Source organism: Synechococcus sp. WH 7805 (assembly GCF_000153285.1).
Classification (GTDB): Bacteria; Cyanobacteriota; Cyanobacteriia; order PCC-6307; family Cyanobiaceae; genus Synechococcus_C.
The window spans coordinates 641,854-699,524 of the sequence record NZ_CH724168.1 but is presented as its reverse complement, the minus strand read 5'-3'; the positions used below and the strand labels follow the sequence as shown (position 1 = coordinate 699,524).

Genomic DNA, 57,671 nt, shown 5'->3' with positions numbered 1-57,671 from the left:
GATCGCGGTGACCCGTGATCAGGCCTGTTCTGATCTGTCGACTCTGTTGGCGGTCACGAAGTCCTTGCCTGATGGCTGCTGGATCACGATCGGGCCTGAGGGTGGCTGGACCAGCGCAGAGCTTCGCTCCGCAGCCGAGGCCGGCTGGTGTGGAGTGGGCCTCGGTGACACGATCCTGCGCAGCTCAACGGCGGCAGTGGCTGCAACCACGGCTCTCTGCAGTTGGAGGCGAGAGGTTCAGCGCTCCTGACCCTTGTAGGCATCCATGAGCTGGCGGGCCTTGACCCCCATCCGGCGCAGTCGGGCAATGCGTGCACTCGTCAGAGGTTGCTCGCGGGCCGCCCTGGGCCTGGCCTCCTCATGATTGGATTGATCACTGAGCCCGATCCAGCTCAGAAAGCCAGCTGCTCGCTTGGATTTCAACGTCATCTCGGATGTTTAGGCCTGACTCAGCTCTTGAACAGCTCTGAGGCCATCGAGCGGAAATTGGAGAGATTGCGGCCGGGCTTGCGTTTGCCAGGGCGAAGTCCGGTGCCGGGCTGCAGGGCTTGCGGTGCAAACGTCACGTACTGAATGGCAGGACGGGATGCTTCCGCAGCAGCCAGTTCTGCGGCCATCGCCTCTGCTGTGGTGAGGGAGGGTTTTGGTTCGGTGCTGGTGGATGTGGTCTGAACCCTGCCAGGAGCTGGTGCTGCTGCGACTGCAGATGTTGCGGCTGTCAGAACAGCTGATGCGCTGACCGTACCGTCCGATTCCTCTGGGGATTCGGACACGACTCTCACCGTGCCGAGCTGGAGCTTTTGCGTCTCAGCCGACTTCGCCGTATCCAGTTCGAGATAAAAACCCTTACGCAGCAGCACCATGCGGATCCGGAATGACACCAGTGGTGATTATCCGCGCAAGCGAAGCCTTCAGCGCTGATGCTTAGGGCAGTGCAACACATGCCATGGCCTTTGCTACGCCAGATTTCCCAACCCAGGAGCCAATGCTCTGGCTGACGGCGTTGGTGGTGAACGGTGTTCTGATCAGCGTGGCGCAGCGCTTTCCGGTGCTGACGCGTGCTGGTTGGTGTCATGCGGGACTTCTCGGCACGGTGCTCTGGGGTGCCTTGGGTTGGCGGGGGTGGCTCGCGGTGGTGGCTTACCTGGTCTTGGGTTCATTGGTCACCAAGCTGGGATTCGCGCGCAAGCGAGATCTGGGTCTTGCCGAGGCCCGGGGAGGACGCCGCGGGCCTGAAAATGTCTGGGGTTCAGCTTTCACCGGCCTGGTGCTGGCGATGCTTGTCGCCGCTGGACTGGGATCTGAGCACCTCTTGCTGGTCGGGTTTGCGGCCAGTTTCGCGGCCAAGCTTGCCGATACGTTCGGCAGTGAAATCGGGAAGCGCTGGGGACGGACCACCCTGCTGATCACCACATTGCGACCAGTGCCGGCAGGCACTGAGGGTGCCGTGAGCATTGAGGGGACTCTTGCCAGTGCTCTGGGAAGCCTGTTGATGACCTTCGTGATGGCACTGCTAGGCCTGCTGACAACGGCTTCGTCTGTGGTGCTGGTGTTTGTGGTTGGGCTGGTTGCCACGCTGCTCGAGAGCTTTTTGGGAGCCACCGGCCAGGGTCGATGGCCCTGGCTCAGCAATGAAATCGTCAATGCCTTGCAGACAGCCTGGGCTGCCTTGCTGGCGATGGCAGCGGCGGCATTCCTGGGGGTGATGAATTGAATGTTGATCCAGCCTTGTAGCGCAGGTCCCGCAGTGTGTCCTGCAGGATTGTCGACAACCTTCTTCGATTCATCTGTTCCTGTTCAGCCAGGCGGCTGATGGGAATGCCGTCGATCCAGTACGACCAGAGCCAGCGGCGATGATCCGGATCAAGGTTTTGCAGGGCCTCATGCAACCAGCGTTGTTGGGGGTCGTCGTGAGCCTCGCTCCCTGGGCTGGGAAGCAGCTCGATCTGTTCGTCGCCATCGTTTGGTCTTGCTCCTTTTTTCGTTGAAATCGGGGTGTTCAACGACACCAGGCGTTGATCCAGATGGGCGCTTTTCGCCTGCTGCCAGCGGCGAGGGGACACCCCCAGAGCGGCGGCCAGATCTGCATCGCTGAAGGTTGCCTGGCCTGCATGCAGGCGCTGCTCCTGCAGCCGCATGCCACGGGTGTGCAAATCCTTCAGTCGCCAGGGAATTCTCAGTGTTTGCAGACGATCGCGCCGGTAGTGAAGGATCTGACCCGTGGCATGCGGCATGACGTAACTGCTCACCCGGTGGCCACGGGAGGGCTCGAAGCAGTCCAAACTTTTCACGAGTCCGAGACAAGCTTCTTGGCGGAGGTCGTCGTACTCGCCGCCGCCCCGGGGCAACTGTTGATTGGCCGCATGGTGAGCCAGCCCAAGGTGTTGCAGCACCTGTCCATTGCGCTTTTGGATGGATGCAGGAATCGGGCGGTGCTGCTCCCGGCGCTGCAGACGTTCGAGCCGGCGGCAGGGCGGGGTCGGTGGTGTGGTGGAGGTCATTCGCAGGCATTGCGTTGGGACCTTTTCACCGTCCGCTGCCTGTGTCTTTCGATGCCTCCCCCCTGCGGATGAACGCTGTTCACCCTTCAGGGGGATGCAACTCCCGAACCTGGTTCAGTGCTTGCCGGTGCGACCTATCAGATAGGCGCTGAAGGCCAGCATCAGCACACCGGCACAGTATTGAAGGAGTTCCGTGATGGTTTTCACCTCGAAACCCACCATCACCTTGAAGGCGGTAACGATCAGAGCCACGATGATCACCTTGGTGAGCTTGTGCTTCAAACCATCGAGGGATTCGATATTGAGAAGATTCCGACGTTCCTGAGAGTTGTCCTGCTGGCGGACATCGATGTCGGAAATAATCAGCTCATAGATGCCGTAGCCGAAGATCAGCAAGGCGATGCCGATTAGGTAGTAGTCGATGCCTCCAACAACCTTGCCGATCAACAGTGTGCTGTTGGCGTAGGTGAAATGACCTTGCATCACCTTCGTGAGCACGGTGAGCTCTTCGTAGGTTCCAAGCACGAAGCAACTGACGCTGCCCATCAGGCTCATCACCACAGGGATGAGCGTGATCAGGCGGAACCTCCAGATCGCACTTTCGAAGCGTCGCTCCACACGGAGCTTGCGTGTGGGTTTGAGGTTGTCGCCCATGCTCGACTGATCACTCGCTCTTCCTTAGCAGCCAGGTGCCCATCAGGCCGTGGTTTGAGCCGCAGGAGGCCGTGGTTGCGGCGTCGGGGTCAGCAGGGCCGGGATGGAGAACGCGATCAAAGCGGACCCGACCGTCAGCAGCACGAACAGAGGCCCCGGCCGGACCAGCGGCTGACGTTCCATCACGGTGCGACAGCGAGAACACACCGGCACGGATCCTTTTGGAGGATGCAGCACGATCGCTGGACCACAACAGCATTCGGGGCAGCGGTACCGAGGCATGGGGAACGAAACCGATGGCAGCACACGAACGCGTGCAGTTGATTGCGACAATCATGCGTTGCCGCTTGTGGTCACGCCATGCCCCTCAGCTCCCTGGTGCGTCTGCTGCAGACCTCGGCGCTGAGCGGTGAGCTGTGTGATCGGCTCGATCGCTCGGACCGTTTGCTGCTGCGTGGAGCTGGGCGCGCTGCCCGCGCTTTGGTGGCTAGCGCCATGGCCCGCCATCAAGACCGGCCTCTGTTGGTGGTGGTCCCCACTCTGGAGGAGGCCGGACGCTGGACCGCGCTGCTTGATCTGATGGGTTGGCGCAGTGCCCAGCTGTATCCCACCAGTGAGGGGTCTCCCTATGAACCCTTTGATCCCACCAGTGAGATCACCTGGGGGCAGTTGCAGGTTCTCAGTGAATTGCAGGTCGAAGGGCAGAGCAACGACCTGGCGATCGTGGCCACAGAGCGCTGTCTTCAGCCCCACCTGCCGCCCCCGCAGGTGCTCGCTGACCGCTGCCGCACCCTGCGCAAAGGCGACACTCTTGATCTCGAGGTGTTGGCCCTTTCTCTCAGCCAGCTGGGTTACGAGCGGGTGTCGACGATCGACCAAGAAGGCACCTGGAGTCGGCGCGGGGACATCGTGGATGTGTTTCCGGTGAGCAGTGAGCTGCCGGTGCGGCTTGAGTTCTTCGGCGATGAACTCGACAAACTCAGGGAGTTTGACCCCGCCAGTCAGCGATCCCTGGATCCGATCGACAGCCTGCGGCTGACCCCGACCGGGTTTAGCCCTCTCATCGCCGAAGCCCTGCGCGAGTCGATGCCCGATGGGTTGGATCAGCTTCTGAATGAGCAGGCTCTCAATGAGCTTCTCGACGGTGGCACCCCGGAAGGGATGCGTCGGTTGCTCGGACTGGCCTGGCAGGAGCCCGCGTCTCTTCTCGACTATCTCCCCGCAGCGTGCTGCGTTGCGATTGATGAGCGCCGGCATGGGCGATCCCATGGCGATCAATGGTTCGACCACGCCGAAGAGCACCATGGTGATCTCGGACTGCCGTTGCCAAAGCTCCATCGCCCGATTGATGAGGCCATGGCTCTGGCTGATGCCTTTCGTGGTTTCGATCTGGCTGAACTGCAGGAGAAGGACGATCACCCCAATGCTTTTGATCTCAACAGCCGGCCGGTTTCGGCGTATCCCAATCAGTTCGGCAAGCTTGGTGAGCTGATCAAGGGCTACCAGAAGGAGAAGCAGGCGGTGTGGCTGCTGTCGGCCCAGCCGAGTCGTGCCGTCGCCCTGCTCGAAGAACACGACTGTGTCAGTCGTTTCGTTCCCAATGCGGCCGATGCTGCGGCCATTGAACGGCTGGTCGAGCAGAGCACACCGGTGGCTCTGAAAACCCGTGGCACCGCTGATCTCGAGGGACTGCAGCTGCCCGCCTGGCGCGTGGTTCTGATCACTGACCGTGAATTCTTCGGGCAGCAGACACTGACTAGCACGGGGTATGTGCGTCGGCGGCGGAAGGCGGCCAGTCGCACGGTGGATCCCAACAAAATGCGCCCCGGCGATTTTGTGGTGCATCGCAACCACGGCATCGGTCGCTTCCAGAAACTCGAGAAGCTGGCCATCAGCGGTGAGGTGCGCGACTACCTCGTTGTGCAATACGCCGATGGCATCCTGCGGGTGGCCGCAGACCAATTGGGAAGTCTGGGGCGATACCGAGCCAACAGCGATGCTCCGCCTCAGCTGAGCAAGATGGGCGGTTCGGCCTGGGTGAAAGCCAAGGAACGGGCCAGCAAGGCCCTGCGCAAAGTGGCGCTCGATCTGGTGAAGCTCTATGCCGAGCGCCATCAGGCTCCGGGGTTCGCCTTCCCTGTGGATGGTCCCTGGCAGACCGAGCTTGAGGAGTCGTTCCCATACGAACCGACACCCGATCAGCTCAAAGCCACGGCAGAGGTGAAGCGGGACATGGAAAAGTCCCAACCGATGGACAGGTTGGTGTGCGGTGATGTGGGCTTCGGCAAGACCGAAGTGGCCATCCGGGCGATCTTCAAGGCGATCACCGCGGGGCGTCAGGTGGCCATGCTTGCCCCCACCACGGTGCTGGCCCAGCAGCACTGGCGCACCCTCTCCGAACGTTTTGCCCCTTACCCGATCAAGGTGGCTTTGCTGAACCGGTTCCGCACGGCTGGAGAACGCAAGTCAATCCTCGAGGGATTGAAAAAAGGCACCATCGATGCCGTGGTCGGTACCCATCAGTTGCTCAGCAAAAGCACAGCGTTCGACAAGCTCGGCCTGCTTGTGGTGGATGAGGAGCAACGCTTCGGGGTCAACCAGAAGGAAAAAATCAAGGCCTTACGCAAGGACGTTGACGTTCTCACGCTTTCGGCAACGCCGATTCCACGAACGCTTTACATGAGTCTTTCTGGTGTGAGGGAGATGAGCCTGATCACCACACCGCCTCCGTTGCGGCGTCCGATCAAGACCCATCTTGCCGCTCTCGATGAGGAGGCGATTCGTAGCGCGATCCGTCAGGAACTGGATCGGGGTGGGCAGGTGTTCTACGTGGTGCCTCGCGTGGAGGGGATTGAGGATGTGGCTGGTCAGTTGCGTCAGATGCTTCCTGGGCTGAAGTTGTTGGTGGCTCATGGCCAGATGGCCGAGGGTGAGCTTGAAAGTGCCATGGTGGCCTTCAACGGTGGTGAAGCCGATGTGATGCTTTGCACCACCATCGTGGAGAGCGGTCTCGACATTCCACGGGTGAACACGATTCTCATCGAGGACGCGCACCGTTTCGGACTGGCTCAGCTGTATCAGCTGCGCGGTCGTGTGGGCCGCAGTGGCATTCAGGCCCATGCCTGGTTGTTTTATCCCGGTAATGCCTCCTTGAGTGAGGCGGCGCGTCAGCGTCTGCGCGCGATTCAGGAATTCGCCCAGTTGGGAAGTGGTTATCAGCTGGCCATGCGCGATATGGAGATCCGGGGCGTCGGCAATCTGCTTGGTGTGGAACAGAGCGGACAGATGGAAGCGATCGGCTTCGATCTCTACATGGAGATGTTGCAGGAGTCGCTTGCGGAGATTCAAGGGCAAGACATTCCTTCTGTGGATGACACCCAGGTGGATCTGCAGGTGACAGCCTTCATTCCTGCGGACTGGATCACCGATGCAGACGAGAAGATGGCTGCGTATCGCGCTGCAGCGGAATGCCTCAGCAGTGATGAGCTCGTGGAGTTGGCGGCTCTCTGGGCTGACCGTTATGGAGCGCTGCCAGGACCGGTTCAGTCGTTACTGCAGCTGATGAATCTGAAGCTTCTGGCCAAACGCTGCGGTTTTTCCCGCATCCGTCCGGAGAAGCCGAACATTGTTTTGGAGACGCCCATGGAAGAGCCGGCCTTCAGGTTGCTCCGGCAGGGCTTGCCCCAACACCTGCACGGCCGGTTGGTGTACCAGGCTGGACCGGGTGCTGCTGCCAAGGTGCTGGCCCGGGGACTGGGGGTTCTGCCGATGGAGAAACAGCTGGATGAGCTCAAGGGCTGGCTGGAGCAGATGGCGGCTCAGATCCCAGATGCTGACGGATTGACTGCTGAGCAGCGAGAGCAGCAGCAGAAAGACCGTAACGAGGCTGTTCTGAGCGTCTGAGCCATGGGGGCGCTGATGGAACCAGATGAATATGAGAAACGTCCGACACATTGCGCAATTCTTCGTTACAGTCACTTCAGATATTTGGAACCATGGGCGAATTCATCGATCCGATCAGTTCCGTTGGCTCCTTCGGACTTTTGTCAAGCCTCGTTGGGGCAGCTGCCCTTGGCATCTTTGCTCTTTGGCAGGACGATTCCCAAAATGACGACGATGACTCTTCTCCTGGTGGCGGCTTGATGCAACCGGTCGCCTGAACGTTTTTTTTGATTCGTCATATTCCCTAAACCATCCCCCAACTGGGGGATGGTTTTTTTAATGCTCCGTCCGAGGGTGGCCGAGTCCCTTGCAGCGGTCCATGTCCTTGCCTTCAAGGTGTCAATCCTTTCTGTTGGTCGGAGTTTCTGGTTTTGTTCTGAGCGTTCTGCCCGCGCGCGCCTCCTCCTGGGATGCCATCGATGCCTTGCGGGGACGGCTGACCAGCGCCGGTGTGCGTGTCATTCAACAAGACTGCTCTCGCAGCGGTTTGCAGGGCTTTTATCACCCCAGGAGTGACACTCTGGTGGTGTGCCGATCCCATCAGACCCCGTCTCAGGTGTGGGACACCCTGGCCCATGAGGCCACTCATCGCATGCAGCAGTGCGCCGGTGGGTTGATCACCGACCAGCGGCATCACCGGGCAATGGCGGCCGCCCTCGTGCGCAGTCATCCCGCCGAGATCCGTTCCATGCGTGCCTACCCCCTGGGACAGCAACTGGCAGAGCTGGAGGCTCGGTACACCGCGAAGCTTCCGTCCCAGCAGGTTCTCGAGCTGTTTGACCGGTATTGCGGATCGCAGGTTCACATCTAAGGGGGCTTCGGCTCTGGAGACCCCCTTGTTCTTTCATCTTTTTTCAAATGGATTCACTTCTCATGCAACTTGCTGCGGCCGCACTCGGTCAGTTCGCCGCTGGCGGAAGCAGCATGCCGATCGGCATGCCCGTTGGCGGTTTTCCGGTCGGCATTGCTGCGCCCAGCGTTGACAAGACCTTTTCGCTCCAGCTGGCATCCCTAGCCACAGCGACCTGCTTGTTGCGTGAAGGTCAGATCAGCCGCGACCAGGCTCGCAGCATGCTCTCGCGTCAGGGAGACGTCTGGGGGTGGGATGCCCAGTGGGGCCGACGCATCCCCTTAAGACGGGTCGACCAAGCCATTGGTGCTGCAGGTGGCTGTGCGGCGATGGTGAACCGGATTCAGGAAACAAGGACTATTTCGCCTTACTCGGGGGTCGTTCCCGTGAGCGAGCGGCCGCGTTTCGGCTCGAGTCGCAGTGCGATGGAAGGCTTTGGTCTCTATCCCTACCGTTGAAGCGCTGACTGGAGATTGGCGCTGCCCGGTTGGAACGCCTGGCCACGTTCCGGGGAGCGCAGGGCTTTGATCAGCGTGGTTTCCGCTGCCCGGTATTGACTGTCTTTGCCCGTTCCCAGCTGATCAACCGTGAGCGATTGAATCTCCCTTTCGCTTAGTTCGACCGGTACATCAGGACGGATCCCGTTCTTGTGAATGTCCGTTCCTTTCGGGGTGAGGTATTTGGCGATCGTGACGGTGAGTCCGGAGCCATCCGAAAGCCCCCGGACCGACTGAACCAATCCTTTGCCGAAGGTCTTCTGACCAACGAGGACCGCTCGTTTGTTGTCTTGAAGTGCTCCCGAGAGGATCTCGCTGGCGCTGGCGGATCCCTCATTCACAAGCACCACCACGGGACGATCCGTCACCGCATTCCCGGTGGCCCGGCGGATGTCCTGAATGCCATCGCGTGTTTTGGTACTGACAATCGTGCCTTCGTCGAGCCATTGGCGGGCGATGTCCACGCTGGCTTCCAGAAGGCCACCAGGATTGCTCCGCAGATCAAGGACAAAGCCTTGGGCACCCTTCTGCTCAAGTTTCCGGATCGCCGCCCTCATCTCCCGGGAGGCTTTGGCATTGAACTGCTTGAGGCGGATGTAGCCCACCTTTGTGCCGTCTGCACTGGTATTCAGCCGACTCTCGACGGCGTTGATCTCGATGCGGGCCCGTTTGAGGGGAACGATGACCACCTCTCCCTTTCGGCGCAGACCGAGGGTGACTTCACTGCCTTCTTTGCCGCGGATCAGCTTCACCGCGTCGTCGGTGGTCATCCCCTTGGTTGTCTTGCCGTCGACCGAAACGATCACGTCCTTAGGTAGAACACCAGCTTTCGATGCCGGAGTTCCTTCGATCGGCGACACCACCACGATTTCCTTGGTGTCCTTGTCGAGAGTGATCTGAATGCCCACCCCGGTGAGTTCACCTGAGGTGTCAATCTGCATCTGTTTGAACTCTTTGGGGTCCAAAAAGCGCGTGTAGGGATCGTCGAGGCTGGCCAACATTCCCCGAATCGCTTCATACGACTCATCGGTGCCTGCGTAATTCTTGGTCAGCAGGTCACGGCGCAGGCGTGTCCAGCGCTCCGGTGAGTAGTTGCCGGTGGAATCCAGGTAGTCGCGATAGACGATCTGCCAGACCTGGTCAATGACCTCCTTCGGGCTGTCAGTAATCGACGATGAATTTGTACTGGGAAGGCCCAGACCCGGTGCCGCGATCGCCACGGCGGCTGCGATGCCTCCGGCACCAAGAATCAGCAGAATGCCTTGGCGATGGGAGTGCTCAGGGCGCAGTCGGGGAGTGGGCATAACGTCCTAGAGGACTGATAGCTCACAGTAACGACATCAGTCGGGATCCACCCAGCGTCCGTCGTCCTTGATGATCTGGATCAGCGCTTCAACTCCTTCGGTTTCCGGCACCTTTCGGATCTCATCACGCCCTCGATAGAGGGAAATGACTCCAGGGGTCTTGCCGACGTAACCGTAGTCGGCATCGGCCATCTCACCTGGGCCATTCACGATGCAACCCATCACAGCAATGTCGAGACCGGTCAGGTGGGATGTGGCATCCCGAACCTGATTTAGAACCTCCTCAAGATTAAACAAAGTGCGACCGCAGCTTGGGCAAGCCACGTATTCGACCATCGTTTTGCGCAATCCGAGGGCTTGAAGGATTGAAAAGCAGACGGGTATCTCTTTCTCAGGTGCTTCGGTGAGAGACACACGGATCGTGTCTCCGAGGCCCTCGGCCAGGAGTGTGGCGATCCCGGCGGTGCTTTTGATCCGGCCGTAGTCCCCATCACCCGCTTCCGTCACCCCGAGGTGAAGGGGGTAGTGGAAGCCCTCACGATCCAGGGTGTCGGCCATCAGGCGATAAGCCGCCAGCATTACCGGGGCCCGGGACGCTTTCATCGAGATCACGATGTTGTGGAAGTCGAGTTCATCGCAGAGGTGCACAAACTCCATGGCGGATTCGACCATTCCCTCCGGTGTATCGCCGTAGGTGAACAGCATCCGTTCGGCCAGTGATCCATGGTTCACGCCGATGCGAAGGGCCTTGTTCTGCGTCTTGAGGACTTCCACAAGGGGAGCGAAGTCGTCCTTGATGCGTTGACCAATCGCCTGAAATTCTTCACGGCTGAAGTCCTGCCGATCCGGGTCGGGTTTATCGAACACGAACAGCCCCGGGTTGATGCGCACCTTGTCAACGTGCTTTGCCACTTCAAGGGCGATGCGGATGCCGTTGTGATGCACGTCCGCAACAAGAGGAACACCACAGCCCTGCGATCGGAGGGCTGCGCGGATGTCTCCCATGGCCTTGGCGTGCGCCATGGAGGGCGTGGTGACGCGAACGATCTCGCAGCCGGCATCGGCGAGCCTTCGGATGCCAGCCACGGCACCCTCGATATCAAGGGTGTCTTCATTGATCATCGACTGAACGGCGACCGGGTGCTCACTGCCGATCGGCACGTCGCCCACCATGACGGTGCGGGTCCGACGCCGGTGAATCACCGTGTCGTACCGCTGACTCCGAGCGGTGTCATTGCCGGTCTGAGAAGCGGTGGCCAGGGTGCCGGTCATGGATCGTTCAGGGACCTTGGCCAAACCATGGCATACCTATCCCCCTTGTGCGCTAAGCCTGCGTTTCGCTTCCTGCAAATCCTGGAGGGTGAGGGCCTGGGGGGATCCTGCTTCCCGCGATTGAAACCGCAAGAGATAGGAGGGATGAAACACCGGCATGAAGGCCCTTCCCTCCTGCTCGTGCCACTGACCTCTCAGCTTGCTGATCCCGCTTTTGATCCCTAGCAGCGCCTTAAGAGCCGTTGCTCCAGCCATCAGCACCAAGGAAGGGTTCACGAGCTCGAGTTGTTCCTCTAGCCAGGGTCTGCATTGTCTGATCTCCTCAAGCGTGGGCTTTCGGTTGTTGGGGGGCCTGCACTTGATCACGTTGCAGATGTAGAGGTCTTGGTCTTCATCCAGTTCTGCTTCCTTGAGCAGCGCACTGAGCAGCCGGCCTGAGCGGCCGACGAAGGGCAGCCCCAGGCTGTCCTCGTCGGCTCCGGGTGCTTCACCGATCAGCATCAGATCGGACCCGGGGTTTCCCCTGCCAACCACTGCCTTTTGCCGATGATGAGCGAGATCACAGCGCCGGCAGGCTGCACATTGGCTGTTTAAGGCGTCGAGAGCTTTCACTTCGCTTCCTCGGGTGATTCTTTTGATTGAGTGACCAGCAGCAAAAAGCGTTGACCCTCAGGATCCTTGAGCCAGCTTTCTGCGCCGAATGATTCTTGGCGGGGTTCTTCCGCACTGGATCCGCCCAGAGCGATGACCTCATCTCGCCAGGAGCAAAGTTCCTGCAGGGGGTTGTGGCGTGTGATCCGTTGAAGGCAAGGTGCCAGCACGGCGCCTGAGGCCGGCCAGGGGCGACGTCGTGATGGGGTGTAGATCTGCAGCGACCCTCCCTCCGGTAAGGGAACGATCCAGTGGTGTTCAGCCAGGCCCGATTGGGCTCTGGTCTGAAGAAGACCGGCATAAAACGCTGCCAGTCTCTGAGGGTCCCGTGCGGCCAGGACCCAGCTGAGGGAGGGCTTTGGGTTGTCCATTTCCCCATGGTCCTCCCTCGGATCGAGGCCCTTCTGCCTTGGCGCTTGGTTGTCTGTGACACCACATCAGGCAGGATGAGTTCTTTCGTACCTGCGCATCCACTGGAGGGGTGCCGCGCTGATGTCACGCCCGCTCTCTCTATCCAGCCGGGCCGAAGCCCTGCAGCCTTCGCTCACGCTGGCGATCAGCGCTCGGGCCAAGGCCCTGCAACAGGAGGGGCGCGACATCTGCAGCCTCAGCGCCGGAGAGCCAGATTTCGATACTCCTGAGTTCATTGTTGAGGCCTCTGTTGAGGCCTTGAGGAACGGCATGACTCGTTACGGTCCCGCTGCCGGGGATCCCACCCTGCGTGAGCTGATCGCCAGCAAGATCAGTAAGGAGAACGGCATTCCAACCTCAGCGGCCGAGGTTCTGGTCACCAATGGCGGGAAGCAGGCGATTTACAACCTTTTTCAGGTTTTGCTGAACCCCGGCGACGAGGTCTTGATTCCTGCGCCGTACTGGCTCAGTTATCCGGAGATGGCCCGCCTCGCCGGTGCCCGTCCGGTTGCTGTTCCCTCGTCGGCTGACGATGGCTTCCGCCTGGATCTCAATGCGCTTGAAGCCGCGATCACTCCGGCCTCCCGGGTGCTGATTATCAATTCTCCTGGCAATCCGACAGGCCGTGTGCTCAGTCGCGATGAGCTGTTAGCCATTGCTGAGCTGGTGCGTCGTCACCCTCGGCTTGTGGTGATGAGCGATGAGATCTATGAATACCTGCTCGACGACGGCGTGACCCACGACAGCTTTGCGTCTCTTGCTCCAGATCTTCAGGATCGCTGTTTCATGGTGAATGGTTTCGCCAAGGGGTGGGCGATGACCGGATGGCGCCTGGGTTATCTCAGCGGCCCTGAATCCGTGATCAAAGCTGCATCCGCTCTCCAGAGCCAGAGCACCAGCAATGTCTGCAGTTTTGCCCAGCAGGGAGCCATTGCCGCTCTGACGGCTCCACGGGACTGCGTTCAGACGATGGCTGAGAGCTACAACCGCCGCCGATCCTTTCTCGTGGCAGGCCTGCAGGCGATGAGCGGTATCACCCTGGTCCCCCCCCAGGGTGCCTTTTATGCATTCCCTCAGCTGCCTGAAGGGTGCGGCGATTCAATGAGTTTCTGCCGCAGGGCCCTGGAAGATGAAGGGTTGGCGATCGTTCCCGGAGTCGCCTTCGGTGACGACCGCTGTGTACGGGTGTCCTGTGCGGTCTCGCGTGAGACGATTACAGATGGCTTGGCCCGACTGGCCCGCCTGCTTGCTGTGAATTGACACCTTTTTCGCAGTTGCTGAAGGATCGTTTCACCAGAAACCAGTTCATGCCCATTCGAGAACGAGGGGCCGTCGCCCTTCTGGCTTTGTCTCTTTGCCAGGGGTTGACGGTCCTGCCGTCCATGGCCAAACCGGCGCTTCGCGTCGGCGCCATTCCCGATCAGAACCCCGAGCGACTGAATCGTCTCTATGGCCAGCTTGCTGATGAGCTCAGCGACCGTCTGAAGGTGACCGTTCGCTACGTGCCGGTGAGCAACTACCCCGCTGCTGTTAGTGCCTTCCGGACCGGTGGCTTGGATCTGGTCTGGTTCGGTGGCCTGACCGGGGTTCAGGCCCGTCTCCAGACTCCCGGAGCCAAGGTCTTGGCGCAGCGGGATATCGATGCTCGCTTCCGCAGTGTGTTCATCGCCAATGCCTCAGCGGGTCTCCAACCGATCCAGTCCATCGGCGGCCTCACCAGTTTGCGCGGGAAGCGCTTCGCCTTTGGCTCGGAGAGCTCAACGTCTGGCCGTTTGATGCCGCAGCATTTCCTCGAGAAAGCCGGGGTCACTCCCAGTCAGTTCAGCGGAGGCCGGGCGGGCTTCAGCGGCAGTCATGACGCCACCATCGCTTTGGTGCAAAGCGGGGCGTACCAGGCAGGTGCCTTGAATGAGCAGGTCTGGACGTCCGCTCTCAAAGAGGGTCGGGTCAACACCGACAAGGTCGCTGTGATCTGGCGAACCCCTGAATATGTTGACTACCACTGGGTTGCACGCCCTGATCTTGATCAGCGCTTCGGTTCGGGTTTCACAACGCGCCTGCAGAAGGCGATCCTGGCTTTACAGCCAACCACCCCCCGCCAGACCACGATTCTCGAGCTCTTCGCTGCCAAACGTTTCATTCCTGCTGATGCCAGCCAGTACAAGCCGATCGAAACGGTGGGTCGCCAGCTCGGCAAAATTCGTTGAGTTCCCTGCTTCAGCTTGAAGAGGTTCAGTTGGTCGGCTCGCAGAGAGACCGGCTGATCAGCCTGTCGCTGCAGGTCCACCGCGGAGAGCGTGTGGCTCTCTTGGGCCCCAGCGGCGCCGGCAAGAGCTCATTGATGTCTGTGATCAATGGCACCCTGATCCCACAACAGGGAACGGTTCTCTGGCGAGGCAGGAGTCTGCAGCAACGCAACCGCCGTCAGCGCTGTGAGATCGGCACCCTCTGGCAAGACCTGCGCTTGATTGAGGAACTCAGTGTTGGGCAGAACATCAATGCCGGCGTCCTTGGTCGGCGTGGATTGCCCTGGGCGTTGGCGAATCTTCTGTTCACCATTGGCTCAGAGCCCTGTCTGCAGTGCTTGCGCCAGGCTGGATTGGAGCCCCAGGTTTTGGGCTCTGAAGGTTTGGATCGCCCCGTGAAACGGCTGTCGGGAGGACAGCGACAACGGGTTGCCCTGGCCCGGTTGTTCCGGCAACAACCGTCTCTGGTTCTTGCCGATGAGCCTTTGGCCAGTCTGGACCCAGCCATTGCCGCCGAAGTGCTCGATCGCCTTCTGGAACGAGACGCTGATGGCTCCCTCGCCTACGGTGCGGAAGCGGTGATGGTGTCGCTGCATCGACCGGATCTGATTCATCGTTTTGATCGTGTCCTGGCCCTGCGGGATGGACGTCTGTTGATCGATGCACCGGCAAGGGCTGTGACGCCTGGGGAGCTTCAGGATCTCTACGCACTGTGATGGCTCTGCCCCGACCCAGTGCACCCGCGCTCGCCGTGCTGCCAGCCTTGGCACTGCTGCCGGTCTTGATCACCGTTCTCGCTGGGATTCACGCCGGTGGCGTTGAAATCTGGATGGCGTTTCTCTCTGCAGCGGTTCATCCGTCCCTCGACCCACTACTGCTCAAAGCTCTATTGAGAGCTCTGCAGGTCACGCTGGCGATGGCTTTGGCTGGATGGAGTCTCAGCCTGGTTCTTGGGGTGCTGCTTGGGTGCTTTGCCTCAGAACGTCTCATGCAGACGTGGAGATGGCCAACCTGGCCGGCGTGGATCCTTCGCCGCTCCCTGGCACTGCCTCGATCGGTGCATGAGCTGATCTGGGGACTGCTGCTTCTGCAGGTTCTCGGTCTGCATCCCTGGGTGGCGGTCGCCGCGATCACGATTCCCTATGCGGCCCTGGTCGCTCGCGTTTGGCGCGACCAGCTGGATGCGCTTGATCCATCCAGGCTTCAGGCACTGCTGCAGGGCGGTGCGCCCCCCCTCGCCGCTTGTTGCACCGCACTGTCCCCCGCCATGGGCACAGTGTTGATGAGTTATGGCGGGTATCGACTCGAGTGCGCATTGCGAAGTGCAACGCTTCTGGGTGTGTTTGGCCTGGGAGGCCTGGGCACTGATCTGCAACTCAGCCTGCAGTCGCTGCAGTTCAGAGAGCTTTGGAGTGGGCTGTGGTTGCTTGGCCTTCTCAGTGTTTCTTTGGAGATCCTGCTCACGCTTTGGCGACGTCAATCCCACAAGGCCCAGGCAGGCCAGCGACGTCTGTGTCTCTTCCTCGCTGGTGTGATTGTGGCGGGGATCACAGGAAGCACCTGGCTCCATGTGTTGTTGCCGGATTCCGGCAGTGTCGTCTGGCAGGGACTGGCGTTGCCGGATTGGGGCCGTCTGATGCTGGCCGCTGCAGAACTTCCCTGGTTGCGGCTGATCTATGAGACGCTCCTGCTCACAGTGCTGGCCGCTGGGATTGCGGTAGGACTTCCTCCGCTGGCGATGTTGTTGGTCCCCTCACGGCCGTGGCAGGTCGTTCTCAACGCTGTTTGGGCTCTGATGCGTCTCATCCCCCCACCGCTCACGGTGTTGCTTCTGCTGCTGAGCAACCGTCCAACCCTTGCAATCGGTGCGTTGGCGCTCGGGTTGCACAACGGCGGGGTGATGGGACGTTTGTTGCGCGAAGAATTGGAGCAGCAGTCTGCTGATCAACAACAGGCCATGGGCGCGTTGGGAGCTTCTGCACGGCTCAGCTGGCTCTATGGCCTGTTCACGCCGCGCAGCCCCGGATACTTGGCCTATGGGGCCTATCGCAGTGATGTGATCCTGCGGGAGACCGTTGTGGTGGGCCTGATCGGTGGAAGTGGACTGGGCTGGCAGTTGCTGGAATCGCTCAGTTCCTTCCACTGGGATGCTGTTTTGGTGTTGATCGGGGCCTATGCCTTGATCACCCTGCTCGGGGAGTGGCTCAATGATCAGTGTCGGGACCGCTGGCTGCAAAGCTGATCACCCGTTGTGAGTGACTGAATCCATGCGCCATCCCCGTCAACTGGTGGTGATTGGTGATAGTGGCGTGGTCGGCTGGGGAGACACCGAGGGTGGCGGCTGGTGCGAGCGGTTACGGCGCTCCTGGATGGCGCTTCCGGATGCACCTGTGATCTATCCATTGGGGATTCGCGGTGACGGACTCGAGTCGGTGTCGCAACGATGGGAGGATGAATGGGCCTGTCGTGGGGAGCTGCGACGCCAACATCCGAAGGCTTTGCTGGTGGCGGTGGGCCTGAATGATTCAGCCAGGGTTGGTCGTGCCGACGGCCGGCAACCACTTGATGCTCAGGCCTTGCGCTTCGGGTTCGAACAGATGCTTCACGCCATGACGGCTCGAACCCAGGTGTTTGTTCTGGGACTGTCGCCGGTGGATGAACAGGTGATGCCGTTTGCTGACTGTCTCTGGTACAGCAACAACGACATCGCTGTGCATGAAGCCCAAATTGAAGAGGCTTGCCTCGAGGTGGATGTTCCCTTCATGCCTCTCCACGCGGCGATGCAGGCAGAGCCGGGGTGGCTGGCCTGGATTGAGCCTGACGGCATCCATCTCAACAGTGACGGGCATCACTGGATCGAGCAGCGGGTCCGGTCGTGGGGTGCTCTCCAGAGCTGGGCAGGTCTGGAGTTGCAGGCACAGCTCACCTTGGGCTGAGGCCTATCAGACTTGCTTGAGATGTGAGATCGGGCATGCGCGTGTTCATTGTTGTCTTGGCCGCCGCACTTCAGGCGACACCAGTTCTTGCACAGAAGGATTCGGTGACCTGTGAAGCATTTTCCAGCGGTTTCACCACGCCTGATGGCTGCCTGGATGGCAGTCAACCCTCATCGGGGCCCATTCCCAAAGATCAGTGGAGTGTGGATTACGACGATGATTTCTGGCCGGACGGTTGGTATGGCCCTGGTATCGGAGACACGTTCTGAGTCGTGGCGAGATGCTGAACCGGTGAACTGTCGCCCTTGGATTGGGATTTCAGCGGGCGCGGAATCCGCCGTCGGCGGCGTGATCAGTGAGTGTGCTGGCTTTTGAGCAGTTGAGCAAGCTCACCAAGGGGCCATCCGAGGTTGCGTAGATGGCGAAGCAGGCCTTTCGAGGCCTGGTAGTACCCATTGCTGTACTGAGGCGCGTAGCCGATTTCCTTCAAGGTGAGCATCAGCAGGCGATGTTCCCGTCGGGTTCCCTCCCGCGCTTCCAGGATTTGAAACCCCCGTTCCTCCAGATCAATCCGGGTCTGCCCACTGAGGTCTTCACTGAAGCCGAGCTGGATCACGTGGTCGATCTCCCTGTAAGCGGTGAAAACGCGCGCTCCTCGGTGATCCTCCAGAAATTGATACCGCTCGGTCACGGCGATCACCGCTTCCATGCACGGAGCCAGCAACGCCTGCTCGAGTGAGGCTTGCTTGAGGGTCATGACAGTGCTCCTCCAGCGGTCAGGCGCTCTTCGCACGCCATTTCGTAATTGCGGATCGCGCCGGCAGGGATGGAGCCGTTGCTTTTTAGCTGGCGTACAGACAGTTCCACGCACTGCAAGACAACACTGGTGAGCTCGCGACCTTCGCAGAGAGCCCAGCTGCGCAGCAAGACGTGAAGGCTTGGCGGAACAGAGACCGTCAGCTTCACCTGGTTTTCCCGTGGGACAGCCATACGACGGGAGATTGGAGTGAGTCAAATTTAGCCTAGAGATGCTGCTGAGCAACTTGTGAGTAGCTGCTGGGTGTCTCTAGGGGTGCTTTGAGCTGGATTAATGCTCACGCTCTCATCGTTCAAGCAGGATGATTCGATTGTTTGAGGGCATTAAGCGAATGTCTTGAAGGGCGAGTCCGGCTTTCCGGGCCTCCTCGACCACAGCCTCCTGCTCGCGGACTCCCCAGCTCGGATCGCGTTCCTGCAACGCGTCGTCGAAGCGTTGATTGCTTTCGCTCACATGCTTTCCACTGACCCGAAATGGGCCGTAAATCAAGAGCTTCCCTCCTGGTTTCAGGTGGCGGACGGATCCCTGCATGAGAGATCGTGTGCACTCCCAGGGGGAGATGTGGAGCAGGTTCACAGCCACAACCATGACCGGAGCCTCTGAACCATGCGTTAACCAGTCATGGGAGCACACATCCAATGACAAAGGCTGCGGCATCACAGTGGTCAGTCCTTCTTTGCTGATCCATGCGCTGATGCTGCGGCAGTGATTACGGTCTGGATCACTGCACTGCCAGGTGATCTGGGGAAATCGCTTTTGAAAGGCAACGCCGTGTTCGCCCGATCCACTGGCCAGTTCGAGAATGAGTCCCTTCGGGGGGAGAGTCTCGGCCAGGACATCCCCGATCGGCCTCCTATTGCGTTGCGTCGCTGGAAAAAACAGCCTTGCGTCGGGACTGGAGAGATCCATCAGGATTAGTCGCTGCAGCTGTTGGCCGGTGTTTCGCAGGAGCGAGTGAGCTCGTGAAGCCATCCCTGCAGCGCGTTCAGGGCTTCAGTTCGAATGCGGTAGTACACCCAGCGTCCGCTTTGACGATCCCCTAGCAGACCTGCTTCCTTCATGACTTTGAGGTGAAATGAAAGGCGTGACTGGGACAAGGTCAGAGCCTCTGTTAGGTCACACACGCAGCGCTCGCCGGTGGACAGCTGATCGAGTATGCGGAGTCGCAGGGGGTCTGAGAGTGCTTTGAGCAGGCTCTGAGCTTGGTCGCTATCCAAATTGAGCACTTTGTCCACGGAGGACGTCATGGACTACGTCGGCATTCATGCCAGCGTAAGTGGGCCAGTTTCGAGGGATTGTCTGCAGGTCTGCAACTTGTTCAGGATTCCTTGTTCAGCCCTGAATCGCTTTCCAGGTAAACGGTTTGGCTCGGGAATGCGAATTCGATGCCCATATCTTCAAAGGATTGCATGATTTTGAGATTGATCGCCTGCTGATCATTGAGGGCGACGGTGTAATCGCGTGTATCGATGTAGTAAGCAAGCTCGAAATTCAGGCTGGAGTCTCCGAATTCAGTGAAATGACAACGGGAGAAGGTGCTGTGTTCCTGCTGGGCGATAATGGCTTCAATCATCGCCGGAATCGCTTTCATCTGTTCCACGGTCGTGTCGTATGTGACGCCAATGGAGTAAATCATTCGTCGCTGATTCATTTCAGCAAAATTCTGAATTGTGTTTTCCGTGAGAGTGGAGTTGTTCATCACCACAAGCTCACCACGCAGGCTTCGTAAATGAGTGGATCGAACTCCAATCTTTTCCACCGTTGCCGTCATCGATCCTGACTGGATTGTTTGCCCCAGAGTGAAGGGCTTGTCCAGAAGAATCATGAGGTAAGCAAAAAGTTCTTGGGCGGGTTCTTTCAGGGCGAGGCCGATGCCAATGCCGCCGGCGCTGAGCAGACCCCAGATCACGGTCATTTTCACGCCCAGGCTTTGGAGGAGGGCCAAGATTCCGACGATCCACACCAAAGCTCTAAGCAAAGGCAGAAGGCTTGTGAGCAGCTGTTGCAGCTCTTCCCCTCCAGAGCGCCTCGCGGCAATGGTGAGGAATCGGGAGGCGACTCGATTCGCGTAGCGGACCATCACGATTGTGACGACGGTCCGCAGGCCGACGCCATAGGCCACCTTTAAGTTGCTGGCTAGGCCAAGATCCTGCTCGGTGAGAACCAGGATGATGATGATGCCGATGGGGATGACGGCATCCGCGAGTGCGCTGATCGCTAAATCGTCAAAATCGCCTTTTGTTTTGCGAGTGAGTTGAGGTAAAACTCGTCGCAATAGGTAGGACAGCACCAAGGTGATTGCTGCGCCGCCCAGAACAGTCCAGAGGAGATGACTCACGTTCATTGGCGATTCAATTCACTTCTGAAAATTTTGCTAGGCATCGGCGTTGCCTGCAAGCTCATTGTGTTCAAGCGTTCTTGTCCGTCGAGCGCGACCCATGAGGCTGCCCATCGGGTTCGTCCTGGGAACCAGGTGGTTGCATCAATCAATGTTGATCAATCAAGATAGTTTGATCTTTTCGGGCGATCGAGCCCTTTGATCTCATGCGGATCGGCATCAATGGCTTCGGGCGCATCGGTCGCCTTGTGTTCAGAGCGCTGTGGGGGCGACCCGGCATCGAACTGGTTCACGTCAATGACCCCGCCGGTGATGCCGCAACCGCCGCTCATCTTCTGGAGTTTGACTCGGTCCATGGCCGCTGGGATCGCGCGATCAGCAGTAGCGCTGAGGGATTCACCGTGGAGGGGGCCCTTCTGACATGGTCGAGTGAGAAAGATCCCACCGCTGTGCCTTGGTCTGAGCGCGGGGTGGAGATGGTGCTGGAGGCCAGCGGCAAGATCAAAACGCCAGAGACCCTCAACCCCTATTTCGAGCGGGTAGGGCTGAAACGTGTTGTTGTGGCTTGCCCTGTGAAGGGTGTCGTTGCCGGTGCGGAAGCTCTCAACATTGTTTACGGCATCAACCATCACCTTTACGAGCCCGATCGGAACCGGTTGGTGACCGCGGCCTCCTGCACCACCAACTGCCTGGCGCCTGTGGTGAAGGTGGTGCATGAGAGCTTCGGCATTGAGCACGGAATGATCACCACCATTCACGACATCACCAACACCCAGGTGCCGATCGATGCCTTCAAGAGTGATCTGCGACGGGCCCGCTCTGGCCTCACCTCACTGATCCCCACCACGACCGGATCGGCCAAGGCGATCGCGATGATCTTCCCTGAGCTCAAGGGCAAGCTCAATGGTCATGCGGTCCGTGTACCGCTGCTCAATGGTTCCCTCACCGATGCCGTGTTCGAGCTCAAGCACAGCGTCACGGTTGAAGAGGTGAATGCAGCGTTCAAGGCTGCTGCGGAAGGTCAACTCAAGGGGATCCTGGGTTACGAGGAGCGCCCTTTGGTGTCTTGTGATTACACCAACGACAATCGCAGTTCGATCATTGATGCGCTGTCCACGATGGTTGTTGATGGCACTCAGTTGAAAGTGTTCGCTTGGTATGACAACGAATGGGGTTACAGCTCGAGAATGGCTGATCTCACTTGCCATGTTGTGGAGAGTGAGGCATGAAGCTCTCCGCTCTGCAGCAGTACGGAATTGTGACGGCCAATTATTGGGCGTTCACCCTCACTGACGGCGCCTTGCGCATGTTGGTTGTGTTCCATTTTCACGAGCTCGGATACTCCACCCTCGAGATCGCCTTTCTATTTCTCTTTTATGAATTCTTCGGGGTTCTCACCAATCTCTATGGAGGCTGGATCGGAGCTCGTTATGGATTACGTCTCACCCTTTGGGTCGGGACGCTTCTGCAGATCTTTGCGTTGTTGATGCTGGTTCCCGTCGCGGAATCCTGGCCAAAGCTCCTGAGCGTGGTGTACGTAATGGTTGCTCAGGCGATCAGTGGGATTGCCAAGGATCTCAACAAGATGAGCGCCAAGAGCGCCATTAAAACGGTGGTTCCCGAAACCCCAGATGATGCTCAAAAAGGTGAGAAGCAATTATTTAAGTGGGTGGCGATCCTCACCGGTTCCAAAAATGCTCTCAAGGGGGTTGGTTTTTTCCTTGGCGGAGTTCTGCTCACAGCATTGAGTTTCAATGCTGCCGTGGCCTGGATGGCTGCAGGTCTGGCACTGGCTTTTCTCGTCACTCTGGTGTTGCCGGGCGAGATCGGAAAAATGAAGGCCAAGCCTGCGTTTTCGTCTCTGTTTTCGAAGAGCCAAGGCATCAATGTGCTTTCGGCCGCTCGTTTCTTTTTGTTCGGTGCCCGCGATGTGTGGTTTGTGGTGGCACTTCCGGTGTTTCTGGAAGCCTCCCTTGGCTGGGGGTTCTGGGAAATCGGCGGCTTCCTCGGCCTCTGGGTGATTGGTTACGGGATCGTGCAGGGCACAGCCCCCGGGCTGCGTCGCCTCTGGGGACAGCGTGAAAGTCCCGGGGCGTCTGCTGTGCAGTTTTGGAGTGCGGTTCTCACCGCAATTCCCGCGCTCATTGCCATCGCCCTTCTTCGTGAGGTTGATGTGGCGGTCGCGATCGTGGGCGGTTTGGCGGCTTTTGGAGTCGTCTTCGCGATGAACTCCTCGATTCACTCGTACATGGTGCTGGCTTACACCGATGAGGAGAACGTGAGCCTCAATGTGGGCTTCTATTACATGGCGAATGCGGCAGGCCGTCTGGTTGGAACCTTGCTTTCCGGTGCCGTGTTTCTGATCGGTGGAACTCCCTCCTCAGGGATGCAGGCCTGCCTCTGGACTTCATCTCTCCTTGTCTTCCTCTCGTGGTTCACCAGTCTGCGGCTTCCTGCTGTTCGGAGGTCGGCGGCTTAGCGTCGGATTAACGAGCCCCATCCCGCTGTTCTGCGGGTTCCTCACCATGCCCCATCCCGCCCGTCTGGCTGCTCTTCAGGCCATCCAGCAGCGCACTCCTGTGGATTGTGCCCCTGCACAACCCCTTGAAGACATTTGGGCCAGCGATGTGTTCACGCTCGCAAGGATGAAGAGTGCTCTCCCAAAGGAGTCTTATAAGGCTGTTCGTCGAGTGATCCGTGATGGCGGGCGTCTCGATCTCGATGTGGCGGATGTCGTCGCTCAATCGATGAAGGACTGGGCTGTGTCCAAGGGCGCGCATTACTACGCCCACGTCTTTTATCCCCTCACCAACTCCACTGCGGAGAAGCACGACGGTTTCATCAGCCCGCAAGGTGATGGTCAGGCGATCCATGAGTTCTCAGGCAAGCTCCTCGTGCAGGGTGAACCTGATGGCAGCTCCTTCCCCAATGGAGGTATCCGTTCCACCTTTGAGGCCCGGGGGTACACGGCCTGGGACATCACCAGTCCGGCCTACCTAATGCGCACTCCCAATGGGGTGACGCTCTGCATTCCCACAGTGTTTGTGAGCTGGACAGGTGAGGCCCTCGACAAAAAGACACCGCTGCTCCGCTCGAATGCCGCCATGAACCGGCAGGCGCAGAGGCTGCTTCGCATCCTTGGCAATGTGGATGTGGCCCCTGTCAACAGCTCCTGTGGCGCCGAGCAGGAATATTTCCTGGTGGATACTCAGTTCGCCACCCTCAGGCCCGACCTCCTTCTCGCGGGTCGCACGCTGTTCGGCGCGGCATCACCCAAGGGGCAGCAATTCGATGATCACTATTTCGGTGCGATTCCGGAACGGGTGCAGGTGTTCATGCAGGACGTTGAAAATCAGCTTTACAGACTGGGAATTCCAGCCAAAACTCGACACAACGAAGTTGCGCCCGGTCAGTTCGAGATCGCGCCGGTTTATGAAGCCGCCAATGTCGCGACGGATCATCAGCAACTGATCATGTCGACGCTGCGCAGCACCGCTAAGCGTCATGGCTTCACCTGCCTGCTTCATGAGAAGCCCTTTGCTGGGATCAACGGGTCTGGGAAGCATGTGAACTGGTCGGTTGGCAACAGCACCCAGGGCAACCTTCTGGATCCCGGACATACTCCCCACGACAACCTTCAATTCCTGTTGTTCTGCGCCGCGGTCATCCGTGGTGTGCACTGCAATGGCCCTTTGTTGCGTGCTGTTGTGGCCACGGCAGGCAATGACCATCGCCTTGGCGCAAATGAAGCCCCTCCGGCGATTATTTCCGTTTATCTCGGACAGCAGCTGGAGAAGGTCTTTCAGCAGATTCAACAGGGCGAGGTCACAGGAAGCTCCAGTGGCGGAGTCATGTGTCTCGGTGTGGATTCTCTTCCTGAATTCCCCAAAGATGCCGGAGATCGCAACCGCACATCCCCCTTTGCCTTCACCGGAAACCGATTTGAGTTCCGAGCGGTTGGCTCCGGCCAGTCTGTTGCTGGCCCTCTTGTGGCCATGAATACTGTGTTGGCTGATTCTCTGGAATGGATCAGCGATCGCCTCGACGCTGAAATGGGCTCTGGCCAGAGTCTCGAACAGTCGGCGGCGTCAGTGCTCCGGCAGATCATGGAGTTGCATGGTGCCGTTGTGTTCGGCGGTGATGGCTATTCCGACGCGTGGCATCGGGAAGCGACCGATGATCGTGGCCTGGAAAATCTCCGCAATACCGCTGAAGCACTGCCGGTGCTGCGCCGGGAGGAGGTGAGAAGCCTGTTCCAGCGGCATGGGGTGATTTCACCTGTGGAGATGGAAAGCCGTTATGAGGTGTATGGAGAGCAGTATTCCCTCGCGATCGAAGTGGAGGCCAAGGTGGCTCTCTCCATGGTGCGTACGCAGATCAGTCCTGCTGTTCAGAAGCATCTGAGCGGTTTGGCACGCAGCCTTCAGCAGCAACAGGCTCTCGGACTTCAGCCTGAAACCCGTGTTCTTCACCAGATCGCTTTGCTGCACGGGCGTATGGACGACCATGCAACGGCTCTGGAAGGGGACTTGCATCAATTACATAGCGGAGACACCGCCGCAGCCATGAACCACTGCGCGGGTGTGATCCTTCCCCGTCTGCAGCAGTTGCGTGAGGCTGTGGATGGCTTGGAGGAACTCGTGGATGATGATCGCTGGCCCTTGCCCTCTTACCGGGAGATGCTCTTTGTTCGCTAAGGCTTCACTCTTGCTAATCCCGATAGGGTGAATGATGTGCGGGATTGTGCGTTGCCGCTGAACTCCGTTGCCGACTTGCTCGACTGGGTCATCAGTTTTGATGCCAAGAAGGTTCGTTTCGAAGTTGATCGTCTGCGCCGCCGTTATCCGGATGCCACAACGTACGAACTCGCTGAACGTGCCTTTGGCGACGCACGATTGCGCGTGATCACAGCAGGTGCCGCTTCGGGACTCGCCGCTAATCCCGTTCTGAGTGTTGCTGGTGCGCTGGCTGATCTGTCAGTCACGACCCGGACCCAGCTGTTCGCAGCTGCATGCGCTGCCGAGCTCTTAATCCCAGGTTTTCTGGAGAGTGAGAACGCCCGCCACGAGCTGCTGTTCCCGGTCTTCGGGTCCAGTGTGATCAGTCAGGTAGGAGTGGAGCTGGGGTTGAAGGCTGCTCACACAGCGACTCGCGAGATGGTGTTGAAACTGATCAACAAGCGCAGCCTCGCGCTGATCAATGGTGTGATGACCAGGGTGTTCGGACGCAGAGTGAGCCAACGTGCCTTGATCACCAAGACGGTTCCCCTGGTGGGGTGCGTGATTGGTGGCACCTGGAATGCTGTTGAGGTTCAATTGATTCGTCATCGAACGCTCCGGTATCTCACGGCGCAGGCCATGGAATCTGGTGACTTCATCGATGTAGAGGCGGTAGCGGGCTGATGAGAAGACTGCAACCAAAACTCTTCCCAAGACCGATCAGCTTTGCTGGCGCGGTGATGCTCTGGCCCTCGCTCCTAACAACGACTGCCGTTGCTGACCCTCATCCGCGTCGGGAGGTCACGGTTCTGACCGTGAATAATGGGCAAGAAGTTCTTGTGGATCTTCAGGGTGAAGGGCGGGCTGTCCGACTGGCCTGCATTCAGGCGCCGCTTGCTGAGCAGAAGCCCTGGGCGGAGCGTGCCACGGCCCAGCTTCGTCGCTCACTCCAGCCCGGAAGCATCGTCGCTCTCGAATTAAGGGCCAGGGATGTCTACGGCAGGGTTGTGGCGCGATTGATCAACAATGGGGCTGATGTGGCTGCTCCACTGCTGCGACAAGGTGCAGTGTTCGCCTACGACGGTTATTTGGGTCAGTGCAATGACCTCGACTATGACCGTTTTGAGAGCACTGCCAAAACAGCTCAGCTCGGGATCTGGAGCGTTCCAGGAGGTATCAAACGCCCGTGGAATCTGATTGAGGCGTCTGGTGGACGCCTTGCTCCCTGAACGATCCAAAACCGTTGTGGTTGACACAGCCGATTCTGTCTAGGTGGATCTGAATAATATGAGAGTCATCAACGTGATGAGTTACGAACCAGGAAGCACGGATTGCCGTTTGTTAATTGACGCCAAGCACCATCTCGAGCTTGCGTTGACATCCCTCAGTGCTCTTCCCAATAGCGATCACATTCAACGACAACTCAAGGCCGTTCATCAGCAGCTCGAGGGGATGCACGATCTCAAGCGCAAACAACCCATTCACTCCCCTGTCTGAACGGCTGGTTCTCCATCAGAATGGAATTCCAGATCCGAGCTTCGATGTTTGAGAACAAAAATCGTCCTGCTTGGGTGAACTGGCTGTTCTTGGGTATTTTTCTCTGGTCCAGCTGGCAGCTTGCAGGATTCTGGTTTGCGCAGCTCCGGGGTTGAACCTGACAGGAAGCATCCATCAGAGCTCGGATCTTTTTATTTAGTCCCATGTGACCGTGCATCGGTAGGTCTTCGAATGTCCTGCTGTTCCAATTACTTCACAGGTTGTATCCGTTACGGATTTTCCCTGAGGTACTTTGGCTAGTGCTCGATTGGTTGCAAGCTCCTCGCTGACCCCACCCATGGTCACTGATCCCGCATGAGCTGCCATGGCGCCGCTAGTGAGGATCAATGCTGCGAAAATCTGAATCATGTTTGGCATTGGAGTGATGCAGCTGTGCCTTTTCATAGCCAGCATTGCCGAGCTCTGGAAGTTCTGGCGTTTTAATCATTCAACCGTCGCGCATCAATGATCCGGGCGAGTTCTAGTACATAGCCTGCAGTGCACCAGCGACCGTGGCTGCGAACTCGGTTTTCAGGATCCGAGCGTATTTCAGCCGTTTCTGCCATCAAGAGGTCAAGTTCTTCTTGCGGCAGTTCGTAGAGATCCTGCAATTCCACCTCCCGACCGAGCAGATGGCTACGGAACCATTTGCGCGTTTGTTCTTGTGCGGGGATTTCATACGGCATGCATTAACTCCGCTGTTCTTTCAGTTGTAGGGGTAGGCATTCGGCACGAAGAACTGTTCGTTGATGGGTGGGCGGGTGTAGTTGCCCTGCTTCGGCCGCGGGGGAAGTTCGATGGCTGGAGGAGTCATGTCTTCCCAGGGAACTTTGCTCAGCACATGTCGCAGACAGTTGAGGCGTGCTCTGCGCTTGTCGTCGGCTTCAACGGTGAACCAGGGTGCCTCCGGGATGTTGGTGCGGTTGAACATGGCGTCTTTCGCCTGGGAAAAATCCACCCAACGATTACGTGCTTCCAGATCCATGGGGCTCAGCTTCCAGCGTCTGGTGGGGTCGTCGATCCGCGATTGGAAACGGGCTTCCTGTTCCGTGTCGCTGACAGAGAACCAGTACTTCAGCAGAAGGATGCCGCTGCGCACCAACATCCGTTCGAATTCGGGTACATCATCAAGGAATTGTTCGACTTGCTCCGGCGTCGCGAAGCCCATTACCCGTTCCACTCCGGCACGGTTGTACCAGCTGCGATCGAACACCACGATTTCACCGGCTGCGGGGAAATGTTCCACGTAGCGCTGGAAATACCATTGTGTTTTTTGTCGTTCGGTTGGTGTTCCAAGAGCGACAACACGACAGCCCCTTGGATTCATCGGCTCTGTAAGGCGTTTAATCGTGCCGCCTTTTCCAGCCGCATCCCGACCTTCGAACAGCACGATCATCCGGTAACCGGTGTCCTTGATCCAGTACTGCATTTTCACAAGCTGGGTCTGGAGTTTCTCCAGTTCGTCTTCGTACAGCTTTTTATTCAGCCTTTCGATCTTGTGATTCCGACCTTCCAGCAGGTCCTCCAGCAGCTCTGACGGACTGTCGAGATCGTGCTCGCTACCAGCCATTCTCTCCAACACTGTGTCAGGCAGCTTGTCGCCGTTGTGCTTTTTTTTGTCGTGACCCTTTTCCTTCCCCTTCTCTTTATGGCCCATGGTTCTGCAACGCTCTTCTGCATTGGTGATTGATTCTTGGCGTCACGTCGTCAGTGCTTATCTTTTTATCAGCTTTGCATCGGTGCAGAGGGCTGATCGTTCAAAGCAATCGGGATGCTGAGGCGGATGGCAAATCGCCCCGGAGGGGGTTGTTGGGATTGAAGTTTTCCTCGCAAACATTCCAGACGTCCACCATGAATCCTCGCCACATGGGACACAATCGCCAGCCCAAGCCCGCAGTGACCCTGCTGCCCTCTGGAACGATCGAGGCGGTGAAAGGGCTGAAGCGCCTGTTCCCATTGGTTTGCGGGCATTCCTTCACCCTGATCCCAGATCTCGATGATGCACCGTGCGTCGACCTCACGTAGTCGTAGAACGACTGGTGCCGAACCGTAAGCAAAGGCATTGTCAATCAGATTGGCAACCGCCCGGCCCAAGGCCACCGGTTTCACCGCCAAAGACAGAGGCGACAGATCCAGCTGGAGTTCGTCAGCGGGATGACTATTGGCGACTTCTGCCAACAACTGCTCGAGTGGGACCTCGACCGAAGCTTCACTTTCACCTCCTCCTGCAAACAGCAGAAACTGTCCTGTGATCCGCTCGAGGGACTGGAGATCTCCGGCGCAACGTTCCCGGTCTTCCGGGGAGAGTTCAGGTAAGGAGAGCCGGAACTGAAGGCGTGTAATCGGTGCCCGTAGATCGTGGGCAATCCCAGCCAGCATGGTTGCCCGCTCCTGCCGACTGGCTGCTAACCGCTGAACCATGGCATTGAAGCGCTGGGTCAGGCGTTGCACTTCCGGTGCGCCTCGAGCTGGCACCGCATCAGGACCGCCCCCTTCCCCGACTCTGGCAAGTGCCTTTTCCAGGCCGCGAAGAGGGGCTTCAACCTCCACAAGCAAGAACAGACCTCCACAGATGATGCCCGCTCCCACCAGTGAAAGGCCCAAAAGGGTCGGCTCCGGGGGCCATCGCATCATCGAAGGCACTTTCACTCTCAACCAGATGGGTTCCAGGGGGGAAATCAACTCGATCCATACACTGCGGTCCTCCCGGGCCGAGTGATGGGGATGCACCATGGGGCAGTGGGACAACCGTTTGCAAAGCTGTTGTTGCAGCGCTTCAGCCTGGCGCTTGAACGCAGTTGATGGAGTCAGTGGCGAGAGTTTGGGGCGCACTGTGACCACCAAGTCCAGTCCTGTCAGTTCTGCCACAAGGTGTGGCGGGTAGCGTTCCAGGGCCAGTTCTGTGAGTCTGACGTTGAGGGCTAAGTCGCGTCCGAGCTGAATGGTCTGAAGCTGCTCCAACTGGCGACCGAATAGGGCTTGGAAGACGATTAGACAGAACGCTGAACTTCCCAGCGCCAGGGTTCCCCATCCAAGTAGTGAGCTGATGCGCTTCTGCCAGGACGTCGAGGGCATGGGAAGGGTTCAGCGAGAGCGTGGCTGGCCATCAGGAACGAACACATAGCCATACCCCCAGACGGTCTGCAGGTAGCGGGGGCGCGTCGGGTCAGGTTCCACCAGTTTGCGCACCCTGGAGACCTGCACATCCATGCTGCGGCTGTCGGTGTCACAACCAGGCCCCCGAGCTAGCTCGATGAGTCGTTCTCTTGAGAGCGGACGGTGGGGGTGTTGTACGAAAGCGGCCAGCAGGCTGAATTCCCCGCTGGTGATGACCACACACTTTCCATCGCGGCTTAGCGTCCTGGCGGCCAAATCGAGAACGTTTTCGCCAAAGACGACATCCCCTCCCTCAGCCAGAGGGGTGCCGGCCGGCAAAGAGCTGCGGCGCCGAAGAACCGCTTCGATTCGCGCTGAGAGTTCCCTTGGCAGAAAAGGTTTGGCGAGATAGTCATCAGCACCCTGTTCGAGGCCGATGATGCGGTCGACTCCTTCGCCGCGGGCCGTCAACATGACGACGGGTAAGTCGTCTCCCGCATCGCGAAGTCGGCGAAGGGCTGTCAAACCATCGTCTCCTGGCATCATGAGATCGAGAACGACAAGATCAGGCCTCTGAAACTCGAGCCTTGCCTCGAGTTGCTTGACGTCGCTGAGGCTCCGCACGTCGTACCCCTGGTCGATCAGGTATGTACCCACCATTTGGCGCAGCTCAGGATCATCGTCGACGACCCAGATCATTGAGGAGCGTCCCATGGTTCCCATCCCTGAATTTCATTGCATTGATGGTATGGAGATGGCAGCGCCTTGTCGCCCAGTGAAGGACCTTGTCACAGCTGATCAAAGCATTGTCACTACTGAGGCATCCTCACGTCCCTGAATGTCCATAATCTGTCTTGATGATGTTTTCAACGCCATCACTGTTGATCGGGGCGAGTGGCCTTCTGATCATTCCACTGACTGCTGTCCCCGTGTGGTCTGAAGCCAGACCTGTCGTTAATTACGGCAAACGGATGGAGGCCCTGTTTGTGCGTATGGATGTGAATGGCGACGGCCGGTTGGAGTCAGGAGAGGTGAAGGGGGTGACTTACTTGGAACGCAGACTGCGACGGCAAGATTCGCGAGGCTTCCTGCGTCTGGATGATCTCAGGCCCTCAACGACGCATCCCAGTGGCCAGCGTCTGCAGCAACGCTTTCGTCAGGCAGACCGTAACGACGATGGTCAATTGGATCGAGCGGAATGTCGTTCTTTGCCTTGGCTGAACCGTAATTTCGTCAGCTTCGATCTCGATGGCAATGGAGGTCTGACTCTTGAGGAGCTTTGGACTGTTCAGCGCGCACTCGCTCCTCGAGCTCCAGCACCTTGATCGGATACACGTCCCTCAACGTCTGCGTTTTGGCTGGGGATGGATTGGTCGAACGCGCTTCTTGGACATTACTTGTGAAAGCCTGATGCACCCTTTGATCAATCGCATAGCTCCGGCGAAGAAAGTGACCAAAGCGAACATGAGTAACAGGGCGATCAGGATCACCGCTGCAATACCCAGGCAGGCTTCCACAAGTTGAGTGACTCCACGGATGAGATCCGCGATGGCTTCACTCACCAGAACCATGGCATCGAGTTTCTGAGGAAGCCAGCTCAGAAAGGCGAAGGCACCTGCTCCGAGGCTGAGCAGCAGAACAGATTCGAGAAGCTGCCGGACAATCGATGTCGATTGGTGAGCCCGTCCTTTACTGAAGACTTTTTTTTGGGACTGGCCCTTGAGCACAGGACGAAAGTTCGAGGGTTTCATGACGTCGCCTCGTGGCCGGCACCTCGCATCCACCGCTCGAACTCCGTCAGCACAAGCTCATTGGGACAATCGATCAAGGTGAGATCGCCGACTGTGCAATCTCCATATCCACTGTGATGGAGAGTGATGTGATAGCCAGATCCACTGAGACCGCAAACTTCCGGATCGCTCCGGACGACGACATCAAGTGTCGCTCCAATTCTCGCAACCTTACGTCGGAGATCTGACCAGCTTGATGTCATTCAATCGTTGATCTCCTTTCATCATTCTGAGGATCTCTCTCATGAGGTCAAGGCTCTCCATCGGCTTGTGAAGGATTGCTAATCAGACTTTCCTGCGAATTCGTCTGGTTCTCTGTCTGGGAGGGGGCATCAGGATTAGGAATGGGCACGAGCAGGCCTGCAAGTCCGAGGATCATGAAGGTTCCGGCACCGAGAACAGGAGCAGCCAAGCGTTGATGCAGAGGGGTTCGCTCTGCTAATTCCCGTTTTGGTAGGGGGGTATGAACAATTGGAGGCCAATTGATACGCACCCTTGGATCGCCGCGCAAAGCATCGAGACAGCGAACCAGGTCTGCAAGGTCCGCGTCATCGAGCTGAAGGGTTAGAGGAGGCACTCCACTGCGACTGCTAATCAGTTCCAGTTGGTGCCCCTGCTCGGCGGGATGGATCCGCACAGGGCCGTCATCGTTGCCCTGGACTTTTCCTACTCCTGAAAGCTGAAGACGGGCATAAGGGATGACTGAAGCCATGAGGGCTTCGAGATGGTCCCGTTGTCCTTCCATTTCCGGTGCACCGATCATGGTGAGTCGCCAGCTGGAGAGAATTCCGATCGCATTGCTGCCATGGTTAGCTGAAAAGTCGGGAAGACCCTCAACTTCCAAGCGTGCAGCGGTCTGGTCGTATCGGAAGGACTGTTTCAGCATCACCATTAGGGATTTGGATCGAGAAGACTGGCGCGGAGTCGATCGACTCCCCCGGGACCGGCCGCCAAGGCCAGTGTGAGCACAAGCTGGCGTTGGAGGGGCTTGGATTGTTCGCCATCGAGAAGTCGTTGAATCGCTCCTCTGCGGAGGTTCATGCGCTCCTCAATCAGGTTCCTGAGGCGTTCATCCAGAAGAGCCCAGCGCTCGCTGGTGAGATTGTCCGGTTCCCTGCTTGACAGCAATTGACGCAGCATCGGATAAAGACGATCAGCCATCGCGCAGAGGATGCGGATCAAGGCTTCCGTTTCAACGGCTGAGAGAGAGCCACGACGGGTTGAGCGTCGCAGAGGGTTGTGGCATCGGCGCTTCCAGAGTTCCACACGATTGGGGAAGACCGCTTCGAATCCCAGCTGACGGGTTGCCCAAAGCATGGCTTCACCACCATTGAGATCAAGTGACTCCACGGTCAGCAGCAGAAGGTCCAGGCGCTCAAGCGAACGACGGCCGAGAACGGCTTCGGGTTGAGACGGATCGGATACCGCCGGAACTGAAACATCGGTCATGGCTGCGATGATGCCAGGGTTAAGGCCTTTACGTCACCACCTTGTGGATCTTCGTCAGTACGTTCGCGATATTCCCGACTTCCCTAAGCCCGGAATCTTGTTCCGAGACATCGCCCCCTTGCTTCGAGAACCCACCGGCTGGGCTGAGGTGATCCGACGCCTGATTGCTGTGTGTGAGCGATGGCAACCGGATCTGATCGTGGGCATCGAATCCAGGGGGTTCATTGTTGGAACGGCGCTGGCAACCCAGCTGCAGAAGGGGTTTGTACCCGTTCGCAAGCCAGGCAAATTGCCTGGTGAAGTGATCGGAATCGATTACACCCTCGAGTACGGCAGTGATCGACTGGAGATTCACGCGGATGCTCTGACTGATCATCCGAGGGTGATGCTTGTTGACGACCTGCTGGCCACCGGGGGGACTGCCTCGGCCTCGGCTGAATTGGTGACCAAGGCCGGCGGAGTGCTCGTCGGTTGCGGTTTCGTGATTGAACTAGCGGAACTTGATGGGCGCAGGAAGCTGCCAGCTGGTGTTCCTGTCGAATCTCTGATTATTTACGAGTGATTCCTCACTCGTGTTGATGTTGCCAGTCCAGGACATCTTGGTACTGGCTGAGGTTCAGCAGTCCGAAGCTCCAAAGCACGACAGGGAGTGGAGCCTGGTCCAATGCGGCTTGACGCAATCCCAAATTGAGTGCGTTGTCACTAAGTCCCATTTTCTGCTGAAGAAAACTGAGCAGAGCTGGACTTGGCTGAGGTTGTGGATCGCTGCTGATCACCATGGTGGGCAATCGTTTGGCCACACTTTGGCAAGCGGGAGAACAAGTTGCCAGGCCCGTCGGTCATGGCTGAAAGACTGATGCGACGAACCCAACGGAGGTTCGCCAGAAGCTTCATGATCAGGATCCGCATCGGCAGAATCAGTGGCTGTCGATTGGAGAACAATCGGATCAGGAGGTCTGTGGAGAGCAGAACACTGGTCAGATCAGGAAGGCGTCGCCAGGTGTAGAGGCGCCCCAGATGTGATGGAAGGGATCCGCTGACACCTCTGGATTGCGTGAGATCGAGCAAGTCGCTCACATCCCTCCAGCAGAGATTCAATCCCTGACCACCAACGGGGTGGCAGCGATGCCCCGATTCCCCCACCAACAACAGGTTCGAGCGGTTGAGTTGTGGGGCGAGACTGAGTTCCAGAGGGAAGGCCCCTGGGTGATCCAAAAGAGCAGTGGGACGAACTCCCTTCGGAAGCACGGCCGCTAACTGCTGGAGCAGCTGATCGGCTTGCAGGCTGGAGCGCTCCTGACAGTGCTGAAAGGGTGCACTCCACACAACCTGGTAATGCGTTCCACCCAACGGCAGAACAGCCATCGGTCCTTCTGACCTGAACAATTCATAGGCACAACGTTGCTCAGCGCCCTCAAGAGAAACCTTGGCTGTTAAGCAACCTTGCTCATAGGTGTGACTCCAGAACGGCATAGCCCTAGAGCGACGAAGCGTGGAGCGAGCACCGTCTGCAGCGACAACCCAATCAGCATGCTTATGGAATTGAGAAAAGGATCGTTCGTCAATTCCGTAGCGAAGATCAACCAGCGTGTTGATTTCAAGCTCACTCAGAAGCGCCGTCATCAACGGCTTGTGATCCAAAATCCATCCAATCGCTTCAAACCCTCGATTACCGAGTCTTAAATCACGGTGGCGGAACCAGGCCGTTAATCCCAGAACTCGATCGTCGAGCCGCAGGGATTCAAATGGCTCCAGAGATGTTTTTAATTGATCCCAAACGTGAAGTCGCTCCAATAACCGCCTGGACGAATGGGTTAAGGCGTAGGCACGACTTCTTGCGGCAAGTTCGGCTCGTGACAGTTGATCACACAAGAGGACTTGATATCCCTGTTGTGCAAGACCGAGGGCGAGAAGTGAACCTGTTGGACCGGCTCCAACGATGAGGAACCGGTGAGATGCCGCAACGTCTGGCAAGGAATCAGCCGATGCCCAGAAGGCCGCGGGTGAAGGCTTCGCCGCCCAAGGCGAATTCGGTTGCCAGGAGAGCAATGAAGCCAAGCATGGCCATGCGTCCATTCAGTTTTTCAGCGCGCTCGTGGAATCCCCAGCCGCTTTCAGTGTCCACCACTTCCATTCTGGGCTCAGTGGCAAATGCGTTCAAACGGCCACCATCCTCTGTGGTGACGGTTGCTCCGCGAATGACTGGTGAATTTGCAGGTACTTGGGACATTTGTCTCGTGCGTCTTTACATAGCGTAACGCATCTTTTCAGAACTTTGGATGACGAGAGCTCGTATGCAAGCGCAGTCGGCAAAGATCTTCGAAGGCTGGCCTCAGCAGGAATGGGTAGTCCCCAACCCAGAGCCGGACTTCAGGCAACCAGGCATCGGTCAACGCTCCCAAGCGGCTGAAATCCTTGCGATCACTGAGCACGACGCAACGGACCACCATCCCCGCCCGAATTAATCCATGGGCCTTGGTTTTCGGAAAGCTGATGCGTCCGAGGTAACCATCTTCATCGGCGAGGTCAAGGACCATCCAGGTTCGCCTGTTCTCAACCAGTTCGAGACGACCGTTGGCATCGGCCTGTTCCCGCTGGTTCTCCACGCGTTCTCGTGTGAAGGCTTCCACCACCTCGCCTTCAAAAAGTGCAGCTGCGGGATAGCGCCGAAGCTCGGCATTGCGGCGACCCGCTTCAACGATCGGGCCCCAGAGGATGTAAAGCAGCAGGATGACCCCTGCGATGAGCCAGACCGACCCCCAGCGATTGAATGACAAGCTCTGGCTGATTAGAAGCGTGATCACCCCGCCGATTCCAGAAATCAGCAAGCGCTGGAGGATTTTGCGTGGATTACCAAGGGTTGCTCTGAATTGAGTTCCCGTGGCGACTGCCGGGATCAGACGCTGGAGTTCTCCCGGTCGCAAAGGCAGAAGCATCGTGAATCAGATCAGGCGTTCAAGGCCATAGACAAGCCCCTCGAGTTGACGAACCCGGCGCACACATAAAAGAACCCCAGGCATGTAAGCCGAACGATCGATCGTGTCATGGCGAAGGGTGTACGTCTCTCCCGGAGCACCAAACATCACCTCCTGGTGGGCGACCAAGCCTGGCAACCTCAGTGAATGGAGGCGAAGCCCACTGGGGCGGCGCCCCCCCCGGCTGCCTTCGAGCGATTCATGTTCTTCAACCTCCTCAGGGTTGAAGGATTTGCCAAGTTCTTCCATCAGTTCAGCGGTTTTGATGCAGGTACCGCTGGGTGCATCAGCCTTGCGGTTGTGATGGAGCTCCGTGAGTTCGGCATGGTCGTAGAAGCGTGCCGCTGCAGCAGCTGCCTGCTGCAGCAGAACCATTCCCACGGAGAAATTGGGAATCACGGCGCCGCCGATGGAGGCTTTCTGCGCAAACTCACTGAGATCGTTCATCTGCTGCGGTGATAAACCGGTTGTGCCGATCACGGGGTGCACGCCGTAAGCGATTGCGGCGCGGGTATTGCCGTAAACGACCGATGGATGGGTGAAGTCCACCATCACGGCACCGCCGCCGGGGCCTTGATCTCGCACAGCCTGGCTGCATGAGCACAGGCAGCCTTCGAGATCTGCTGTGACGGCCACCTCGAGCTCTCCCAGGCCAAGGGCAAGACCGACGTCCTCACCTTCCTTCCCGGGAGTGGTATCAACAGCACCAACAAGGTGGCAGTCCTCGGCGGCCCTGATGGCTCTGATCACTTCGGCACCCATCCGTCCGAGTGCTCCTGTTACCACGACAGGGATTGAACCACCCGCTGCTGAATTCATGGCACTGCTGTCACTCGCTTGAGCCTATGGGCTCGGGGGACTTGTAACACCAGACCCCAAACACTCGCATCTTGAGCGCAGACCGCCGTATGTTCTTCACATTGCTCAAAGAGTGCAGATGTTTACACAGGTCCGCTCCGCAGATCGTCGCGTTGCTCCTGTGGAGGGTCAAAACCACAAGTCCGTGATGAAGGCGGTGTATGTGGTTCTGGAACCTCAGTACCAAAACTCACTCACTCAGGCCGCCACTGCTCTGAATGCGGCTGAAGGCGATCTGGGCATTGATCTTTGCGGCTATTTGATCGAGGAACTACGTGATCCCGATAATTACGAAAATTTCAAGCAGGATGTCAGCGAGGCGGATGTATTTATCGCCTCTCTCATTTTTATTGAGGATTTAGCGCAGAAGGTCGTCGAGGCAGTGGCCCCCCACCGCGACCGTCTCAAAGCGGCTGTGGTGTTTCCTTCGATGCCGGAGGTGATGCGCCTGAACAAGCTCGGCTCCTTTTCGATGGCGCAGCTTGGGCAGAGCAAGAGCGCCATTGCCGGCTTCATGAAAAAGCGGAAAGAAGCCGGCGGAGCTGGCTTTCAGGACGCCATGCTCAAGCTCCTCAACACGCTTCCGACTGTTCTCAAATACCTGCCAGTGGAGAAGGCACAGGACGCGAGAAGCTTCATGCTCAGTTTTCAGTATTGGCTGGGCGGAACGCCGGACAACCTCAGGAATTTCCTGCTGATGCTGGCCGACAAATACGTTTTTCCAGCTGTTGAGGGTGAAGAGCGTCCGGCTATGGAGGTGGCGGAGCCGGAGGTATTCCCTGATCTGGGGATTTGGCACCCACTCGCTCCCACCATGTTTGAGGATCTCAAGGAATACCTCAACTGGACGTCGAGCCGAACCGATTTATCCGATGAGGCTTGGCAAGGCCCTGTGATTGGTCTTGTTCTTCAACGGAGTCACATCGTGACCGGTGATGACGCTCACTACGTTGCTGTTGTTCAGGAGCTTGAATTCCGCGGTGCTCGGGTGATCCCGATCTTCTGCGGTGGTCTCGACTTCTCCAAGCCTGTTAATGCTTTTTTCTATGACCCGCTGAATCCGGAACAGCCATTGGTTGATGGCATCGTCTCGCTGACTGGTTTCGCACTGGTTGGTGGTCCGGCTCGCCAAGACCACCCCAAGGCAATCGAGTCGCTCAAGAAGCTCAATCGCCCCTACATGGTGGCCTTGCCATTGGTCTTCCAGACCACCCAGGAATGGGAGGACAGCGACCTTGGCCTTCACCCCGTGCAAGTGGCACTGCAGATTGCGATTCCAGAGCTGGATGGTGCCATCGAACCCATCGTTCTGTCCGGCCGTGATGATGCAACCGGAAAAGCTCATACCCTCCAAGATCGTGTTGATGCCATCGCCGAGAGGGCGATTCGCTGGTCATCTTTGCGAATCAAGCCGCGCAATCAGAAGAAGTTAGCGATCACCGTCTTCAGCTTTCCACCGGACAAGGGAAATGTGGGAACGGCGGCCTATCTCGATGTGTTCGGATCCATTCATCGTGTTCTCGAAGAGATGAAGGCGAAGGGATACGACATCCAGGATCTTCCGCGTGATTCCAAAACCCTGATGGAAGCGGTGATCAATGACCCCGAAGCGATGCAGGGAGCACCAGAGCTTTCGATTGCCCACCGCATGAGTGTGGAGGAGTACGAGCGGCTGACTCCTTACTCAGAGCGTTTGGAGGAGAACTGGGGGAAGCCTCCCGGAAATCTCAACAGTGACGGGCAGAACCTGCTGATTTATGGCCGTCACTTCGGCAATGTGTTTGTTGGTGTGCAGCCCACATTTGGTTACGAAGGTGATCCCATGCGCCTTCTCTATTCCCGCAGCGCTAGCCCGCACCACGGTTTTGCTGCTTATTACACCTACCTCGAAAAAGTGTGGCGCGCTGATGCCGTTCTCCACTTCGGAACCCACGGCTCTCTCGAATTCATGCCGGGCAAGCAGATGGGCATGAGCGAAACCTGCTATCCGGATTCATTGATTGGCTCCTTGCCGAATCTCTATTACTACGCAGCAAACAATCCTTCTGAGGCCACGATCGCCAAACGCCGCGGCTACGCCTCCACGATCAGCTACCTCACGCCACCTGCAGAGAATGCCGGCCTCTACAAGGGCCTCAAAGAGCTTGGTGAACTCGTCGGTTCCTATCAGCAATTGCGCGAGGGTGGTCGCGGCGTTCAAATCGTGAACACGATTGTTGAAACGGCCCGACAATGCAATCTGGACAAGGATGTTGACCTTCCTGAGGACGATGCCGCATCCCTTGATCTCGATGGACGGGATGCTCTGGTTGGAGCTGTTTACCGCCAATTGATGGAGATTGAAAGTCGTCTCCTCCCCTGCGGTCTCCATACCATTGGCAAGCCTCCGACTGCTGAAGAGGCTGTCGCAACCTTGGTCAATATTGCGGCACTAGAGCGTGAGGAAGACGGTCTTCGTTCACTGCCGGGGCTTCTCGCTGAAGCGATGGGACGCACCATCGAAGACATTTATCGAGGAAATGATGAGGGCGTTCTTGCTGATGTTGAACTGAATCGCACAATCACCGAAACATCCCGGGCGGCCATCGGCTCCATGGTTCGTTCCTTGACCGGTCTTGATGGCCGGGTGAACATGCGCGGCAATTTCGGTTGGCTTCTTGATCTCCTCACCAAGTTCGGCCTGAAGCTCCCCACTCCCTGGCTGAGGGCATGCTGTGGCGCTGGTTTCACCAGCATCGATTCCACCGAGCTCGACAAGCTTTTCGCCTACCTGCGTTTTTGCCTTGAGCAAATCTGCGCGGATATGGAGATGGAAAGTTTGCTCCGGGCGCTAGATGGTGAATACGTGCTTCCAGGGCCAGGCGGAGATCCCATCCGTAACCCCGGTGTTCTTCCCAGCGGCAAGAATATTCACGCCCTTGATCCGCAGGCGATACCTACTCGAGCTGCTGTCGCAGCTGCGAAGGGTGTGGTTGATAAGTTGATTGAGCGACAGCGTGAAGAGCAGGGCACGTGGCCTGAAACCATTGCCTGTGTTCTCTGGGGTACGGACAACATCAAGACCTACGGTGAATCTCTAGCGCAGATCCTCTGGTTTGTTGGCGTCAAGCCGATGGCTGATTCTGTCGGTCGGGTGAATAAGCTTGAGTTGATCCCCCTCGAGGAGTTGGGGCGCCCTCGGATTGATGTGGTGGTGAACTGCTCGGGTGTTTTTCGTGATCTGTTCATCAACCAGATGGCCTTGATTGATCAGGCTGTGAAAATGGCCGCTGAAGCTGATGAACCGCTCGAGCAGAATTTTGTTCGTCGCCATGCTTTGGAACAGGCCGAGAAGGAAGGTACAAGTCTCCGCGATGCGGCTTGCAGAGTGTTCTCGAATGCGAGTGGCAGCTACAGCTCAAATGTGAACCTCGCTGTAGAAAACAGCACTTGGGAAGAGGAAGGAGAATTGCAGGAGATGTACCTCTCCCGTAAAACATTTGCATTCAATGCGGATAATCCTGGTGAGATGAACCAGAAGCGTGATGTGTTTGAGAACGTGATGAAAACAGCTGATGTCACTTTCCAGAATCTTGATTCAGCAGAGATTTCACTCACGGACGTGAGCCATTATTTCGATAGTGATCCCACTAAATTGATTAAAGGGTTGCGTGACGACGGCAAAGCACCAACCAGCTATATCGCTGATACCACAACAGCCAATGCCCAGGTGCGTTCCCTGAGTGAGACGATTCGCCTGGATTCACGGACCAAGCTCCTGAATCCCAAGTGGTACGAAGGCATGCTTGATTCCGGTTACGAGGGCGTGCGAGAGGTGGCCAAGCGTCTCAACTTCACGCTCGGTTGGAGTGCAACCAGTGGCGCTGTTGACAACTTCGTTTACGAGGAAGCCAATGACACCTTCATCAATGATCCTGAGATGAGGAAGCGTCTGTTGGAGTTGAACCCTCATAGCTTCCGGCGCATTGTTGGAACGCTGCTGGAAGTGAACGGACGCGGTTATTGGGAAACATCCGATGAAAATATTCAACAGCTTCAAGAGCTTTATCAGGAAGTAGAAGATCGGATCGAGGGCGTAACTTCGTAAAGTAGTTTTCTCGTAACCAAAATTTTGCCCAAAAACCTTATCGCACATGATTTGCCATTAGTTATTTCAGAAATGTTTATCGAGTGGAGTTTTGGCTTCCATATTGCGCTCATCAAATTGATCAAGAAAAAAACCTTGGCCTAATGTGCATCCCAGTGAACTCAAGGTATTAAGTTGTTCTTCAGTTTCAATTCCTTCTGCTACTAAATCAACATTAATTGCTCTTGCAGTCCATATTAATGATTTGATTAACGCCAAATTGATATCATTCATTGGCCCTTGTATGTACGACTGATCAATTTTTATTTGATCAAATTTAATATTTCTCAGGGTCTGGATTGACGCATATCCTGTTCCAAAGTCATCCATTGCAACTTGTATATTTTCTAACCTCAGTAGAGCAATATTTCTTTTCGCCAATTCTATGTTGCTGATAAATGCAGTTTCAGTTACTTCAATGCAAATCTGATCATTGTTAATATTATTTTGTGCTAGACGATCAAGTAATTGTTTTGAAAAATTAGGATTCAAAATTTCTACAGCACTGACATTAATAGATATTTTTTGAGTTGAGATGAGGCGTATCTTATTGTATTTGATGTCATTGCCAATAGCATCAATGACAGCTTCTGTTACTTGATCTATCTGACCTGTTCTTTCGGCAGTTTTTATAATCTGACCTGGACTAGCATTAATGTGATCACATCGAAATAAAGCCTCATACCCAACTATTTGAAGCTTTTGTTGGCCTCTTTTTTTCAAGGATATGTCAAATATTGGTTGGTAGTGAATATAAATTGTCTTTTTATTTAGGGCTTCGCTAATCATTTCTTTCAGTGATGCTCTTCGAGAAACAACATCCTTCATGGAATCTTTAAAGAAAGAAACTTTGTTTCTTCCCTTGTCTTTTGCATCGTAGAGTGCTAGATCAGCATTATCAAGAATAGATAATGGACTATCTGATTGGTCTTTGTCGATGCATATACCGATACTGCAGTTGTATTGTAATGCTAGATCATCAACTAAAAATGGCTTGGATATTGCTTTCCTGATTTTTTCACCAATCGCGAGGCTTCGTCTCATGATATCTTCATCATTGCTATTAGGAAATCGAGCGATGATTACAAATTCATCACCACCAATTCTTGCAATAAAATCCATTGGTCTAAGTATAAGCCTTAAACGATTGCTTATTTCTCTTAAAAATTGATCACCAATGATGTGGCCATTTATATCGTTGAGGAGTTTGAAATTATCAATATCGAGCATAAGCAAAGAATATCGATATTGATGTCTATTCTTTTCTGCTGATAATTTTTCTAGTTCGAGCTCAAATGAAACTCTATTTGATAACTTGGTAAGGTTATCTGTGTAAGCCATGTCTTCAATGCGACTTCTGTTGGCAACTTCTTCGCTGACATTTGTGAGCATGAAAACGATTGTATCTTTTATATATTTATTTCCAAGAATCTTGACCCTTTTAATTGATATGTGATGTAGTTTTTTACCCTTTTCGGGTAATATTTTAACCTCTTTATGTGTTATGCTAGCATTCTGGAGACACAAGAATTTAATAAGATCATAAGATTGTTCGAAATAATTTATCCACCAATTCGCATTCAATTCAACAATAGTTTTATGTTTATCATTATGTTTGATAGACAACAGGTTGCACAATTTCTTTGAAACTAGCGCTTTATTTTCGCTTTTGTTGATTTCCCACCAACCGTCAGAGCTTGCCTCCAAAGCAAGATGAAGGCCTAAACTTGCTATTTTTCTCTTTTCTGCTATCAATGTAGAATTTATTTGCTTTTTAATTAAGAAATAAGCAAAGATTGCTATTAAAGCTAAAATATTGATCCTTACTAAGTTATTTGTTGGGCTTGTCAGTGAGAATTTAATTTTGAGGTCGGCAACTTTCAATCCCTGATTAACAAGGTTTGTTGTCGATTGATAAGTGACCTGACCAGTGGCAGGGAGGTTTACTCTTGGGGTGGAATTAATAGCGATTGATTGATTGATCCCGACTAAGTGTATGTAAATTGATCTTAGTTGCGCATTTCTCTCTACTTCGGATTTCCCAATGGCTTTCAGTATATCGATTTCTTTGTCTACAACATAGGGTAATATGATTGCGGAGATTTGGTCGACTTTTTTGTCTAGCGTTGTTTTTTGATGTCTTCTATCTAGGTCGCTGGTCAATATATTGATGCATAAAAAAGCTAATAATGGGATCATAAATCTTGGTGCTAATCTTATGCGAATATTTTGTATACGGAAAAGAGAAGTTTTTGTGAAAAGAGATATTTTCATTGAAGTTATAACTGTGCTTCGCATTTTTATGTAGTTTAGCGCTATAAGAGGGTCATAGCAACGGTGAAGAATTCGTTGCAGATACTTTTCGCGATGCTATTGCCCATGTTTGTCTAGCCTGCTATTGATCGCGTATCTTGAGTCTTGAATGTTTTACTCTAATGCCGATTCTGTTGTGATCGTGATTGCAGAGCTGACTCAATACTTTGTATTCAGTATGACTAAGGTGAACATCGAACTTAGTTTTCTGTTCGGTATTGAACGAATCTATAGTGTATTCTTTGTCTCATTGTTATATATAGAAACCTTTGTTCGCGAGGTCAACAATAAGGAGGTCGAAAATACGACTAACTATACACAAACGCTTCGTCTTCAGCTGGTGTTTGTGCTGTTGGGTCAAAATTGTCAATCAAAATAGATTCGATAATATCAATATCTAGGTCTGTTTCAAGGTCTAGCTCTTCGGAGTCACTTATATTTGCTTGGTAAGAATTATCTTGGTCTTGGCTGCCGAATTCTTTTGTATCTATTGCATTTAAATCATCGTCTATATTACTCAATTCTTGTTGCATCTCGGAGAGCAGTTCGTTGCTAACCGTATTAATGGCAAGGAATTGATCGACCAACTCTCCTGCACTGATGTCTGTCTTTTCAGAATTGGATGGGTTAGTGATATCTGCATCTTTGCCATTGAATGAATTGTTTAAGCTGCTAATAAGATCATAGTTTGAATTTACCTGCTCTTCTGAAACTGATCTAAAGGCAAAGCTTGCATCTTCTGCAAGTCCTATTGAGCCGTCTTCGTAATTAATGTTGAATTGACCAAATATCTCTACATCCCCTTCTCCATCAATGCGGCTTTGGCTATCTTCAAAATATCTTAAATCAATACTTTTGATGCTAAGATCTGACAAGGATATGAGCTCACCATCATCAGACATGCCGTCAGAATTAAGGTCTTGCCAAATTGCAAAGCTTTCAAAATCAGTATCCAATGCATTCAGAATTCCGTCTTGATTGGTATCAAAGACTTCAGCGAGTGCCTCAAGGTCTGTTGAGGCTTGCGTGCTCAAGCGTGTCAATACAAACTCATCAAGAGTCTCCACGCTTCCAGATTGATTAGCGTCATAAACAAGGATGCCATCATTCGATGCCACCCATGCAGTTTGAATCGTTTCTAACGTATTAATGTCAGTGAATTGAATATCATCCTCGAGTGACAAGTAACTGATTCCATTGCCGTCAAGATCAATAGTGATTGGTGGATTAGTGTTTGTCGGTAAATCTGGATTAAAGTTGATTGCAAAAGCCGAATTAGATTGATCTCCATCTCCATCTTTAAGCGCAACATCAATGTTAGTACTGACTGGATTCCCGGCGTCAAAATTTCCGACTTCGACTTCGGCGATTGAGAAGTTGGGGCTATTGCCTGTTTTATCATTTTGAATCACCAATCGATTCGTATTGTTTGCGAATACTATTAGTGAATCGCCTGTGGTGCTGCCGCTTCCTGCATTGATGTTTTGTAGGCTTAAAGTGCCATCATTGTTGAATGTATATGCAACTGTTTGTGAGCTATCAAGAACAATACTGCCGCTTGAACCGCTGGCTTTGGTTCTTGTAAATGCACTTTCATCACTGGCTCTTACAATTGTAAATGCATTGATTTCTTCAACAGTATCTGTTGAGCCTGTTGCGTTGGTGTTTGTTGTTGATCCGTTGGCGTTGACGGCAGCAACGGTAAGGTTTTCGCGTGGACTTCCTTGAACGAGGGTAAATTTTGGTGCAATTATGTCTATTCGTGAGTCAATAATAAAGCTTGAGTCTGGATTTCCGATGGAGAATGTGCCGTAATCTAGAACTAGATTTTGGCCACCCCTTAAACCTGAACCAGTGCTGGCTGAATAACTAAAGTCGTTTACATTGACCGATGTTTGCGATACGTCTCCGTTGTTGGCAATTGTACTTATGTCGTATCCGGTCACCAAGATTTCGACATCGCCACTGTTAGCGATGATTTCATAAGGTGGATTCCCTCCTGAGGGGCCAATTGCCGTTCCAGGATCAAATGTTAATCCTGACCCGTTGTCAATCGTCTTCTTTGTGATTACATCATAGGTGAACCCAGTTGTTGTGTCGCCATTAATCTCAATGGTATATGCAATTGATGTGTCTTCGCTGTTAGTCGGTTCTGTTGTTGAGGTTGAAGCAGTTAAAACTTTTCTGTCATCAGATACGTAGTAAGCTAGACCTAAGCCTCCTGATGTTAGTTGTTGTTCGTTCTGCCCGTTAATGCTTCCTAGGACAATGTCTCCATCATTTGTTGTGAATGTCAGGTTTGCATCTTCCTGGTCGGCTCCTGTTGTTGAGGTTGTGATATTAAAGTTACTGTCTTGTGCATTTGCACTTCCTGAATTAATGAGTGTGACATTGTCAGGTGTAAAGGCAGTTGGGACATCGTCGACGACGTTGAGAGTGAGAGCGATGCCGTTGCCTGAGTTGATGAGGTCACCGTCGTTGTCCTGACCGAGGAGAACGATGGAGTTGTTGTTGATGGCTGAGAGGCTTTCGGTTTGCTGTCCGTTGTTGGTGCCGTCGAGGAGGAGGTTGTTAAGGAGAGAGAAGGTATAGGTGCCGTCGGCATTAACGAGAAGAGAAGCTGCAGCGCCAGAGGATGTGGTGCCTAGTGAAGTGCCGTTTTGCGCGAAGAAAACGGTTGTGGATGTCTCTGAGCCTAGTGAGGTGTTGACGCCATTGATGGCGATGCCTGTGATGGAACCGCCATCGGCGCCAAAGGAGAAGGAACCGGTGTTGTCAGCAGAGAAGAGAGAACCGGAGACGGAGGTGGGATCGGATTGATCGGATCCGTTGGAGAGGTCGTCCTCGTCGAGAGTGAGAGCAGCGGCGGCGAAGTCGGAGGAGGCGGTTGGGATGTCGTCAACGACGTTGAGAGTGAGAGCGATGCCGTTGCCTGAATTGATGAGGTCACCGTCGTTGTCCTGTCCGAGGAGGACGATGCCGCCATTGATGGAAGAGAGGTTCTCGGTTTGTTCTCCGTTGTCGGCGGGAGGATTGGGAAGGAGGAGGTTGTCGAGGAGATTGAAGGTATAAGTGCCGTCGGAATTAACGAGGAGGGAAGCAGCAGCGTCGGTGGACGAGGTGCCCTGTTGTGTGCCGTCCTGCGCGAAGAAAACGGTGGTGGAGTTCTCTGAGCCGAGGTTGACGGTTGTAGCGGAGTCGCCGGTGCCGAATTGGATGGCTGTGATGGAGCCGTTATCGGCGCCAAAGGAGAAGGAACCGGTGTTGTCAGCAGAGAAGAGAGAACCGGAGACGGAGGTGGGATCGGATTGATCGGATCCGTTGGAGAGGTCGTCCTCGTCGAGAGTGAGAGCAGCGGCGGCGAAGTCGGAGGAGGCGGTTGGGATGTCGTCAACGACGTTGAGAGTGAGAGCGATGCCGTTGCCTGAATTGATGAGGTCACCGTCGTTGTCCTGTCCGAGGAGGACGATGCCGCCATTGATGGAAGAGAGGTTCTCGGTTTGTTCTCCGTTGTCGGCGGGAGGATTGGGAAGGAGGAGGTTGTCGAGGAGATTGAAGGTATAAGTGCCGTCGGCATTAACGAGGAGGGAAGCAGCAGCGTCGGTGGACGAGGTGCCCTGTTGTGTGCCGTCCTGCGCGAAGAAAACGGTGGTGGAGTTCTCTGAGCCGAGGTTGACGGTTGTAGCGGAGTCGCCGGTGCCGAATTGGATGGCTGTGATGGAGCCGTTATCGGCGCCAAAGGAGAAGGAACCGGTGTTGTCAGCAGAGAAGAGAGAACCGGAGACGGAGGTGGGATCGGATTGATCGGATCCGTTGGAGAGGTCGTCCTCGTCGAGAGTGAGAGCAGCGGCGGCGAAGTCGGTAGAGACGGTTGGTCCGTCATCAGTGATGTCAACAACGGCTCGTAGACGGACAGTATTTCCAGTGACTAAGTCAGATACCAATACATTGACAAAACTGGCTTCAAATTGGGTTTGTGGATTTGGCTCTTCTGAATGTTGAAAAGCTGATGTTTGTGTAAATGAAATTTCTCCTGTGCTTTCGTTTATCGACCAGGTGCCAAAGTTTGGATCCGTATTGTTGTCCAGTCTAAAGCTGAAAGACCCTGACCCCCCGCGTACGTTTACAAATACTGAGTCTGTATCGTTTTCTAATATAGTATTTTTATCTTCAGTTAGGAGTCTGGAGATGTCAGCATTTAAGGGGGGAAATGTACCGAGTGAGGTGATGATTGGAACTTCTTCTGAATCTGAGACTGGATCGGTTTGATCGGAATCAGCGGTGGCAGTGTTATCGATATCGCCATCACCACCGCCAGCAGTATCGATGTCGTTTTGGGTGGTGGTGTAGGTCTGAGCTGAAACGGTGGATGATTCACCTGGAGCCAGGGTGTCGACAGTGACGTTGGTGCCAGTGAGTGGATCAACAACGGTGATGCCGGTGAGGGTTGTATTGCCGTTGTTGGTGACGATGAGGTCATAGGTGATGACCTGTCCTGCAGCGGTTACGGCTCCAGTTGGACCCTCTCCACCAACATCAATGACCTGCTTGTCAATGGAGAGAGAAGAATTCTGAGTGATCGGAACTGCTTCTGAATCAGTGACAGCACCGGTCTGATTGGAATCAGCGGTGGCGGTGTTATCGATATCGCCATCACCATCAGGATTGCCGGCTGCATCGATGCCATTGGAATCGATGTCTTGTTGTGTGAGTGTGTAGGAGGTATTGAAGTCCTGAGAAGCGCCAGGAGCGAGTGAATTTATGGTTTGGTCTAGGCCCGTGAGTGGATCAACGACGCTGACGTTTGTGAGTGTCTGATTGCCGTTGTTGGTGACAGTGATCTGATAATTGATGACATCACCGACCTGGTTGGCTACTGCATCTCCTGTTGGATCAACAGAGACGACGGTTTTGGAGATGGTGAGGCCAGGAGTGAGTGAGAGTGGAACTTCTTCTGAATCTGAGACTGGATCGGTTTGATCGGAATCAGCGGTGGCGGTGTTATCGATATCGCCATCACCATCAGGATTGCCGGCTGCATCGATGCCATTGGAATCGATGTCGTTCTGGGTGGTGGTGTAGGTCTGAGCTGAAACGGTGGATGATTCACCTGGATCCAAGGTGCCGATCGTAACGTCGGTGCCAGTGAGTGGATCAACAACGGTGACGGCGGTGAGGGTTGTGTTGCCGTTGTTGGTGACGATGAGGTCGTAGGTGATGACCTGTCCTGCAGCGGTTACGGCTGCATCTGGCCCTCTGTTATCAACATCAATGACCTGCTTGTCAATGGAGAGAGAAGGATCCTGGGTGATCGGAACTGCTTCTGAATCAGTGACAGCACCGGTTTGATCAGAATCAGCGGTGGCGGTGTTATCGATATCGCCATCACCATCAGGATTGCCGGCTGCATCGATGCCATTGGAATCGATGTCTTGTTGGGTGGTGGTGTAGGTCTGAGCTGAAACGGTGGATGATTCACCTGGATCCAGGGTGCCGACAGTGACGTTGGTGCCAGTGAGTGGATCAACAACAGTGACGCCGGTGAGGGTTGTGTTGCCGTTGTTGGTGACGATGAGGTCGTAGGTGATGACCTGTCCTGCAGCGGTTACGGCTGCAGTTGGACCATTGCCATCAACATCAATGACCTGCTTGTCAATGGAGAGAGAAGGATCCTGGGTGATCGGAACTGCTTCTGAATCAGTGACAGCACCGGTTTGATCAGAATCAGCGGTGGCAGTGTTATCGATATCGCCATCACCATCAGGATTGCCGGCTGCATCGATGCCATCGGAATCGATGTCGTTTTGGGTGGTGGTGTAGGTCTGAGCTGAAACGGTGGATGATTCACCTGGATCCAAGGTGCCGATCGTGACGTTGGTGCCAGTGAGTGGATCAACAACGGTGACGCCGGTGAGGGTTGTATTGCCGTTGTTGGTGACGATGAGGTCGTAGGTGATGACCTGTCCTGCAGCGGTTACGGCTGCAGTTGGACCATTGCCATCAACATCAATGACCTGCTTGTCAATGGAGAGAGAAGGATCCTGGGTGATCGGAACTGCTTCTGAATCAGTGACAGCACCGGTTTGATTGGAATCAGCGGTGGCGGTGTTATCGATATCGCCATCACCATCAGGATTGCCGGCTGCATCGATGCCATTGGCATCGATGTCTTGTTGGGTGGTGGTGTAGGTCTGAGCTGAGACGGTGAATGATTCACCTGGAGCCAAGGTGCCGATCGTGACGTCGGTGCCAGTGAGTGGATCAACAACAGTGACGCCAGTGAGGGTTGTGTTGCCGTTGTTGGTGACGATGAGGTCGTAGGTGATGACCTGTCCTGCAGCGGTTACGGCTGCAGTTGGACCATTGCCATCAACATCAATGACCTGCTTGTCAATGGAGAGAGAAGGCTCTTGAGTTGGAAGATCTGGCCCTTGGATGATCGGAACTGCTTCTGAATCTGAGACTGGATCGGTTTGATCAGAATCAGCGGTGGCGGTGTTATCGATATCGCCATCACCATCAGGATTGCCGGCTGCATCGATGCCATTGGCATCGATGTCGTTCTGGGTGGTGGTGTAGGTCTGAGCCGAAACGGTGGATGATTCACCCGGATCCAAGGTGCCGATCGTGACGTTGGTGCCAGTGAGTGGATCAACAACAGTGACGCCGGTGAGGGTTGTGTTGCCGTTGTTGGTGACGATGAGGTCGTAGGTGATGACCTGTCCTGCAGCGGTTACGGCTGCATCTGGCCCTCTGTTATCAACATCAATGACCTGCTTGTCAATGGAGAGAGAAGGATCCTGGGTGATCGGAATTGCTTCTGAATCAGTGACAGCACCGGTTTGATCAGAATCAGCGGTGGCGGTGTTATCGATATCGCCATCACCATCAGGATTGCCGGCTGCATCGATGCCATTGGAATCGATGTCGTTTTGGGTGGTGGTGTAGGTCTGAGCTGAAACGGTGGATGATTCACCCGGATCCAAGGTGCCGACAGTGACGTTGGTGCCAGTGAGTGGATCAACAACAGTGACGCCGGTGAGGGTTGTGTTGCCGTTGTTGGTGACGATGAGGTCGTAGGTGATGACCTGTCCTGCAGCGGTTACGGCTGCAGTTGGACCATTGCCATCAACATCAATGACCTGCTTGTCAATGGAGAGAGAAGGATCCTGGGTGATCGGAATTGCTTCTGAATCAGTGACAGCACCGGTTTGATCAGAATCAGCGGTGGCGGTGTTATCGATATCGCCATCACCATCAGGATTGCCGGCTGCATCGATGCCATTGGCATCGATGTCGTTTTGGGTGGTGGTGTAGGTCTGAGCTGAAACGGTGGATGATTCACCCGGATCCAAGGTGCCGACAGTGACGTTGGTGCCAGTGAGTGGATCAACAACAGTGACGCCGGTGAGGGTTGTGTTGCCGTTGTTGGTGACGATGAGGTCGTAGGTGATGACCTGTCCTGCAGCGGTTACGGCTGCAGTTGGACCATTGCCATCAACATCAATGACCTGCTTGTCAATGGAGAGAGAAGGCTCTTGAGTTGGAAGATCTGGCCCTTGGATGATCGGAACTGCTTCTGAATCAGTGACAGCACCGGTTTGATCAGAATCAGCGGTGGCAGTGTTATCGATATCGCCATCACCATCAGGATTGCCGGCTGCATCGATGCCATTGGCATCGATGTCGTTTTGGGTGGTGGTGTAGGTCTGAGCTGAAACGGTGGATGATTCACCTGGATCCAAGGTGCCGATCGTGACGTTGGTGCCAGTGAGTGGATCAACAACGGTGACGCCAGTGAGGGTTGTGTTGCCGTTGTTGGTGACGATGAGGTCGTAGGTGATGACCTGTCCTGCAGCGGTTACGGCTGCAGTTGGACCATTGCCATCAACATCAATGACCTGCTTGTCAATGGAGAGAGAAGGATCCTGGGTGATCGGAACTGCTTCTGAATCAGTGACAGCACCGGTTTGATTGGAATCAGCGGTGGCGGTGTTATCGATATCGCCATCACCATCAGGATTGCCGGCTGCATCGATGCCATTGGCATCGATGTCGTTTTGGGTGGTGGTGTAGGTCTGAGCTGAAACGGTGGATGATTCACCCGGATCCAAGGTGCCGACAGTGACGTTGGTGCCAGTGAGTGGATCAACAACAGTGACGCCAGTGAGGGTTGTGTTGCCGTTGTTGGTGACGATGAGGTCGTAGGTGATGACCTGTCCTGCAGCGGTTACGGCTGCAGTTGGACCATTGCCATCAACATCAATGACCTGCTTGTCAATGGAGAGAGAAGGCTCTTGAGTTGGAAGATCTGGCCCTTGGATGATCGGAACTGCTTCTGAATCTGAGACTGGATCGGTTTGATTGGAATCAGCAGTGGCGGTGTTATCGATATCGCCATCACCATCAGGATTGCCGGCTGCATCGATGCCATTGGAATCGATGTCGTTCTGGGTGGTGGTGTAGGTCTGAGCTGAAACGGTGGATGATTCACCCGGATCCAAGGTGCCGATCGTGACGTTGGTGCCAGTGAGTGGATCAACAACAGTGACGCCAGTGAGGGTTGTATTGCCGTTGTTGGTGACGATGAGGTCATAGATGATGACCTGCCCTGCCTCGGTTACGGCTGCAGTTGGACCATTGCCATCAACATCAATGACCTGCTTGTCAATGGAGAGAGAAGGATCCTGGGTGATCGGAACTGCTTCTGAATCAGTGACAGCACCGGTTTGATTGGAATCAGCGGTGGCGGTGTTATCGATATCGCCATCACCATCAGGATTGCCGGCTGCATCGATGCCATTGGAATCGATGTCGTTCTGGGTGGTGGTGTAGGTCTGAGCTGAAACGGTGGATGATTCACCTGGATCCAAGGTGCCGATCGTGACGTCGGTTTCAGTGAGTGGATCAACAACAGTGACGCCAGTGAGGGTTGTATTGCCGTTGTTGGTGACGATGAGGTCGTAGGTGATGACCTGTCCTGCAGCGGTTACGGCTGCAGTTGGACCATTGCCATCAACATCAATGACCTGCTTGTCAATGGAGAGAGAAGGATCCTGGGTGATTAGAACTGCTTCTGAATCTGAGACTGGATCGGTTTGATCAGAATCAGCGGTGGCAGTGTTATCGATATCGCCATCACCATCAGGATTGCCGGCTGCATCGATGCCATTGGCATCGATGTCGTTTTGGGTGGTGGTGTAGGTCTGAGCTGAAACGGTGGATGATTCACCCGGATCCAAGGTGCCGATCGTGACGTTGGTGCCAGTGAGTGGATCAACAACAGTGACGCCGGTGAGGGTTGTGTTGCCGTTGTTGGTGACGATGAGGTCGTAGGTGATGACCTGTCCTGCCTCGGTTACGGCTGCAGTTGGACCATTGCCATCAACATCAATGACCTGCTTGTCAATGGAGAGAGAAGGCTCTTGAGTTGGAAGATCTGGCCCTTGGATGATCGGAACTGCTTCTGAATCTGAGACTGGATCGGTTTGATTGGAATCAGCAGTGGCGGTGTTATCGATATCGCCATCACCATCAGGATTGCCGGCTGCATCGATGCCATTGGCATCGATGTCGTTTTGGGTGGTGGTGTAGGTCTGAGCTGAAACGGTGGATGATTCACCCGGATCCAAGGTGCCGACAGTGACGTTGGTGCCAGTGAGTGGATCAACAACAGTGACGCCGGTGAGGGTTGTGTTGCCGTTGTTGGTGACGATGAGGTCGTAGGTGATGACCTGTCCTGCAGCGGTTACGGCTGCAGTTGGACCATTGCCATCAACATCAATGACCTGCTTGTCAATGGAGAGAGAAGGATCCTGGGTGATCGGAACTGCTTCTGAATCAGTGACAGCACCGGTTTGATCAGAATCAGCGGTGGCAGTGTTATCGATATCGCCATCACCTGCTCCATCGGTGTCGATGTCGTTCTGGGTGGTGGTGTAGGTCTGAGCTGAGACGGTGAATGATTCACCTGGAGCCAAGGTGCCGATCGTGACGTCGGTGTCAGTGAGTGGATCAACAACGGTGATGCCGGTGAGGGTTGTATTGCCGTTGTTGGTGACGATGAGGTCATAGGTGATGACCTGTCCTGCCTCGGTTACGGCTGCAGTTGGACCATTGCCATCAACATCAATGACCTGCTTGTCAATGGAGAGAGAAGGATCCTGATTGATCAGAACTGCTTCTGAATCTGAGACTGGATCGGTTTGATTGGAATCAGCGGTGGCGGTGTTATCGATATCGCCATCACCATCAGGATTGCCGGCTGCATCGATGCCATTGGCATCGATGTCGTTCTGGGTGGTGGTGTAGGTCTGAGCCGAAACGGTGGATGATTCACCCGGATCCAAGGTGCCGATCGTGACGTTGGTGCCAGTGAGTGGATCAACAACAGTGACGCCGGTGAGGGTTGTGTTGCCGTTGTTGGTGACGATGAGGTCGTAGGTGATGACCTGTCCTGCAGCGGTTACGGCTGCATCTGGCCCTCTGTTATCAACATCAATGACCTGCTTGTCAATGGAGAGAGAAGGGTCTGGAGTTGGTTGAACTGGATCCTGGATGATTGGAACTGCTTCTGAATCAGTGACAGCACCGGTTTGATTGGAATCAGCGGTGGCGGTGTTATCGATATCGCCATCACCATCAGGATTGCCGGCTGCATCGATGCCATTGGAATCGATGTCGTTCTGGGTGGTGGTGTAGGTCTGAGCTGAGACGGTGAATGATTCACCTGGAGCCAAGGTGCCGATCGTGACGTCGGTGTCAGTGAGTGGATCAACAACAGTGACGCCAGTGAGGGTTGTATTGCCGTTGTTGGTGACGATGAGGTCATAGATGATGACCTGTCCTGCCTCGGTTACGGCTGCATCTGGCCCTCTGTTATCAACATCAATGACCTGCTTGTCAATGGAGAGAGAAGGATCCTGATTGATCGGAACTGCTTCTGAATCTGAGACTGGATCGGTTTGATTGGAATCAGCAGTGGCGGTGTTATCGATATCGCCATCACCATCAGGATTGCCGGCTGCATCGATGCCATTGGAATCGATGTCGTTCTGGGTGGTGGTGTAGGTCTGAGCTGAAACGGTGGATGATTCACCCGGATCCAAGGTGCCGATCGTGACGTTGGTGCCAGTGAGTGGATCAACAACAGTGACGCCAGTGAGGGTTGTATTGCCGTTGTTGGTGACGATGAGGTCATAGATGATGACCTGCCCTGCCTCGGTTACGGCTGCAGTTGGACCATTGCCATCAACATCAATGACCTGCTTGTCAATGGAGAGAGAAGGATCCTGGGTGATCGGAACTGCTTCTGAATCAGTGACAGCACCGGTTTGATTGGAATCAGCGGTGGCGGTGTTATCGATATCGCCATCACCATCAGGATTGCCGGCTGCATCGATGCCATTGGAATCGATGTCGTTCTGGGTGGTGGTGTAGGTCTGAGCTGAGACGGTGAATGATTCACCTGGAGCCAAGGTGCCGATCGTGACGTCGGTGTCAGTGAGTGGATCAACAACGGTGATGCCGGTGAGGGTTGTATTGCCGTTGTTGGTGACGATGAGGTCATAGGTGATGACCTGTCCTGCCTCGGTTACGGCTGCAGTTGGACCATTGCCATCAACATCAATGACCTGCTTGTCAATGGAGAGAGAAGGATCCTGATTGATCAGAACTGCTTCTGAATCTGAGACTGGATCGGTTTGATCAGAATCAGCGGTGGCGGTGTTATCGATATCGCCATCACCATCAGGATTGCCGGCTGCATCGATGCCATTGGCATCGATGTCGTTCTGGGTGGTGGTGTAGGTCTGAGCCGAAACGGTGGATGATTCACCCGGATCCAAGGTGCCGATCGTGACGTTGGTGCCAGTGAGTGGATCAACAACAGTGACGCCGGTGAGGGTTGTGTTGCCGTTGTTGGTGACGATGAGGTCGTAGGTGATGACCTGTCCTGCAGCGGTTACGGCTGCATCTGGCCCTCTGTTATCAACATCAATGACCTGCTTGTCAATGGAGAGAGAAGGGTCTGGAGTTGGTTGAACTGGATCCTGGATGATTGGAACTGCTTCTGAATCAGTGACAGCACCGGTTTGATTGGAATCAGCGGTGGCGGTGTTATCGATATCGCCATCACCATCAGGATTGCCGGCTGCATCGATGCCATTGGAATCGATGTCGTTCTGGGTGGTGGTGTAGGTCTGAGCTGAAACGGTGGATGATTCACCCGGATCCAAGGTGCCGATCGTGACGTCGGTTTCAGTGAGTGGATCAACAACAGTGACGCCAGTGAGGGTTGTGTTGCCGTTGTTGGTGACGATGAGGTCGTAGGTGATGACCTGTCCTGCAGCGGTTACGGCTGCAGTTGGACCATTGCCATCAACATCAATGACCTGCTTGTCAATGGAGAGAGAAGGGTCTGGAGTTGGTTGAACTGGATCCTGGATGATTGGAACTGCTTCTGAATCTGAGACTGGATCGGTTTGATCGGAATCAGCGGTGGCGGTGTTATCGATATCGCCATCACCATCAGGATTGCCGGCTGCATCGATGCCATCGGAATCGATGTCGTTTTGGGTGGTGGTGTAGGTCTGAGCTGAAACGGTGGATGATTCACCCGGATCCAAGGTGCCGACAGTGACGTTGGTGCCAGTGAGTGGGTCAACAACGGTGATGCCGGTGAGGGTTGTGTTGCCGTTGTTGGTGACGATGAGGTCGTAGGTGATGACCTGTCCTGCAGCGGTTACGGCTGCAGTTGGCCCTCTGTTATCAACATCAATGACCTGCTTGTCAATGGAGAGAGAAGGGTCTGGAGTTGGTTGAACTGGATCCTGGATGATTGGAACTGCTTCTGAATCTGAGACTGGATCGGTTTGATCGGAATCAGCGGTGGCGGTGTTATCGATATCGCCATCACCATCAGGATTGCCGGCTGCATCGATGCCATTGGTGTCGATGTCTTGTTGCGTGAGTGTGTAGGAGGTCGTGAAGACCTGAGAGTCACCAGGGGCAAGTGAGGGGATGGTTTCGCTTAGGCCCGTGAGTGGGTCAGTAACAAGAACGTTGTTGAGGGTCTGATTGCCTGAATTGGTGACAGTGATCTGGTAATTGATGACATCACCGACCTGGTTGGCGAGGCCATCACCAATGGGATCAACAGAGAGGACGGTTTTGTTGATGCCGAGCAGAGGATTCTGCGGAATCGTGGTGGATGTGGATGAATCGGAGGGATCGGTTTCGTCGGAATCAACAGTGGCGGTGTTGTCGAGGGTGCCATCACCACCGCCATTGGTGTCGATGTCTTGTTGCGTGAGTGTGTAGGAGGTCGTGAAGACCTGAGAGTCACCGGGGGCAAGTGAGGGGATGGTTTCGCTTAGGCCCGTGAGTGGGTCAGTAACAAGAACGTTGTTGAGGGTCCGATTGCCTGAATTGGTGACAGTGATCTGGTAATTGATGACATCACCGACCTGGTTGGCGAGGCCATCACCAATGGGATCAACAGAGAGGACGGTTTTGTTGATGCCGAGCAGAGGATTCTGCGGAATCGTGGTGGATGTGGATGAATCGGAGGGATCGGTTTCGTCGGAATCAACAGTGGCGGTGTTGTCGAGGGTGCCATCACCACCGCCATTGGTGTCGATGTCTTGTTGCGTGAGTGTGTAAGAGGTCGTGAAGACCTGAGAGTCACCGGGGGCAAGTGAGGGGATGGTTTCGCTTAGGCCCGTGAGTGGGTCAGTAACAAGAACGTTGTTGAGGGTCTGATTGCCTGAATTGGTGACAGTGATCTGGTAATTGATGACATCACCGACCTGGTTGGCGAGGCCATCACCAATGGGATCAACAGAGAGGACGGTTTTGTTGATGCCGAGCAGAGGATTCTGCGGAATCGTGGTGGATGTGGATGAATCGGAGGGATCGGTTTCGTCGGAATCAACAGTGGCGGTGTTGTCGAGGGTGCCATCACCACCGCCATTGGTGTCGATGTCTTGTTGCGTGAGTGTGTAAGAGGTCGTGAAGACCTGAGAGTCACCAGGGGCAAGTGAGGGGATGGTTTCGCTTAGGCCCGTGAGTGGGTCAGTAACAAGAACGTTGTTGAGGGTCTGATTGCCTGAATTGGTGACAGTGATCTGGTAATTGATGACATCACCGACCTGGTTGGCGAGGCCATCACCAATGGGATCAACAGAGAGGACGGTTTTGTTGATGCCGAGCAGAGGATTCTGCGGAATCGTGGTGGATGTGGATGAATCGGAGGGATCGGTTTCGTCGGAATCAACAGTGGCGGTGTTGTCGAGGGTGCCATCACCACCGCCATTGGTGTCGATGTCTTGTTGCGTGAGTGTGTAGGAGGTATTGAAGACCTGAGAGTCACCAGGGGCGAGTGAGGGGATG

The 57,671-nt window shown here is 55.3% G+C and carries 50 protein-coding genes (1 of these 50 running past the window's edge); 21 read left to right on the top strand and 29 right to left on the bottom strand.

What is annotated here, in order from left to right; all coding sequences use genetic code 11:
• A protein-coding gene (locus tag WH7805_RS03835) for a 16S rRNA (uracil(1498)-N(3))-methyltransferase (protein WP_006041664.1) crosses the window boundary here: on the top strand, nt 1-250 show its final stretch. 506 nt of this gene lie to the left of the window's left edge; the window shows 250 of its 756 coding nt (coding positions 507-756); its start codon lies off the left edge, out of view; the stop codon is at nt 248-250.
• Here WH7805_RS03835 and WH7805_RS03830 read toward each other — a convergent pair.
• Nucleotides 238-429, bottom strand: coding sequence for a hypothetical protein (locus tag WH7805_RS03830; RefSeq protein ID WP_006041663.1), 192 nt, complete (start codon nt 427-429; stop codon nt 238-240). The two genes, WH7805_RS03835 and WH7805_RS03830, sit on opposite strands and share 13 nt — an antisense overlap.
• A gap of 20 nt (nt 430-449) precedes the next feature.
• Nucleotides 450-881: a hypothetical protein gene (locus tag WH7805_RS03825; protein ID WP_232198944.1), complete on the bottom strand. Its 432-nt coding sequence runs from the start codon at nt 879-881 to the stop codon at nt 450-452.
• Nucleotides 882-946: 65 nt separating this feature from the next.
• Here WH7805_RS03825 and WH7805_RS03820 point away from each other — a divergent pair, with 65 nt between their 5' ends.
• Nucleotides 947-1,714, top strand: coding sequence for a DUF92 domain-containing protein (locus tag WH7805_RS03820; RefSeq protein ID WP_006041661.1), 768 nt, complete (start codon nt 947-949; stop codon nt 1,712-1,714).
• Here the strand turns inward: WH7805_RS03820 and WH7805_RS03815 are convergent.
• The 3 genes from WH7805_RS03815 to WH7805_RS03805 all read right to left on the bottom strand — a co-directional run bounded on the left by WH7805_RS03815 (nt 1,641) and on the right by WH7805_RS03805 (nt 3,492).
• Entirely contained in the window at nt 1,641-2,501 is an 861-nt protein-coding gene (locus tag WH7805_RS03815) for a sigma-70 family RNA polymerase sigma factor (RefSeq protein WP_071933674.1), read from the bottom strand. The genes WH7805_RS03820 and WH7805_RS03815 overlap by 74 nt on opposite strands.
• Nucleotides 2,502-2,615: 114 nt before the next feature.
• Complete coding sequence (locus WH7805_RS03810) at nt 2,616-3,155, bottom strand: YqhA family protein (protein WP_006041658.1); 540 nt, start codon at nt 3,153-3,155, stop codon at nt 2,616-2,618.
• A 10-nt stretch (nt 3,156-3,165) separates the two neighbouring features.
• Nucleotides 3,166-3,492, bottom strand: coding sequence for a hypothetical protein (locus WH7805_RS03805; RefSeq protein ID WP_006041657.1), 327 nt, complete (start codon nt 3,490-3,492; stop codon nt 3,166-3,168).
• 23 nt (nt 3,493-3,515) lie between these two features.
• Between WH7805_RS03805 and mfd the strand changes: the two genes are divergently transcribed.
• The 4 genes from mfd (at nt 3,516) to WH7805_RS03790 (ending at nt 8,405) form a co-directional block, all read left to right on the top strand.
• Nucleotides 3,516-7,058, top strand: coding sequence for a transcription-repair coupling factor (gene mfd / locus WH7805_RS03800; protein ID WP_006041656.1), 3,543 nt, complete (start codon nt 3,516-3,518; stop codon nt 7,056-7,058).
• A gap of 92 nt (nt 7,059-7,150) precedes the next feature.
• Nucleotides 7,151-7,315 (top strand): hypothetical protein, encoded by a 165-nt coding sequence (locus WH7805_RS14665; RefSeq protein WP_006041655.1) that lies wholly within the window; start codon nt 7,151-7,153, stop codon nt 7,313-7,315.
• Between the two features lie 134 nt (nt 7,316-7,449).
• A complete protein-coding gene (locus tag WH7805_RS03795) occupies nt 7,450-7,908 on the top strand; it encodes a hypothetical protein (RefSeq protein ID WP_232198943.1) in 459 nt (152 codons plus the stop codon).
• A gap of 47 nt (nt 7,909-7,955) precedes the next feature.
• Nucleotides 7,956-8,405 carry a hypothetical protein gene (locus WH7805_RS03790; RefSeq protein WP_006041653.1) on the top strand — a complete coding sequence of 150 codons (450 nt, stop codon included), beginning with the start codon at nt 7,956-7,958 and terminating at the stop codon, nt 8,403-8,405.
• On the opposite strand, the gene WH7805_RS03785 is transcribed toward WH7805_RS03790, so the two are convergent.
• The 4 genes from WH7805_RS03785 to WH7805_RS03770 are packed head-to-tail and all read right to left on the bottom strand — an operon-like array spanning nt 8,396 to nt 12,042.
• Entirely contained in the window at nt 8,396-9,748 is a 1,353-nt protein-coding gene (locus tag WH7805_RS03785; protein ID WP_006041652.1) for a S41 family peptidase, read from the bottom strand. The two genes, WH7805_RS03790 and WH7805_RS03785, sit on opposite strands and share 10 nt — an antisense overlap.
• Before the next feature lie 36 nt (nt 9,749-9,784).
• Nucleotides 9,785-11,020: a (E)-4-hydroxy-3-methylbut-2-enyl-diphosphate synthase gene (ispG, locus tag WH7805_RS03780; RefSeq protein WP_006041651.1), complete on the bottom strand. Its 1,236-nt coding sequence runs from the start codon at nt 11,018-11,020 to the stop codon at nt 9,785-9,787.
• Between the two features lie 36 nt (nt 11,021-11,056).
• Nucleotides 11,057-11,632 (bottom strand): uracil-DNA glycosylase, encoded by a 576-nt coding sequence (locus WH7805_RS03775; RefSeq protein ID WP_006041650.1) that lies wholly within the window; start codon nt 11,630-11,632, stop codon nt 11,057-11,059.
• The gene (locus WH7805_RS03770) at nt 11,629-12,042 is read right to left on the bottom strand and encodes a VOC family protein (RefSeq protein WP_006041649.1); all 414 of its coding nucleotides are present in this window, start codon (nt 12,040-12,042) and stop codon (nt 11,629-11,631) included. The genes WH7805_RS03775 and WH7805_RS03770 overlap by 4 nt, the downstream gene beginning before the upstream one ends.
• Nucleotides 12,043-12,163: 121 nt before the next feature.
• Here WH7805_RS03770 and WH7805_RS03765 point away from each other — a divergent pair, with 121 nt between their 5' ends.
• The 6 genes from WH7805_RS03765 to WH7805_RS03740 are packed head-to-tail and all read left to right on the top strand — an operon-like array spanning nt 12,164 to nt 17,533.
• On the top strand, nt 12,164-13,342 hold the full coding sequence (locus WH7805_RS03765; RefSeq protein WP_006041648.1) for a pyridoxal phosphate-dependent aminotransferase: 1,179 nt from the start codon (nt 12,164-12,166) through the stop codon (nt 13,340-13,342).
• 47 nt (nt 13,343-13,389) lie between these two features.
• Nucleotides 13,390-14,289: a putative selenate ABC transporter substrate-binding protein gene (locus WH7805_RS03760; protein ID WP_038004991.1), complete on the top strand. Its 900-nt coding sequence runs from the start codon at nt 13,390-13,392 to the stop codon at nt 14,287-14,289.
• Nucleotides 14,286-15,044, top strand: coding sequence for a phosphonate ABC transporter ATP-binding protein (locus WH7805_RS03755; protein ID WP_006041646.1), 759 nt, complete (start codon nt 14,286-14,288; stop codon nt 15,042-15,044). Before WH7805_RS03760 ends, WH7805_RS03755 begins: the two co-directional genes overlap by 4 nt.
• Nucleotides 15,044-16,570 carry a hypothetical protein gene (locus WH7805_RS03750; RefSeq protein WP_006041645.1) on the top strand — a complete coding sequence of 509 codons (1,527 nt, stop codon included), beginning with the start codon at nt 15,044-15,046 and terminating at the stop codon, nt 16,568-16,570. Before WH7805_RS03755 ends, WH7805_RS03750 begins: the two co-directional genes overlap by 1 nt.
• Before the next feature lie 25 nt (nt 16,571-16,595).
• Nucleotides 16,596-17,264 carry a GDSL-type esterase/lipase family protein gene (locus WH7805_RS03745; protein ID WP_006041644.1) on the top strand — a complete coding sequence of 223 codons (669 nt, stop codon included), beginning with the start codon at nt 16,596-16,598 and terminating at the stop codon, nt 17,262-17,264.
• Nucleotides 17,265-17,299: 35 nt separating this feature from the next.
• Nucleotides 17,300-17,533, top strand: a complete 234-nt coding sequence (locus tag WH7805_RS03740; protein ID WP_006041643.1) for a hypothetical protein — start codon at nt 17,300-17,302, stop codon at nt 17,531-17,533.
• 83 nt (nt 17,534-17,616) lie between these two features.
• On the opposite strand, the gene WH7805_RS03735 is transcribed toward WH7805_RS03740, so the two are convergent.
• The 5 genes from WH7805_RS03735 to WH7805_RS03715 form a co-directional block, all read right to left on the bottom strand.
• Nucleotides 17,617-18,021 (bottom strand): hypothetical protein, encoded by a 405-nt coding sequence (locus WH7805_RS03735; RefSeq protein ID WP_006041642.1) that lies wholly within the window; start codon nt 18,019-18,021, stop codon nt 17,617-17,619.
• Complete coding sequence (locus WH7805_RS03730) at nt 18,018-18,254, bottom strand: hypothetical protein (protein ID WP_006041641.1); 237 nt, start codon at nt 18,252-18,254, stop codon at nt 18,018-18,020. The genes WH7805_RS03735 and WH7805_RS03730 overlap by 4 nt, the downstream gene beginning before the upstream one ends.
• 112 nt (nt 18,255-18,366) lie before the next feature.
• Nucleotides 18,367-19,053, bottom strand: a complete 687-nt coding sequence (locus WH7805_RS03725) for a DUF938 domain-containing protein (protein ID WP_232198941.1) — start codon at nt 19,051-19,053, stop codon at nt 18,367-18,369.
• Complete coding sequence (locus WH7805_RS03720; RefSeq protein ID WP_006041639.1) at nt 18,996-19,328, bottom strand: helix-turn-helix transcriptional regulator; 333 nt, start codon at nt 19,326-19,328, stop codon at nt 18,996-18,998. The genes WH7805_RS03725 and WH7805_RS03720 overlap by 58 nt, the downstream gene beginning before the upstream one ends.
• Nucleotides 19,329-19,399: 71 nt before the next feature.
• Nucleotides 19,400-20,425, bottom strand: coding sequence for a mechanosensitive ion channel family protein (locus WH7805_RS03715; RefSeq protein WP_006041638.1), 1,026 nt, complete (start codon nt 20,423-20,425; stop codon nt 19,400-19,402).
• 200 nt (nt 20,426-20,625) lie between these two features.
• On the opposite strand from WH7805_RS03715, the gene WH7805_RS03710 reads away from it, so the two are divergent.
• The 6 genes from WH7805_RS03710 (at nt 20,626) to WH7805_RS13785 (ending at nt 26,634) form a co-directional block, all read left to right on the top strand.
• Nucleotides 20,626-21,648, top strand: a complete 1,023-nt coding sequence (locus WH7805_RS03710; protein WP_006041637.1) for an ArsJ-associated glyceraldehyde-3-phosphate dehydrogenase — start codon at nt 20,626-20,628, stop codon at nt 21,646-21,648.
• On the top strand, nt 21,645-22,898 hold the full coding sequence (gene arsJ, locus WH7805_RS03705) for an organoarsenical effux MFS transporter ArsJ (RefSeq protein ID WP_006041636.1): 1,254 nt from the start codon (nt 21,645-21,647) through the stop codon (nt 22,896-22,898). The genes WH7805_RS03710 and arsJ overlap by 4 nt, the downstream gene beginning before the upstream one ends.
• Nucleotides 22,899-22,944: 46 nt before the next feature.
• Nucleotides 22,945-25,116, top strand: coding sequence for a glutamine synthetase III (locus WH7805_RS03700; protein ID WP_006041635.1), 2,172 nt, complete (start codon nt 22,945-22,947; stop codon nt 25,114-25,116).
• Between the two features lie 51 nt (nt 25,117-25,167).
• The gene (locus WH7805_RS03695) at nt 25,168-25,821 is read left to right on the top strand and encodes a hypothetical protein (protein ID WP_232198940.1); all 654 of its coding nucleotides are present in this window, start codon (nt 25,168-25,170) and stop codon (nt 25,819-25,821) included.
• Between the two features lie 56 nt (nt 25,822-25,877).
• A complete protein-coding gene (locus tag WH7805_RS03690; protein WP_038004989.1) occupies nt 25,878-26,366 on the top strand; it encodes a thermonuclease family protein in 489 nt (162 codons plus the stop codon).
• A gap of 76 nt (nt 26,367-26,442) precedes the next feature.
• A complete protein-coding gene (locus WH7805_RS13785) occupies nt 26,443-26,634 on the top strand; it encodes a hypothetical protein (RefSeq protein WP_071933728.1) in 192 nt (63 codons plus the stop codon).
• 479 nt (nt 26,635-27,113) lie between these two features.
• On the opposite strand, the gene WH7805_RS03680 is transcribed toward WH7805_RS13785, so the two are convergent.
• The 4 genes from WH7805_RS03680 to WH7805_RS03665 all read right to left on the bottom strand — a co-directional run bounded on the left by WH7805_RS03680 (nt 27,114) and on the right by WH7805_RS03665 (nt 30,483).
• Nucleotides 27,114-27,359, bottom strand: a complete 246-nt coding sequence (locus tag WH7805_RS03680; RefSeq protein WP_006041629.1) for a hypothetical protein — start codon at nt 27,357-27,359, stop codon at nt 27,114-27,116.
• Between the two features lie 20 nt (nt 27,360-27,379).
• Nucleotides 27,380-28,330, bottom strand: a complete 951-nt coding sequence (gene ppk2, locus WH7805_RS03675; protein WP_006041628.1) for a polyphosphate kinase 2 — start codon at nt 28,328-28,330, stop codon at nt 27,380-27,382.
• A gap of 68 nt (nt 28,331-28,398) precedes the next feature.
• Complete coding sequence (locus WH7805_RS03670) at nt 28,399-29,748, bottom strand: ATP-binding protein (protein WP_006041627.1); 1,350 nt, start codon at nt 29,746-29,748, stop codon at nt 28,399-28,401.
• A gap of 9 nt (nt 29,749-29,757) precedes the next feature.
• A complete protein-coding gene (locus WH7805_RS03665) occupies nt 29,758-30,483 on the bottom strand; it encodes a response regulator (protein ID WP_198005728.1) in 726 nt (241 codons plus the stop codon).
• A gap of 143 nt (nt 30,484-30,626) precedes the next feature.
• Between WH7805_RS03665 and WH7805_RS03660 the strand changes: the two genes are divergently transcribed.
• The gene (locus WH7805_RS03660; RefSeq protein ID WP_006041625.1) at nt 30,627-31,094 is read left to right on the top strand and encodes an EF-hand domain-containing protein; all 468 of its coding nucleotides are present in this window, start codon (nt 30,627-30,629) and stop codon (nt 31,092-31,094) included.
• Nucleotides 31,095-31,109: 15 nt separating this feature from the next.
• Here the strand turns inward: WH7805_RS03660 and WH7805_RS03655 are convergent, their stop codons facing one another.
• From WH7805_RS03655 to WH7805_RS03640, 4 genes are read right to left on the bottom strand one after another with little or no spacing between them, the layout of a single operon-like run.
• Nucleotides 31,110-31,520: a hypothetical protein gene (locus tag WH7805_RS03655; protein ID WP_006041623.1), complete on the bottom strand. Its 411-nt coding sequence runs from the start codon at nt 31,518-31,520 to the stop codon at nt 31,110-31,112.
• Nucleotides 31,517-31,762 carry a hypothetical protein gene (locus WH7805_RS03650; protein ID WP_006041622.1) on the bottom strand — a complete coding sequence of 82 codons (246 nt, stop codon included), beginning with the start codon at nt 31,760-31,762 and terminating at the stop codon, nt 31,517-31,519. The genes WH7805_RS03655 and WH7805_RS03650 overlap by 4 nt, the downstream gene beginning before the upstream one ends.
• A 47-nt stretch (nt 31,763-31,809) precedes the next feature.
• Entirely contained in the window at nt 31,810-32,445 is a 636-nt protein-coding gene (locus WH7805_RS03645) for a DUF4335 domain-containing protein (RefSeq protein ID WP_038004983.1), read from the bottom strand.
• 5 nt (nt 32,446-32,450) lie between these two features.
• Nucleotides 32,451-33,008, bottom strand: a complete 558-nt coding sequence (locus tag WH7805_RS03640; protein WP_006041620.1) for a DUF3038 domain-containing protein — start codon at nt 33,006-33,008, stop codon at nt 32,451-32,453.
• On the opposite strand from WH7805_RS03640, the gene WH7805_RS03635 reads away from it, so the two are divergent.
• Nucleotides 33,007-33,570: an adenine phosphoribosyltransferase gene (locus WH7805_RS03635; protein ID WP_198005727.1), complete on the top strand. Its 564-nt coding sequence runs from the start codon at nt 33,007-33,009 to the stop codon at nt 33,568-33,570. The genes WH7805_RS03640 and WH7805_RS03635 overlap by 2 nt on opposite strands.
• A 4-nt stretch (nt 33,571-33,574) precedes the next feature.
• Here WH7805_RS03635 and WH7805_RS03630 read toward each other — a convergent pair whose 3' ends face one another.
• From WH7805_RS03630 to dapB, 5 genes are read right to left on the bottom strand one after another with little or no spacing between them, the layout of a single operon-like run.
• A complete protein-coding gene (locus WH7805_RS03630) occupies nt 33,575-33,787 on the bottom strand; it encodes a DUF2949 domain-containing protein (RefSeq protein WP_038004981.1) in 213 nt (70 codons plus the stop codon).
• A complete protein-coding gene (locus WH7805_RS03625) occupies nt 33,711-34,982 on the bottom strand; it encodes an FAD-dependent monooxygenase (protein WP_006041617.1) in 1,272 nt (423 codons plus the stop codon). Before WH7805_RS03625 ends, WH7805_RS03630 begins: the two co-directional genes overlap by 77 nt.
• A 4-nt stretch (nt 34,983-34,986) precedes the next feature.
• Entirely contained in the window at nt 34,987-35,238 is a 252-nt protein-coding gene (locus WH7805_RS03620; protein ID WP_006041616.1) for a hypothetical protein, read from the bottom strand.
• A 37-nt stretch (nt 35,239-35,275) separates the two neighbouring features.
• On the bottom strand, nt 35,276-35,944 hold the full coding sequence (locus WH7805_RS03615; protein ID WP_006041615.1) for a hypothetical protein: 669 nt from the start codon (nt 35,942-35,944) through the stop codon (nt 35,276-35,278).
• A 6-nt stretch (nt 35,945-35,950) separates the two neighbouring features.
• Nucleotides 35,951-36,802 (bottom strand): 4-hydroxy-tetrahydrodipicolinate reductase, encoded by an 852-nt coding sequence (gene dapB, locus WH7805_RS03610; RefSeq protein WP_038004368.1) that lies wholly within the window; start codon nt 36,800-36,802, stop codon nt 35,951-35,953.
• Nucleotides 36,803-36,920: 118 nt separating this feature from the next.
• On the opposite strand from dapB, the gene WH7805_RS03605 reads away from it, so the two are divergent.
• Nucleotides 36,921-40,928, top strand: coding sequence for a magnesium chelatase subunit H (locus WH7805_RS03605; RefSeq protein ID WP_006041613.1), 4,008 nt, complete (start codon nt 36,921-36,923; stop codon nt 40,926-40,928).
• A gap of 66 nt (nt 40,929-40,994) precedes the next feature.
• On the opposite strand, the gene WH7805_RS03600 is transcribed toward WH7805_RS03605, so the two are convergent.
• Both WH7805_RS03600 and WH7805_RS14315 read right to left on the bottom strand, forming a co-directional pair.
• Nucleotides 40,995-43,241, bottom strand: coding sequence for a bifunctional diguanylate cyclase/phosphodiesterase (locus WH7805_RS03600; protein ID WP_232198939.1), 2,247 nt, complete (start codon nt 43,239-43,241; stop codon nt 40,995-40,997).
• A gap of 347 nt (nt 43,242-43,588) precedes the next feature.
• Nucleotides 43,589-57,671: DUF11 domain-containing protein (locus tag WH7805_RS14315; protein WP_006041611.1), on the bottom strand; the 14,083-nt coding region annotated here is incomplete at its 5' end.

Excerpts from the sequence above, each read along its gene's own strand:
- WH7805_RS03830 (WP_006041663.1), bottom strand. The coding sequence starts at position 429 with ATGACGTTGAAATCCAAGCGAGCAGCTGGCTTTCTGAGCTGGATCGGG.
- WH7805_RS03820 (WP_006041661.1), top strand. The coding sequence starts at position 947 with ATGGCCTTTGCTACGCCAGATTTCCCAACCCAGGAGCCAATGCTCTGG.
- WH7805_RS03815 (WP_071933674.1), bottom strand. The coding sequence starts at position 2,501 with ATGACCTCCACCACACCACCGACCCCGCCCTGCCGCCGGCTCGAACGT.
- WH7805_RS03810 (WP_006041658.1), bottom strand. The coding sequence starts at position 3,155 with ATGGGCGACAACCTCAAACCCACACGCAAGCTCCGTGTGGAGCGACGC.
- WH7805_RS03805 (WP_006041657.1), bottom strand. The coding sequence starts at position 3,492 with ATGATTGTCGCAATCAACTGCACGCGTTCGTGTGCTGCCATCGGTTTC.
- mfd (WP_006041656.1), top strand. The coding sequence starts at position 3,516 with ATGCCCCTCAGCTCCCTGGTGCGTCTGCTGCAGACCTCGGCGCTGAGC.
- WH7805_RS14665 (WP_006041655.1), top strand. The coding sequence starts at position 7,151 with ATGGGCGAATTCATCGATCCGATCAGTTCCGTTGGCTCCTTCGGACTT.
- WH7805_RS03790 (WP_006041653.1), top strand. The coding sequence starts at position 7,956 with ATGGATTCACTTCTCATGCAACTTGCTGCGGCCGCACTCGGTCAGTTC.
- WH7805_RS03785 (WP_006041652.1), bottom strand. The coding sequence starts at position 9,748 with ATGCCCACTCCCCGACTGCGCCCTGAGCACTCCCATCGCCAAGGCATT.
- ispG (WP_006041651.1), bottom strand. The coding sequence starts at position 11,020 with ATGACCGGCACCCTGGCCACCGCTTCTCAGACCGGCAATGACACCGCT.
- WH7805_RS03770 (WP_006041649.1), bottom strand. The coding sequence starts at position 12,042 with ATGGACAACCCAAAGCCCTCCCTCAGCTGGGTCCTGGCCGCACGGGAC.
- WH7805_RS03765 (WP_006041648.1), top strand. The coding sequence starts at position 12,164 with ATGTCACGCCCGCTCTCTCTATCCAGCCGGGCCGAAGCCCTGCAGCCT.
- WH7805_RS03760 (WP_038004991.1), top strand. The coding sequence starts at position 13,390 with ATGCCCATTCGAGAACGAGGGGCCGTCGCCCTTCTGGCTTTGTCTCTT.
- WH7805_RS03750 (WP_006041645.1), top strand. The coding sequence starts at position 15,044 with ATGGCTCTGCCCCGACCCAGTGCACCCGCGCTCGCCGTGCTGCCAGCC.
- WH7805_RS03745 (WP_006041644.1), top strand. The coding sequence starts at position 16,596 with ATGCGCCATCCCCGTCAACTGGTGGTGATTGGTGATAGTGGCGTGGTC.
- WH7805_RS03740 (WP_006041643.1), top strand. The coding sequence starts at position 17,300 with ATGCGCGTGTTCATTGTTGTCTTGGCCGCCGCACTTCAGGCGACACCA.
- WH7805_RS03735 (WP_006041642.1), bottom strand. The coding sequence starts at position 18,021 with ATGACCCTCAAGCAAGCCTCACTCGAGCAGGCGTTGCTGGCTCCGTGC.
- WH7805_RS03730 (WP_006041641.1), bottom strand. The coding sequence starts at position 18,254 with ATGGCTGTCCCACGGGAAAACCAGGTGAAGCTGACGGTCTCTGTTCCG.
- WH7805_RS03725 (WP_232198941.1), bottom strand. The coding sequence starts at position 19,053 with ATGGCTTCACGAGCTCACTCGCTCCTGCGAAACACCGGCCAACAGCTG.
- WH7805_RS03720 (WP_006041639.1), bottom strand. The coding sequence starts at position 19,328 with ATGACGTCCTCCGTGGACAAAGTGCTCAATTTGGATAGCGACCAAGCT.
- WH7805_RS03715 (WP_006041638.1), bottom strand. The coding sequence starts at position 20,425 with ATGAACGTGAGTCATCTCCTCTGGACTGTTCTGGGCGGCGCAGCAATC.
- WH7805_RS03710 (WP_006041637.1), top strand. The coding sequence starts at position 20,626 with ATGCGGATCGGCATCAATGGCTTCGGGCGCATCGGTCGCCTTGTGTTC.
- arsJ (WP_006041636.1), top strand. The coding sequence starts at position 21,645 with ATGAAGCTCTCCGCTCTGCAGCAGTACGGAATTGTGACGGCCAATTAT.
- WH7805_RS03700 (WP_006041635.1), top strand. The coding sequence starts at position 22,945 with ATGCCCCATCCCGCCCGTCTGGCTGCTCTTCAGGCCATCCAGCAGCGC.
- WH7805_RS03690 (WP_038004989.1), top strand. The coding sequence starts at position 25,878 with ATGCTCTGGCCCTCGCTCCTAACAACGACTGCCGTTGCTGACCCTCAT.
- WH7805_RS13785 (WP_071933728.1), top strand. The coding sequence starts at position 26,443 with ATGAGTTACGAACCAGGAAGCACGGATTGCCGTTTGTTAATTGACGCC.
- WH7805_RS03680 (WP_006041629.1), bottom strand. The coding sequence starts at position 27,359 with ATGCCGTATGAAATCCCCGCACAAGAACAAACGCGCAAATGGTTCCGT.
- ppk2 (WP_006041628.1), bottom strand. The coding sequence starts at position 28,330 with ATGGGCCATAAAGAGAAGGGGAAGGAAAAGGGTCACGACAAAAAAAAG.
- WH7805_RS03670 (WP_006041627.1), bottom strand. The coding sequence starts at position 29,748 with ATGCCCTCGACGTCCTGGCAGAAGCGCATCAGCTCACTACTTGGATGG.
- WH7805_RS03665 (WP_198005728.1), bottom strand. The coding sequence starts at position 30,483 with ATGGGACGCTCCTCAATGATCTGGGTCGTCGACGATGATCCTGAGCTG.
- WH7805_RS03660 (WP_006041625.1), top strand. The coding sequence starts at position 30,627 with ATGATGTTTTCAACGCCATCACTGTTGATCGGGGCGAGTGGCCTTCTG.
- WH7805_RS03655 (WP_006041623.1), bottom strand. The coding sequence starts at position 31,520 with ATGAAACCCTCGAACTTTCGTCCTGTGCTCAAGGGCCAGTCCCAAAAA.
- WH7805_RS03650 (WP_006041622.1), bottom strand. The coding sequence starts at position 31,762 with ATGACATCAAGCTGGTCAGATCTCCGACGTAAGGTTGCGAGAATTGGA.
- WH7805_RS03645 (WP_038004983.1), bottom strand. The coding sequence starts at position 32,445 with ATGCTGAAACAGTCCTTCCGATACGACCAGACCGCTGCACGCTTGGAA.
- WH7805_RS03635 (WP_198005727.1), top strand. The coding sequence starts at position 33,007 with ATGGCTGCGATGATGCCAGGGTTAAGGCCTTTACGTCACCACCTTGTG.
- WH7805_RS03640 (WP_006041620.1), bottom strand. The coding sequence starts at position 33,008 with ATGACCGATGTTTCAGTTCCGGCGGTATCCGATCCGTCTCAACCCGAA.
- WH7805_RS03630 (WP_038004981.1), bottom strand. The coding sequence starts at position 33,787 with ATGGTGATCAGCAGCGATCCACAACCTCAGCCAAGTCCAGCTCTGCTC.
- WH7805_RS03620 (WP_006041616.1), bottom strand. The coding sequence starts at position 35,238 with ATGTCCCAAGTACCTGCAAATTCACCAGTCATTCGCGGAGCAACCGTC.
- WH7805_RS03615 (WP_006041615.1), bottom strand. The coding sequence starts at position 35,944 with ATGCTTCTGCCTTTGCGACCGGGAGAACTCCAGCGTCTGATCCCGGCA.
- dapB (WP_038004368.1), bottom strand. The coding sequence starts at position 36,802 with ATGAATTCAGCAGCGGGTGGTTCAATCCCTGTCGTGGTAACAGGAGCA.
- WH7805_RS03605 (WP_006041613.1), top strand. The coding sequence starts at position 36,921 with ATGTTTACACAGGTCCGCTCCGCAGATCGTCGCGTTGCTCCTGTGGAG.
- WH7805_RS03600 (WP_232198939.1), bottom strand. The coding sequence starts at position 43,241 with ATGAAAATATCTCTTTTCACAAAAACTTCTCTTTTCCGTATACAAAAT.